The sequence below is a fragment of the Guptibacillus spartinae genome (assembly GCF_028610625.1).
Classification (GTDB): domain Bacteria; phylum Bacillota; class Bacilli; order Bacillales; family Guptibacillaceae; genus Guptibacillus; species Guptibacillus spartinae.
Map to the genome: position 1 here is coordinate 366,723 of NZ_JAQQWU010000003.1, position 57,340 is coordinate 424,062.

62 protein-coding genes, 1 other RNA gene and 1 pseudogene (2 of these 64 only partly in view) are annotated in these 57,340 nt (G+C 40.8%); 53 read left to right on the forward strand and 11 right to left on the reverse strand.

Annotated features, from left to right (window positions below):
• From PQ511_RS08405 to ssrA, 11 genes are all read left to right on the forward strand, one after another.
• On the forward strand, positions 1–216 hold the 3' end of the coding sequence (locus tag PQ511_RS08405) for a sugar-binding transcriptional regulator (protein ID WP_273851446.1). Its footprint begins 816 nt before the window's first position; 216 of the gene's 1,032 nt are visible here — the last part of the coding sequence; the start codon falls outside the window, past its left edge; its stop codon occupies positions 214–216.
• A gap of 47 nt (positions 217–263) precedes the next feature.
• On the forward strand, positions 264–1,271 hold the full coding sequence (gene gap / locus PQ511_RS08410) for a type I glyceraldehyde-3-phosphate dehydrogenase (RefSeq protein ID WP_224882168.1): 1,008 nt from the start codon (positions 264–266) through the stop codon (positions 1,269–1,271).
• A gap of 125 nt (positions 1,272–1,396) precedes the next feature.
• A complete protein-coding gene (locus tag PQ511_RS08415; protein WP_273851448.1) occupies positions 1,397–2,581 on the forward strand; it encodes a phosphoglycerate kinase in 1,185 nt (394 codons plus the stop codon).
• 41 nt (positions 2,582–2,622) lie between these two features.
• Positions 2,623–3,384, forward strand: a complete 762-nt coding sequence (gene tpiA, locus PQ511_RS08420) for a triose-phosphate isomerase (protein ID WP_273851449.1) — start codon at positions 2,623–2,625, stop codon at positions 3,382–3,384.
• The gene (gpmI, locus tag PQ511_RS08425; RefSeq protein WP_273851450.1) at positions 3,377–4,909 is read left to right on the forward strand and encodes a 2,3-bisphosphoglycerate-independent phosphoglycerate mutase; all 1,533 of its coding nucleotides are present in this window, start codon (positions 3,377–3,379) and stop codon (positions 4,907–4,909) included. The genes tpiA and gpmI overlap by 8 nt, the downstream gene beginning before the upstream one ends.
• 26 nt (positions 4,910–4,935) lie before the next feature.
• Positions 4,936–6,225 (forward strand): phosphopyruvate hydratase, encoded by a 1,290-nt coding sequence (gene eno / locus PQ511_RS08430; protein WP_224882172.1) that lies wholly within the window; start codon positions 4,936–4,938, stop codon positions 6,223–6,225.
• A gap of 257 nt (positions 6,226–6,482) precedes the next feature.
• Positions 6,483–6,713 (forward strand): preprotein translocase subunit SecG, encoded by a 231-nt coding sequence (gene secG / locus PQ511_RS08435; protein ID WP_224596343.1) that lies wholly within the window; start codon positions 6,483–6,485, stop codon positions 6,711–6,713.
• A gap of 315 nt (positions 6,714–7,028) precedes the next feature.
• Complete coding sequence (locus PQ511_RS08440) at positions 7,029–7,775, forward strand: alpha/beta hydrolase (protein WP_273851451.1); 747 nt, start codon at positions 7,029–7,031, stop codon at positions 7,773–7,775.
• 38 nt (positions 7,776–7,813) lie between these two features.
• Positions 7,814–10,141, forward strand: a complete 2,328-nt coding sequence (gene rnr / locus PQ511_RS08445) for a ribonuclease R (RefSeq protein ID WP_273851452.1) — start codon at positions 7,814–7,816, stop codon at positions 10,139–10,141.
• Positions 10,142–10,239: 98 nt separating this feature from the next.
• Complete coding sequence (gene smpB, locus PQ511_RS08450) at positions 10,240–10,707, forward strand: SsrA-binding protein SmpB (protein WP_048311765.1); 468 nt, start codon at positions 10,240–10,242, stop codon at positions 10,705–10,707.
• A 99-nt stretch (positions 10,708–10,806) separates the two neighbouring features.
• Positions 10,807–11,165: a transfer-messenger RNA gene (gene ssrA / locus PQ511_RS08455) on the forward strand.
• Positions 11,166–11,255: 90 nt separating this feature from the next.
• Here ssrA and PQ511_RS08460 read toward each other — a convergent pair.
• The 3 genes from PQ511_RS08460 to PQ511_RS08470 all read right to left on the reverse strand — a co-directional run bounded on the left by PQ511_RS08460 (position 11,256) and on the right by PQ511_RS08470 (position 13,354).
• Positions 11,256–11,747 (reverse strand): DUF4188 domain-containing protein, encoded by a 492-nt coding sequence (locus PQ511_RS08460; RefSeq protein WP_273851453.1) that lies wholly within the window; start codon positions 11,745–11,747, stop codon positions 11,256–11,258.
• Positions 11,728–12,300, reverse strand: a complete 573-nt coding sequence (locus PQ511_RS08465; protein ID WP_273851454.1) for a PadR family transcriptional regulator — start codon at positions 12,298–12,300, stop codon at positions 11,728–11,730. The genes PQ511_RS08460 and PQ511_RS08465 overlap by 20 nt, the downstream gene beginning before the upstream one ends.
• A gap of 163 nt (positions 12,301–12,463) precedes the next feature.
• On the reverse strand, positions 12,464–13,354 hold the full coding sequence (locus PQ511_RS08470; protein WP_273851455.1) for a LysR family transcriptional regulator: 891 nt from the start codon (positions 13,352–13,354) through the stop codon (positions 12,464–12,466).
• 182 nt (positions 13,355–13,536) lie between these two features.
• Between PQ511_RS08470 and PQ511_RS08475 the strand changes: the two genes are divergently transcribed.
• Entirely contained in the window at positions 13,537–14,097 is a 561-nt protein-coding gene (locus PQ511_RS08475; protein ID WP_273851456.1) for a DJ-1/PfpI family protein, read from the forward strand.
• A 59-nt stretch (positions 14,098–14,156) separates the two neighbouring features.
• On the opposite strand, the gene PQ511_RS08480 is transcribed toward PQ511_RS08475, so the two are convergent.
• A complete protein-coding gene (locus tag PQ511_RS08480) occupies positions 14,157–14,714 on the reverse strand; it encodes a DUF6944 family repetitive protein (protein WP_273851457.1) in 558 nt (185 codons plus the stop codon).
• A gap of 124 nt (positions 14,715–14,838) precedes the next feature.
• On the opposite strand from PQ511_RS08480, the gene PQ511_RS08485 reads away from it, so the two are divergent.
• From PQ511_RS08485 to PQ511_RS08495, 3 genes are all read left to right on the forward strand, one after another.
• Complete coding sequence (locus PQ511_RS08485) at positions 14,839–14,997, forward strand: DUF1540 domain-containing protein (protein WP_273851458.1); 159 nt, start codon at positions 14,839–14,841, stop codon at positions 14,995–14,997.
• A 238-nt stretch (positions 14,998–15,235) separates the two neighbouring features.
• Positions 15,236–16,930 carry a dihydroxy-acid dehydratase gene (gene ilvD / locus PQ511_RS08490; protein WP_273851459.1) on the forward strand — a complete coding sequence of 565 codons (1,695 nt, stop codon included), beginning with the start codon at positions 15,236–15,238 and terminating at the stop codon, positions 16,928–16,930.
• A gap of 133 nt (positions 16,931–17,063) precedes the next feature.
• Positions 17,064–18,041, forward strand: coding sequence for a nuclease-related domain-containing protein (locus PQ511_RS08495; protein WP_273851460.1), 978 nt, complete (start codon positions 17,064–17,066; stop codon positions 18,039–18,041).
• 154 nt (positions 18,042–18,195) lie between these two features.
• On the opposite strand, the gene PQ511_RS08500 is transcribed toward PQ511_RS08495, so the two are convergent.
• Positions 18,196–18,618: a VOC family protein gene (locus PQ511_RS08500; RefSeq protein WP_273851461.1), complete on the reverse strand. Its 423-nt coding sequence runs from the start codon at positions 18,616–18,618 to the stop codon at positions 18,196–18,198.
• Positions 18,619–18,796: 178 nt separating this feature from the next.
• On the opposite strand from PQ511_RS08500, the gene PQ511_RS08505 reads away from it, so the two are divergent.
• Positions 18,797–19,210, forward strand: a complete 414-nt coding sequence (locus PQ511_RS08505; protein ID WP_273851462.1) for an acyl-CoA thioesterase — start codon at positions 18,797–18,799, stop codon at positions 19,208–19,210.
• Between the two features lie 28 nt (positions 19,211–19,238).
• On the opposite strand, the gene PQ511_RS08510 is transcribed toward PQ511_RS08505, so the two are convergent.
• Positions 19,239–19,970 (reverse strand): SurA N-terminal domain-containing protein, encoded by a 732-nt coding sequence (locus PQ511_RS08510; protein ID WP_273851463.1) that lies wholly within the window; start codon positions 19,968–19,970, stop codon positions 19,239–19,241.
• Positions 19,971–20,158: 188 nt separating this feature from the next.
• Here PQ511_RS08510 and hpaB point away from each other — a divergent pair, with 188 nt between their 5' ends.
• The 5 genes from hpaB to PQ511_RS08535 all read left to right on the forward strand — a co-directional run bounded on the left by hpaB (position 20,159) and on the right by PQ511_RS08535 (position 25,777).
• The gene (gene hpaB / locus PQ511_RS08515) at positions 20,159–21,601 is read left to right on the forward strand and encodes a 4-hydroxyphenylacetate 3-monooxygenase, oxygenase component (protein WP_273851464.1); all 1,443 of its coding nucleotides are present in this window, start codon (positions 20,159–20,161) and stop codon (positions 21,599–21,601) included.
• A 125-nt stretch (positions 21,602–21,726) separates the two neighbouring features.
• Positions 21,727–23,052: a short-chain fatty acid transporter gene (locus tag PQ511_RS08520; protein WP_273851465.1), complete on the forward strand. Its 1,326-nt coding sequence runs from the start codon at positions 21,727–21,729 to the stop codon at positions 23,050–23,052.
• A 373-nt stretch (positions 23,053–23,425) separates the two neighbouring features.
• Positions 23,426–24,094, forward strand: coding sequence for a GTP pyrophosphokinase (locus tag PQ511_RS08525; protein ID WP_273851466.1), 669 nt, complete (start codon positions 23,426–23,428; stop codon positions 24,092–24,094).
• Positions 24,091–25,080, forward strand: coding sequence for a Gfo/Idh/MocA family protein (locus PQ511_RS08530; protein ID WP_273851467.1), 990 nt, complete (start codon positions 24,091–24,093; stop codon positions 25,078–25,080). Before PQ511_RS08525 ends, PQ511_RS08530 begins: the two co-directional genes overlap by 4 nt.
• A 103-nt stretch (positions 25,081–25,183) precedes the next feature.
• Positions 25,184–25,777 (forward strand): nitroreductase family protein, encoded by a 594-nt coding sequence (locus PQ511_RS08535; protein WP_273851468.1) that lies wholly within the window; start codon positions 25,184–25,186, stop codon positions 25,775–25,777.
• 24 nt (positions 25,778–25,801) lie between these two features.
• On the opposite strand, the gene PQ511_RS08540 is transcribed toward PQ511_RS08535, so the two are convergent.
• A complete protein-coding gene (locus PQ511_RS08540; protein WP_273851469.1) occupies positions 25,802–27,244 on the reverse strand; it encodes a carbon starvation CstA family protein in 1,443 nt (480 codons plus the stop codon).
• A gap of 332 nt (positions 27,245–27,576) precedes the next feature.
• Between PQ511_RS08540 and PQ511_RS08545 the strand changes: the two genes are divergently transcribed.
• The gene (locus tag PQ511_RS08545; RefSeq protein WP_273851470.1) at positions 27,577–28,554 is read left to right on the forward strand and encodes an acyltransferase family protein; all 978 of its coding nucleotides are present in this window, start codon (positions 27,577–27,579) and stop codon (positions 28,552–28,554) included.
• A 38-nt stretch (positions 28,555–28,592) separates the two neighbouring features.
• Here PQ511_RS08545 and PQ511_RS08550 read toward each other — a convergent pair whose 3' ends face one another.
• A complete protein-coding gene (locus PQ511_RS08550) occupies positions 28,593–28,961 on the reverse strand; it encodes a winged helix-turn-helix transcriptional regulator (RefSeq protein WP_098444991.1) in 369 nt (122 codons plus the stop codon).
• Between the two features lie 279 nt (positions 28,962–29,240).
• On the opposite strand from PQ511_RS08550, the gene PQ511_RS08555 reads away from it, so the two are divergent.
• The 12 genes from PQ511_RS08555 to PQ511_RS08610 all read left to right on the forward strand — a co-directional run bounded on the left by PQ511_RS08555 (position 29,241) and on the right by PQ511_RS08610 (position 37,051).
• Positions 29,241–29,930: a response regulator transcription factor gene (locus tag PQ511_RS08555; protein ID WP_273851471.1), complete on the forward strand. Its 690-nt coding sequence runs from the start codon at positions 29,241–29,243 to the stop codon at positions 29,928–29,930.
• The gene (locus PQ511_RS08560) at positions 29,927–30,970 is read left to right on the forward strand and encodes a sensor histidine kinase (RefSeq protein ID WP_273851472.1); all 1,044 of its coding nucleotides are present in this window, start codon (positions 29,927–29,929) and stop codon (positions 30,968–30,970) included. The genes PQ511_RS08555 and PQ511_RS08560 overlap by 4 nt, the downstream gene beginning before the upstream one ends.
• Positions 30,971–30,973: 3 nt before the next feature.
• Positions 30,974–32,098, forward strand: coding sequence for a peptide-methionine (R)-S-oxide reductase MsrB (msrB, locus tag PQ511_RS08565; RefSeq protein WP_273851473.1), 1,125 nt, complete (start codon positions 30,974–30,976; stop codon positions 32,096–32,098).
• Between the two features lie 103 nt (positions 32,099–32,201).
• Positions 32,202–32,570, forward strand: coding sequence for a YidH family protein (locus PQ511_RS08570; RefSeq protein WP_273851474.1), 369 nt, complete (start codon positions 32,202–32,204; stop codon positions 32,568–32,570).
• 135 nt (positions 32,571–32,705) lie between these two features.
• Positions 32,706–32,966: a metal-sensitive transcriptional regulator gene (locus tag PQ511_RS08575; RefSeq protein WP_273851475.1), complete on the forward strand. Its 261-nt coding sequence runs from the start codon at positions 32,706–32,708 to the stop codon at positions 32,964–32,966.
• Between the two features lie 53 nt (positions 32,967–33,019).
• Positions 33,020–33,499, forward strand: a complete 480-nt coding sequence (locus PQ511_RS08580; protein ID WP_098444987.1) for a DsrE/DsrF/DrsH-like family protein — start codon at positions 33,020–33,022, stop codon at positions 33,497–33,499.
• Positions 33,500–33,511: 12 nt separating this feature from the next.
• Positions 33,512–33,871, forward strand: a complete 360-nt coding sequence (locus PQ511_RS08585; RefSeq protein ID WP_273851476.1) for a rhodanese-like domain-containing protein — start codon at positions 33,512–33,514, stop codon at positions 33,869–33,871.
• Positions 33,872–33,882: 11 nt separating this feature from the next.
• Entirely contained in the window at positions 33,883–34,191 is a 309-nt protein-coding gene (locus tag PQ511_RS08590) for a rhodanese-like domain-containing protein (RefSeq protein WP_273851477.1), read from the forward strand.
• Positions 34,192–34,211: 20 nt separating this feature from the next.
• The gene (locus PQ511_RS08595; protein ID WP_273851478.1) at positions 34,212–34,775 is read left to right on the forward strand and encodes a sulfurtransferase TusA family protein; all 564 of its coding nucleotides are present in this window, start codon (positions 34,212–34,214) and stop codon (positions 34,773–34,775) included.
• Between the two features lie 73 nt (positions 34,776–34,848).
• Positions 34,849–35,970: an MBL fold metallo-hydrolase gene (locus PQ511_RS08600; protein ID WP_273851479.1), complete on the forward strand. Its 1,122-nt coding sequence runs from the start codon at positions 34,849–34,851 to the stop codon at positions 35,968–35,970.
• 16 nt (positions 35,971–35,986) lie between these two features.
• Positions 35,987–36,214 carry a sulfurtransferase TusA family protein gene (locus PQ511_RS08605; RefSeq protein ID WP_224596228.1) on the forward strand — a complete coding sequence of 76 codons (228 nt, stop codon included), beginning with the start codon at positions 35,987–35,989 and terminating at the stop codon, positions 36,212–36,214.
• Between the two features lie 57 nt (positions 36,215–36,271).
• Positions 36,272–37,051, forward strand: coding sequence for a sulfite exporter TauE/SafE family protein (locus PQ511_RS08610; RefSeq protein ID WP_273851480.1), 780 nt, complete (start codon positions 36,272–36,274; stop codon positions 37,049–37,051).
• 45 nt (positions 37,052–37,096) lie between these two features.
• Here PQ511_RS08610 and PQ511_RS08615 read toward each other — a convergent pair whose 3' ends face one another.
• Positions 37,097–38,383: a hemolysin family protein gene (locus tag PQ511_RS08615; protein WP_273851481.1), complete on the reverse strand. Its 1,287-nt coding sequence runs from the start codon at positions 38,381–38,383 to the stop codon at positions 37,097–37,099.
• 198 nt (positions 38,384–38,581) lie between these two features.
• Here PQ511_RS08615 and PQ511_RS08620 point away from each other — a divergent pair, with 198 nt between their 5' ends.
• From PQ511_RS08620 to PQ511_RS08640, 5 genes and pseudogenes are all read left to right on the forward strand, one after another.
• A complete protein-coding gene (locus PQ511_RS08620; protein WP_273851482.1) occupies positions 38,582–39,283 on the forward strand; it encodes a TVP38/TMEM64 family protein in 702 nt (233 codons plus the stop codon).
• Positions 39,284–39,356: 73 nt separating this feature from the next.
• Positions 39,357–39,659, forward strand: a complete 303-nt coding sequence (locus PQ511_RS08625) for an EthD family reductase (RefSeq protein WP_273851483.1) — start codon at positions 39,357–39,359, stop codon at positions 39,657–39,659.
• Positions 39,660–39,802: 143 nt separating this feature from the next.
• A complete protein-coding gene (locus PQ511_RS08630; RefSeq protein WP_273851484.1) occupies positions 39,803–40,420 on the forward strand; it encodes a flavodoxin family protein in 618 nt (205 codons plus the stop codon).
• 300 nt (positions 40,421–40,720) lie between these two features.
• A pseudogene (locus PQ511_RS08635) lies at positions 40,721–40,825 on the forward strand (YjcZ family sporulation protein); the annotation flags it as partial.
• Between the two features lie 116 nt (positions 40,826–40,941).
• Entirely contained in the window at positions 40,942–41,028 is an 87-nt protein-coding gene (locus PQ511_RS08640; RefSeq protein WP_136948892.1) for a YjcZ family sporulation protein, read from the forward strand.
• A 44-nt stretch (positions 41,029–41,072) separates the two neighbouring features.
• Here the strand turns inward: PQ511_RS08640 and purU are convergent, their stop codons facing one another.
• Positions 41,073–41,942 (reverse strand): formyltetrahydrofolate deformylase, encoded by an 870-nt coding sequence (gene purU / locus PQ511_RS08645; RefSeq protein ID WP_273851485.1) that lies wholly within the window; start codon positions 41,940–41,942, stop codon positions 41,073–41,075.
• Positions 41,943–42,154: 212 nt separating this feature from the next.
• Here purU and PQ511_RS08650 point away from each other — a divergent pair, with 212 nt between their 5' ends.
• The 7 genes from PQ511_RS08650 (at position 42,155) to PQ511_RS08680 (ending at position 48,267) form a co-directional block, all read left to right on the forward strand.
• A complete protein-coding gene (locus tag PQ511_RS08650) occupies positions 42,155–42,916 on the forward strand; it encodes a DeoR/GlpR family DNA-binding transcription regulator (protein ID WP_273851486.1) in 762 nt (253 codons plus the stop codon).
• A gap of 200 nt (positions 42,917–43,116) precedes the next feature.
• Positions 43,117–44,121 (forward strand): LLM class flavin-dependent oxidoreductase, encoded by a 1,005-nt coding sequence (locus PQ511_RS08655; protein ID WP_273851487.1) that lies wholly within the window; start codon positions 43,117–43,119, stop codon positions 44,119–44,121.
• An 85-nt stretch (positions 44,122–44,206) separates the two neighbouring features.
• The gene (locus PQ511_RS08660; protein ID WP_273851488.1) at positions 44,207–44,557 is read left to right on the forward strand and encodes an IDEAL domain-containing protein; all 351 of its coding nucleotides are present in this window, start codon (positions 44,207–44,209) and stop codon (positions 44,555–44,557) included.
• A gap of 70 nt (positions 44,558–44,627) precedes the next feature.
• Positions 44,628–45,044: an RrF2 family transcriptional regulator gene (locus PQ511_RS08665; protein WP_224596183.1), complete on the forward strand. Its 417-nt coding sequence runs from the start codon at positions 44,628–44,630 to the stop codon at positions 45,042–45,044.
• Between the two features lie 70 nt (positions 45,045–45,114).
• Positions 45,115–45,612 (forward strand): Crp/Fnr family transcriptional regulator, encoded by a 498-nt coding sequence (locus tag PQ511_RS08670; RefSeq protein WP_273851489.1) that lies wholly within the window; start codon positions 45,115–45,117, stop codon positions 45,610–45,612.
• Positions 45,613–45,718: 106 nt separating this feature from the next.
• Complete coding sequence (locus PQ511_RS08675; RefSeq protein WP_273851490.1) at positions 45,719–46,354, forward strand: nitroreductase family protein; 636 nt, start codon at positions 45,719–45,721, stop codon at positions 46,352–46,354.
• Positions 46,355–46,512: 158 nt separating this feature from the next.
• On the forward strand, positions 46,513–48,267 hold the full coding sequence (locus PQ511_RS08680) for an ABC transporter ATP-binding protein (RefSeq protein ID WP_273851491.1): 1,755 nt from the start codon (positions 46,513–46,515) through the stop codon (positions 48,265–48,267).
• Between the two features lie 43 nt (positions 48,268–48,310).
• Here PQ511_RS08680 and PQ511_RS08685 read toward each other — a convergent pair whose 3' ends face one another.
• The gene (locus tag PQ511_RS08685) at positions 48,311–49,663 is read right to left on the reverse strand and encodes an alanine/glycine:cation symporter family protein (RefSeq protein WP_273851492.1); all 1,353 of its coding nucleotides are present in this window, start codon (positions 49,661–49,663) and stop codon (positions 48,311–48,313) included.
• Between the two features lie 196 nt (positions 49,664–49,859).
• Between PQ511_RS08685 and PQ511_RS08690 the strand changes: the two genes are divergently transcribed.
• The 7 genes from PQ511_RS08690 to PQ511_RS08720 all read left to right on the forward strand — a co-directional run.
• Entirely contained in the window at positions 49,860–50,627 is a 768-nt protein-coding gene (locus PQ511_RS08690) for an SDR family NAD(P)-dependent oxidoreductase (RefSeq protein WP_273851493.1), read from the forward strand.
• Between the two features lie 412 nt (positions 50,628–51,039).
• A complete protein-coding gene (locus tag PQ511_RS08695; protein ID WP_273851494.1) occupies positions 51,040–52,959 on the forward strand; it encodes an endonuclease MutS2 in 1,920 nt (639 codons plus the stop codon).
• A 143-nt stretch (positions 52,960–53,102) separates the two neighbouring features.
• The gene (locus PQ511_RS08700) at positions 53,103–53,570 is read left to right on the forward strand and encodes a divergent PAP2 family protein (RefSeq protein WP_273851496.1); all 468 of its coding nucleotides are present in this window, start codon (positions 53,103–53,105) and stop codon (positions 53,568–53,570) included.
• Positions 53,571–53,751: 181 nt separating this feature from the next.
• Positions 53,752–54,855 (forward strand): NADH:flavin oxidoreductase, encoded by a 1,104-nt coding sequence (locus PQ511_RS08705; protein ID WP_273851497.1) that lies wholly within the window; start codon positions 53,752–53,754, stop codon positions 54,853–54,855.
• A 187-nt stretch (positions 54,856–55,042) separates the two neighbouring features.
• Positions 55,043–56,089 (forward strand): GGDEF domain-containing protein, encoded by a 1,047-nt coding sequence (locus tag PQ511_RS08710; RefSeq protein ID WP_273851498.1) that lies wholly within the window; start codon positions 55,043–55,045, stop codon positions 56,087–56,089.
• A gap of 82 nt (positions 56,090–56,171) precedes the next feature.
• Positions 56,172–56,810 carry an SDR family oxidoreductase gene (locus tag PQ511_RS08715; protein ID WP_273851499.1) on the forward strand — a complete coding sequence of 213 codons (639 nt, stop codon included), beginning with the start codon at positions 56,172–56,174 and terminating at the stop codon, positions 56,808–56,810.
• Between the two features lie 205 nt (positions 56,811–57,015).
• Positions 57,016–57,340 carry the 5' end (the start) of an alanine/glycine:cation symporter family protein gene (locus PQ511_RS08720; RefSeq protein WP_273851500.1) on the forward strand. 1,085 nt of this gene lie beyond the right edge of the window, so 325 of the gene's 1,410 nt are visible here — the first part of the coding sequence; its start codon is at positions 57,016–57,018; its stop codon lies beyond the right edge, outside the window.

Consider the following 57,340-nt stretch of genomic DNA (forward strand, 5'->3'; position numbering starts at 1 on the left):
TATTACTTCAATCAGTCAGGAGAAGTCGTTCACAAAGTGAAGACAATCGGACTGCAGCTTGAAGATTTAGAACGTAGTGAATTAGTTATTGCGGTAGCCGGCGGCCGTTCGAAAGCAAAAGCCATCGAAGCCTATCTTAGGACAGGGATTCAAAGTATCCTTGTTACTGATGAAGGCGCCGCTAAAGCGTTATTAGAGGGAGATTCCCTTTATTAAATAAAACACACCTCGGGAAACGAGGAAATTCAAGGAGGAACTACACAATGGCAACAAAAGTAGGTATTAACGGTTTTGGACGTATTGGACGTAACGTATTCCGTGCAGCATTAAACAACCCTGGTGTTGATGTTGTAGCTGTAAACGATCTTACAGATGCAAACATGCTTGCACATCTTCTTAAATACGATTCCGTACATGGAGAACTTAATGTTGAAGTTGAAGTTAACGGCGAGAACCTTGTAGTTAACGGAACTGAAATCAAAGTTCTTTCTGAGCGCGACCCAGCACAACTTGGATGGGGAGATCTTGGTGTTGAAGTGGTAATCGAATCCACTGGCCGTTTCACAAACCGTGACGATGCTGCGAAGCACCTTGAAGCAGGAGCTAAGAAAGTTGTCATCTCCGCACCAGCTAAAGATGAAGATATCACAGTTGTTCTAGGTGTTAACGAAGACAAGTACGATGCAGCTAGCCACCACGTTATCTCAAACGCATCTTGTACAACTAACTGTCTTGCACCAGTTGCAAAAGTATTGAACGATAAGTTCGGTATTAAGCGCGGTCTAATGACAACAACTCACTCTTATACAAACGATCAGCAAATTCTTGATCTTCCACATAAAGACTACCGTCGTGCTCGTGCGGCTGCTGAAAATATCATCCCAACATCTACAGGCGCTGCTAAAGCAGTATCTCTTGTACTTCCAGAGCTTGATGGTAAGTTGAATGGTATGGCTATGCGTGTACCTACACCGAACGTATCAATCGTTGACCTTGTAGCTGAACTTGATCAAGATGTTTCAGTTGACGAAGTAAACGCTGCTCTTAAAGAAGCTGCTGAAGGCGATCTTAAAGGATACCTTGGTTACAGCGACGAGCCACTAGTTTCAAAAGACTACAACGGTAACCCGAACTCTTCAATCGTAGATGGTCTTTCTACAATGGGTATCGATGGAAACATGGTTAAAGTTATCTCTTGGTATGACAACGAGTGGGGCTATTCTAACCGTGTTGTAGATCTAGTCGACTACATCGCTGCAAAAGGGCTATAATAAGAATTGTTAATAGAGGAGGAGGAAGTCTTGGGCCTTCCTCCTTTTCCATTGTTATGATAAACAATATAGCTTTAGTTAGAAGGGAAACCTTTTAATACTTTGTGCAGAGGAGGACATGCGTGATGAACAAAAAATCAATTCGTGACGTTGAGTTAAAAGGCAAAAAGGTATTCTGCCGCGTTGATTTCAATGTACCTATGGAAGATGGAAAGGTAACAGATGAAACACGCATTAAAGCAGCACTCCCAACGATCAAGCATTTGTCTGATCAGGGAGCAAAAGTTATTCTTGCAAGTCACCTTGGTCGTCCAAAAGGTGAAGCTGTTGATGAGCTCCGTCTTGATCCGGTTGCAGACCGCTTGAGCGACCTCATTGGCAAAACCGTAACAAAAACAGATGCAGTCTATGGTGAAGAAGTAGACCGTGCGATTGCAGATCTCGAAGATGGCGACCTTCTTCTTATTGAGAATGTTCGTTTTGAAGCTGGAGAAGAGAAGAATGATGAAGAACTTGCGAAGAAATTTGCTGCAATGGCAGATCTTTACGTAAATGATGCTTTTGGCGCAGCACACCGTGCTCACGCTTCAACAGAAGGCATTGCACATCATATTCCTGCTGTAGCTGGTTTTCTTATGGAGAAAGAACTTGAAGTTCTTGGAAGTGCTCTAACAGAACCTTCCCGTCCATTTACAGCCATCATCGGTGGAGCAAAAGTTAAGGACAAAATCGGTGTGATTGATCACCTACTTGATAAAGTAGATAACTTGATCATTGGTGGTGGACTTGCCTATACATTCGTAAAAGCGCTTGGTCATGAAGTTGGTTTGTCACTTCTTGAAGAGGACAAAATCGATCTAGCGAAATCATTCATGGATAAGGCAAAAGAAAAAGGCGTTAATTTCTATATGCCAGAAGATGTAGTGATTGGTGACGATTTCTCAAATGATGCAAACACGAAAATTGTAACCATTGAAGAAATTCCTTCTGACTGGGAAGCGCTCGATATCGGGCCAAAAACAAGAGAAACATACAGCAAAGTAATCGCTGACTCGAAACTCGTTATCTGGAACGGACCAATGGGTGTATTCGAACTTGATATTTATGCAAATGGAACAAAAGCAGTAGCTGAAGCACTTGCGAACGCAAAAGACACGTACTCCGTTATCGGTGGCGGTGACTCTGCAGCAGCCGTTGAGAAATTCAACTATGCTGATCAAATGAGCCACATTTCTACTGGTGGTGGCGCTTCTCTTGAGTTCATGGAAGGAAAAGAACTTCCTGGTGTTGTTGCACTTAACGACAAATAAAATACTTATGTTTTAATCTTATAAAGGGATGGTGAGTGAACATGCGCAAACCAATCATCGCAGGTAACTGGAAGATGAACAAAACACTTACGGAAACAAAGAGCTTTGTTGACGAAGTGAAAGGACTTATTCCTGATGGCAATCGCGTAGATTCCGTTGTCTGTGCTCCTGCTCTTTTCCTTGATTATTTAACGGATGAGCTAGAAGGAACAGCACTTCAAGTAGGTGCTCAAAACATGCACTTTGAAGAAAACGGCGCGTTTACAGGTGAAATTAGCCCTGTAGCACTTAACGATCTTGGAGTAGGCTATGTGATTCTTGGTCACTCTGAACGTCGTGAGCTATTTGGTGAAACGGACGAAATCGTGAATCAAAAAACTCATGCTGCGTTTAAACATAACCTAACGCCAATCATCTGTGTCGGTGAAACGCTAGAACAGCGTGAGAGCGACGTTACAGAAGATATTGTAAAAGCACAAGTTCAAAAAGCAATTGCTGGTTTAACAAATGAACAGGTAGCTCAATCTGTTATTGCATATGAGCCAATCTGGGCAATTGGAACTGGTAAAACAGCCACTAGCGATCAAGCTAATGATGTATGTGCATTTATCCGCGGCGTCCTTAAAGACGAAACGTCTGACGAAACAGCTAATGCGGTCCGTATCCAATATGGCGGCAGTGTGAAACCTGGTAACATTGACGAGCTAATGGGTAAATCCGACATAGATGGTGCTCTAGTCGGAGGCGCGAGCCTTGATGCAAAATCTTTCCTACAGCTTTTGGAGGCTGGTCAGAATGCCTAAAAAGCCAGAAGCTCTCATTATCTTAGATGGTTTCGGCCTTCGAGATGAAGAAAAAGGAAATGCTGTCGCACATGCAAACAAACCAAATTTTGACCGCTATTGGAACCAATATCCTCACGCAACCCTACAAGCGTGCGGGAAAGCTGTTGGTCTTCCAGAGGGACAAATGGGGAACTCTGAAGTGGGCCACTTGAATATCGGTGCAGGACGCATCGTGTATCAAAGCTTAACAAGAGTTAATCTCGCAATCGAAGAAGGTGACTTCTTTGAGAACGAAACATTTTTAGAAGCGATTGACCATGTGAAGAAAAAAGGAACAAGCCTACACTTGTTTGGACTTCTTTCTGATGGTGGGATTCATAGTCATATTAAACATCTTTTCGCTCTTCTTGAACTTGCTGCAAAGCAAGGATTGGAAGACGTATACGTTCACGGTTTCCTTGATGGTCGCGATGTTGGCCAACAATCTGCGAAAACCTACATTCAGCAGTTAGAGGATAAAATGGAAGAAGTCGGAGTTGGTCGTCTTGCGACGCTCTCAGGCCGCTATTACTCCATGGACCGCGATAAGCGTTGGGATCGTGTTGAGAAGTCTTACCGTGCCCTGGCATACGGTGAAGGCCCTTCTTACAAAGACCCATATGAGATGATTGATGATAATTACGAAAACGAAATCTATGATGAGTTCGTTCTTCCATCTGTTATGACAGAAGAAGACGGTTCACCGATTGCGACGGTAAACGATGAAGATGCAGTCATCTTCTTTAACTTCCGTCCTGACCGAGCAATCCAGATTTCACAAGTCTTCACAAATGAGGATTTCCGCGGTTTCGATCGTGGAGAAGAACGCCCGAAAAATCTTCACTTTGTCTCACTAACTCGCTTTAGTGAAACAGTTGGAGGCGACGTTGCCTTCAAACCAGCAAATCTTGATAATACGCTTGGTGAAGTACTCGCTCAGCAGGATTACAAGCAGCTACGTATTGCTGAGACTGAGAAGTACCCACACGTTACATTCTTCTTTAGCGGTGGACGCGAAGAAGAGTTTCCTGGAGAAGAACGCATTCTTATCGACTCTCCGAAGGTTGCAACCTATGACTTGAAGCCGGAGATGAGTGCTTATGAAGTGACGGACGCGTTGCTGAAAGAACTCGATGCCGATAAGCACGATGCGATTATCTTAAACTTTGCAAACCCTGACATGGTTGGGCATTCCGGAATGCTTGATCCAACAGTCAAAGCCATTGAGGCGGTTGACGAATGTCTTGGTAAAATCGTTGATAAAATTACCGAAAAAGGCGGACATGCCATCATTACCGCTGACCACGGGAATTCGGATGAAGTCACAACGCTTGATGGCGATGCGATGACGGCTCATACGACAAACCCAGTCCCTGTTATCGTTACAAAGGAAGGTGTAGAGCTTCGTACAGATGGAATTCTTGCGGACCTATCACCAACGCTTCTCGATTTGCTTGGCGGCAAGCAACCGAAAGAAATGACAGGAAAATCATTAATTAAATAACTTACATTTAAAGGAGATGACACGTTATGCCAATCATTACTGACGTTTATGCACGCGAGGTCCTTGACTCCCGCGGCAACCCAACAGTTGAAGTAGAAGTATTTACAGATGCAGGTGTAAAAGCACGTGCAATGGTACCATCTGGTGCATCCACTGGTGAATACGAAGCAGTTGAGCTTCGTGACGGTGACAAAGATCGCTACCTTGGTAAAGGCGTAGAAAAAGCAGTAGCTAACATCAACGAAACAATTGCTCCAGAACTAGTAGGTATGAGCGTTTATGACCAGCTTGGAATCGACCACATGATGATCGACCTTGATGGTACAGACAACAAAGGTAAGCTAGGCGCTAACGCAATTCTTGGTGTATCCATGGCTGTTGCACGCGCTGCTGCTGAAGAGCTTGAGCTTCCACTTTACGTATACCTTGGTGGTTTCAACGCAAAAACTCTTCCAACACCAATGATGAACATCCTTAACGGTGGAGAGCATGCAGATAACAACGTAGATATTCAAGAATTTATGGTTATGCCAGTAGGCGCACCTTCTTTCAAAGAAGCGCTTCGTACTGGTGCTGAAATTTTCCACAGCCTTAAAGGTGTTCTTAAAGAAAAAGGTCTTAACACTTCTGTAGGTGACGAAGGTGGATTTGCTCCTAACCTTGGTTCAAACGAAGAAGCAATCCAAACAATCATCGAAGCAATCGAAAAAGCTGGCTACAAGCCTGGCGAAGAAGTTATGCTTGCTCTTGACGTAGCATCTTCTGAAATCTACAGCGACGGTAAATACAACCTTGCTGGTGAAGGCGTAGTGAAGACTTCTGAAGAGATGATCGAATTCTACAGCCAGCTATGTGAAAAATACCCAATCATCTCAATTGAAGATGGTCTTGACGAAAACGACTGGGAAGGCTGGGAGAAACTTACCCAAGCTCTTGGTGAGAAAGTTCAGCTTGTTGGTGACGATCTATTCGTTACAAACACAAACAAACTTTCTGAAGGAATTGAGCGTAGCGTAGGTAACTCTATCCTAATCAAAGTGAACCAAATTGGTACACTTACCGAAACGTTCGACGCTGTTGAAATGGCGAAGCGCGCTGGTTACACAGCTGTTATCTCTCACCGTTCTGGTGAAACAGAAGATACAACAATCGCTGACATCGCTGTTGCGACTAACGCTGGACAAATCAAAACAGGCGCACCGTCTCGTACGGACCGCGTTGCTAAATACAACCAGCTTCTTCGTATCGAAGATGAACTTGAGCACCTTGCAATCTACGGTGGCCGTAAGAGCTTCTATAACTTAGATAAGAAGTAAGTAATGAGAACCCCCGCGTTTGGAACGCGGGGGTTTTTATTTAGGACAGAGAGCCGGCACAGGCTTAGTGCGCCGAAAAGGATCACATGCCCGCCTCGCTGAAAGCGATCATTCTGAAGCGAAAATCAGTCACATGGGTTAATACAATGTTAAGAAGGTATTGAGAATGTAGAGTATTAACGAAATAGATTGCTTTTACTGAAAAATTTATGGTAAATTTATAGTATTGGAAAGGCTATAGTCCGGGAGGTGGAATCATGCATCTTGCAGCTACAATTGCATTAGTTATCGTTTCAATCTTACTTATTACTGTCGTCTTGCTTCAGTCAGGTAAAAGCGCCGGATTATCAGGAGCGATTACGGGTGGAGCTGAGCAACTATTCGGAAAGCAGAAGGCCCGCGGTTTTGAAGCGGTTTTAAATAGAGTAACGGTAGTACTTGCCGTATTGTTCTTTGTTCTTTCAATTCTCGTTGCCTATCTTGTGTAACGATAGTGAGAAAGCAGCAGGTGTTGAGTCACTTGCTGCTTTTTTCTTTGTACTTTAAAAATGTTTCCCTTTTAAGCGACGAAAATATAAGGAAAACTAAGGCTTTCGCTAGTAGTTGGTGGCCAGCCAAGTTATTCTAAGAGAAAGCGAAAAGGAAGTTTTTTGTCGAATGGAAGAGGGAAATAGGTTATGAAACGAATTCCTTTTGCCTTCCGACTGAAACAGGTAAAATGCAACTAAAGACCTCAAGAGACTGGATATTTCGTTTTTTGTAGGTCAAACTAACAGGTAGACGATTTAGAGGAGGATCACATCATGAAAGTAGTAGCACCTAAGCCATTTACATTCGAGGGAGGCAATCGCGCTGTACTAATGTTACATGGCTTTACTGGTAATTCAGCCGATGTACGAATGATGGGGCGTTATTTGCAGGAAAGAGGCTATACGTGTCACGCACCTCAGTATGAAGGACATGGCGTTCCACCAGAAGAGCTCGTTCATACGGGTCCACAAGATTGGTGGAAAAACGTCACTGAGGGTTATGAAAAGTTAAAAAGCATGGGTCATGATGAAATTGCGGTTGTCGGCTTATCACTTGGAGGCGTATTTTCTTTAAAGCTCGGTTATACTGTTCCTGTAAAGGGAATCGTGCCCATGTGTGCCCCGATGGATATGAAAGACGAAGAAACCATGTATCAAGGCGTCCTTTCCTATGCGAGAGAATACAAGAAATTCGAACGGAAAACTTCTGAACAAATTGAAGAGGAAATGGAAGCATTCAAAGAAACGCCAATGAATACGCTTGGAGAACTTCGTGACTTAATCTATGATGTACGTGATAACATTGATATGATTTATGCGCCAACTTTTGTGGTACAGGCAAGACATGATGAGATGATTAATACAGAAAGTGCTAACGTGATTCATGATCATGTCGAATCAGATGAAAAGAGCTTGAAATGGTACGAGAATTCTACACATGCCATTACGCTTGGAAAAGAGAAAGAAGAGCTCCATAAAGACGTCCACGCATTTCTTGATGGGCTTGATTGGTCTGAATAATCGATGGATATATTTTACTAGAAAGAAGGTGGAAGACAATGGCAGAAGAACATGAACAGAAGATATTGAGCTTCATGAAGGACGAAGCATATAAGCCGCTCACCGTTCAGGAGCTCGAAGAAGTATTTGGTGTAAAAGATTCAAGCGAATTCAAAGAATTTGTCAAAACATTAAATAGTATGGAAGATGAAGGATTAATCGTTCGCACAAGAAGCAATCGCTATGGTATTCCTGAGAAAATGAACCTTGTTCGCGGAAAGTTACAGGTCCACGCAAAAGGGTTTGCTTTCCTTATTGCTGATAGCGATACTGGGGAGAAAGATGTCTATATCAACCAGGGTGATTTAGAAGGAGCAATGAACGGCGACCGCGTCATTGTAAGACTTCATCAGAAATCTTCTGGCACTCGTCCAGAGGGCACCGTGATACGTATCATCGAGCGTGGTGTGAAACGCACAGTTGGTACATATTCTGATAGCAAGCATTTTGGGTTTGTTATCGCAGATGATAAACGAATTCCACACGACATTTTTATTCCAAAAGGAGCTACTGGCGGTGCAGTAGACGGTCATAAAGTGGTCGTAGAGATCACAAAGTATCCTGAAGGACGTATGAGCGCGGAAGGTCGCATTACCGAAATTCTTGGGCATAAAAACGATCCAGGCGTAGATATTCTGTCCATTATCTATAAACATGAATTGCCGGGTGAGTTCCCTGAAGCTGCGATGGAGCAGGCTCATAAAACACCTGATCAAATTGATGAAAAAGAGATTGAAGGAAGACGCGACCTTCGGGAAGAAACAATTGTCACGATCGATGGGGCAGATGCGAAGGATCTGGATGACGCTGTTAACGTTGTAAAGCTTCCAAACGGTAACTATAAGCTTGGTGTTCACATCGCGGACGTAACGTATTATGTGACGGAAAACTCTCCAATTGATCAGGAAGCCCTTGATCGCGGTACGAGCGTTTATCTTGTCGATCGCGTAATTCCGATGATTCCACACCGCTTATCAAATGGAATTTGTAGTTTAAATCCTCAAGTGGATCGCTTAACGATTTCTTGTGAGATGGAAATTACAACACAGGGGGAAGTAGTGAACCATGAGATTTTCCCAAGTGTGATCCGTACAAATGAACGCATGACGTATACCGATGTGCGTAAAATTCTACAGCGTGAAGACGATGACGTGTTAGAGCGGTACAAATCTCTCGTTCCATTCTTCGATAGCATGGGAGAACTAGCTGAAATTTTAAGAAAAGGTCGTTTTGAACGAGGTGCGATTGATTTTGATTTTGCAGAAGCGAAAGTGCTCGTTGATGAAGAAGGTACCCCTCAGGAGATTGTTCAACGAGAACGCTCGGTAGCTGAACGCTTAATTGAAGAATTTATGCTCGTTGCTAACGAAACCGTAGCGCAACATTTTCACTTTATGGAAGTTCCGTTCATGTACCGAATTCACGAAGATCCAGATGCAGACAAGCTAAATACGTTTTTTGAATTCATTACGAACTTTGGATATGTTGTAAGGGGAAATGCGAATACCGTACATCCACGTGCGCTGCAAAAGCTTCTTGAAGAAGTAAAGGGAGAGCCAGAAGAAGCTGTCATAAGTAAAGTGATGCTTCGTTCGATGCAGCAGGCGAAATACTTCCCTGAAAGTCTTGGTCACTTTGGGTTATCGACAGATTTCTATACGCATTTCACATCACCAATCCGTCGTTATCCTGACTTAATCGTACACCGTTTAATCCGTACGTACCTATTTGAGAGAAAAGTGGATAACCAGACAACATCAAAGTGGGGCGAAGCGCTTGGCGAAATCGCTCAGCACGCTTCCGCAATGGAACGTCGAGCAGTTGACGCTGAACGTGAAACCGATGATCTGAAAAAAGCTGAGTTTATGAAAGATAAAATCGGGGAAGAGTTCGAAGGTGTCATTAGTGGTGTAACGAACTTCGGTTTGTTTGTTGAATTGCCGAACACGATTGAAGGTCTCGTTCACGTTAGCTACTTAACTGATGACTACTACCACTACGACGAAGGTGCTTATGCGATGATCGGTGAACGTACCGGTAATGTGTATCGCATTGGTGATGAAATTGCCATTCGCGTCTTAAATGTCAATATTGATGAGCGAGCAATTGACTTCGAAATAGTTGGTATGAAGCCACCCAAAGAGCGTCGTCGTAGAGAAAGTCCAAAAGTGATTGAAGGCGGAAAGCGCAAGAAGCGTGGAAAGTCCTCAAATAAAACAACGGATGCTGGGAAGAAAAAGCGTAAGTTCTCTCCGCCAAAGGATGGACAGGGAACGAAAAAGAAACAGAAAAACAAAAAGAAAAAGCGTCGCAATAACAATGCTTAATTAGCTTAATTTTAATCACGGCGGTCAGAGTAAGTCATCTTGACTTATTCTGACCAAATTGATATACTGGAGTTCGACGTTTGAGAGGGGGGACGGTCATGCCAAAAGGTGATGGTGGACTCATTGCACAAAATAAGAAAGCAAGACACGATTATTCCGTTATTGAGACATATGAAGCAGGACTGGTACTACAAGGAACTGAAATCAAATCCATCAGGGCAAGACGCGTAAACCTGAAAGACTCTCACGCCATTATCCGTAAGGGAGAAATCTTTCTTCTGAATATGCACATCAATGAATATGAGCAGGGAAATCGTTTTAACCACGATCCAACCCGGACTCGTAAGCTATTGATGAAACGGAAAGAGATTGATAAGCTCATTGGCCTAACGAAAGAACAAGGCTACACGGTTATTCCATTAAAAGTCTATATTAAGAATGGTTATGCGAAAGTACTTCTTGGTCTTGCGAAGGGTAAGAAAAAGTACGATAAGCGCCAGGATCTTAAAGATAAGACGATGAAGCGTGAAGTCGACAAAGCGTTGAAAGAACGTCAGCGGATATAGTTTCCATTTGAATGGAAGCTGATTTATGTTATAATTGAAGTAACCGAAACAACATATGAAGCTTAACTGCTTACCCGTTTTCGGTTCTCATTCTTATATGGGGACGTTACGGATTCGACAGGGGTAGGTCGAGCTTAAGTCGCGAGTCGAGTTGGCGAGCTACGTTAAAAACGCCATGCCTATAACTGGCAAAGAAAACAACAACTTCGCACTAGCAGCGTAAGCTGTTTTGCGGTTCCTCCCTCCATCGCCCATGTGGTAGGGTAAGGGACTCAACTTAAGTGGGATACGCCAACAATCCACCGTCTGAGGAAAGTTGGAAGAGATTAACCAGACTAGCTACAAGGAAGCCTGTCGTTGGGCTGAATTGTAGTGAAACGCTAATATAACGACTACACTCGTAGAAGCTTAAGTGCCGATACTTCTGGACGTGGGTTCGACTCCCACCGTCTCCACCAAATACATATTTGGTGGTTTTTTATTTGGAAAAAATCATAGCATGAAGGAAGTCTAGGACGCTTATATTGACGATCTGGGCTTTTTAAGCGTTATTTTGCTTTCTCAGTATCCTTTTTATTCAGACGTTTATTGAAAGAGTCAGCTTGTGGAGTGACTTTGATCGATCCAAGCGCTTTGCCTAAACCAAACCTAGGCATATTACCATAAAGACTTTCATAATGAGAGCTCGGAAGGATATATGTTTCATGGTAAATTCCGACAGCGTGGTTGTTGCCAACTTTTTGATTAAAATTCTTCCATGCTTTTAAATGAACTTGCCCATGGGCATATTGACGAAGATCTTCAGATGAGCGCCAGTATTGAAGAAGTAGCGTTGTTCGGAAACTGAAGAAATTTTCCATCGACAGGCAACCCAACTGCTTGTTGAGGCTAAGCTCACGAATCATGCCAGGCATTGCAAGAAAAACAGGAAGCCACTTATGCACAGCCCACCATTGGTTGATTCGCATACCAATGAGAAAGACCACAATGTCCTCCCCTTTATCTACCGTGTAGCGCCCGCTAAAGACTTGATTTGCCATTCCTCTTTCCTCCCTGAAGTAAGTTTTTGGCATCATGCGTCCATTCAGAAGCTGCTTGCGTCGTCCGTATCCCATAATCTAATGTTAGTAACCAGAATTTTGCATCTTCCAGCTCCCCATACGTCCTACGGATCATTTCTTCAATGGCGTGATACGTATCTAAACGTTCCTGCAGTTTTTTTTGATAATGATCCAATTGGTTTAAGGTCGTTTTGTTACTTTGATGATGACTGAAAAAAAGTTTAAGCAAAAGCTCATTTTTTTCTACACCAATTTCCTGAATGGGCGTTTCCATCCAATTTTGAAGTGCCTGCCACCCTAATGAAGTTAATTGATATTCCTTTTTATCAGGTTTTCCAGGCTCGCTCTGCTCTTGCACCATAATGAGTTCTTCATCGAGTAGATTTTTTAGTGTCGGGTAAATTTGCCCGTAGCTAATTTTCCAGAAATGATTTAAACTTTCATCCATCATTTTTTTCATAGAATAACCCGTTTGACAGCCGATCGTTAATAACCCGAGAATGGCATATTTTGTATGGATTTTCTTTTCCACTTCTTCACACCCTATATCTTTTTGATACATATCATTTAGATAGATCTTACATGATTTTTTCACATAAAGGAAGCTTTTTTTATTAATTTTCTGATTTTTAATGATAATAAACAAGCCGCCCAAATGGACGACTTGTTTTATGAATCAATTCGATACTCCTTATTTACTTATCATGTGAGATTGAAGAGGTAATGTAGTTAATAAACGCACGTGATGCATAAGAAATGTATTTTTCTTTTCTTAGGATAATGCCAAGGTCCCACGGGATTTCTGGGTTAACGAGTGGAATGGAAACGACATTCGTCTGGTTAATTTTCGAAAGAATGGATTTAGGGAAAAAGGTAATTCCTAGATTATGACTGACCATATCACTAATAAAATCCCATTGAGAACTAACGTAGGAGATATGAGGTTCAAAACCAGCCAGGCGACATTGTTCAATCATCTGATCGTGTAGCATGAAGTCTTCACTAAATAGAATGATCCGCTCATTTCGTAAATCGCTAATTGAGACTTCATTTTTTTCTGCGAATGGATGTGAACTGTTCACAAAAAGCATTAATTCTTCTTTTTTAAAGGGAAGCGTTTCAAACTTTGTTTCATCGACAGGTAAGAGTCCGACTGCAAAATCCAGTTCACCGTCAAGAATTTTTTGTTGCGCAATGTTAGCTCCGTGCTCCATTAGTTCAATCGTGATATTAGGATTGAGTTCTTGAAACCCCTTCAAAATTTTAGGGAAGTAGAGGGCTCCGATCAATGGGGGAAGGCCAATTTTAATGTGTCCTTTCTTTAAATTCATCATGTCATATAAGTGGGAAGAAAGGTCGTCAACCATGTTTAGGATTTTCTCACCTTGCAAATAGACGATTTTCCCTGCATCGGTAAGCTCACTTGATCGTGCTGAGCGATCGAGTAGTTCGACATCTAACTCAGCTTCTAAGCTTTTGACCATTTTACTTAAGGTTGGCTGTGAGATGTAGAGTGAGTGTGAGGCTTTTGTGAAGCTCTTTTGCTTCGCTACTTCAACGAAATAGGCTAGTTGCTTAATGTCCATTTAGAAGCTCCTGTCTCTATTCCCATCACAATGAGAAATGCATTATGGTTTATTGTAGTCGCAAATCATACGCGAATTCAACCATTGACGGGGATTCTTGCCCTATTTTGTTAGATCCGTTACATATGTAAAAAAGTGGGGTATTGGTATAGGTAAACAAATTTTTGTTGGAGGTGCTTGTTTTGAGTAAAAAAGTATTAATTCTTTCAGGTGATGCTGTTGAAGCTCTTGAAATTTTTTACCCATACTACCGTTGTCTTGAGGAAGGGTTTGACGTGACGATTGCATCACCAACCGTTAAAAAGCTCCAAACGGTATGTCATGATTTTACGGATGAAATGGAAACGTTTGTTGAAAAACAAGCCTATGGAATTGAATCACATGCTTCGTTTGCTGACATTCAGCCCTCAGAGTATGATGGATTAATCATTCCAGGCGGACGTGCCCCAGAATACATTCGAATGGACGACAATGTACCAGACATCGTGAGACATTTTTTTGAAGAAAATAAACCAGTAGGGGCCATTTGTCATGCGGCTCAGGTACTGAATGTCGTTCCAGATATCATGAAGGATCGCGAGTATACGGCGTATCCAGCTTGTAAACCAGATGTCACTGCTTGTGGCGCTACATATATTGATGAGAAAGTCCATACGCGTGATAATCTCGTCTCAGGACAGGCATGGCCGGATTTACCTGGATTTATGAAAGAATTCTTGAGATTATTGAAAAAGCGATCTTAATCAATTGTGATGGAATACAGAATTAAAAACACGAAACGCTTTTTGAGCATTTCGTGTTTTTAATTTGAAGGGTATTTTGTTTGACCAATGGCGGAAATGACCGCTCCTGTAGCTTGAATCCAGCTTCCGATGATATTGATATTTTCACCATCTTCGTTTCTTAATCCTTTAGCTCCAGCATAGGCTTGCAAGGAATTACCTGTAGCTTGCAGGGAATTTCCATATATACTATAAAGTACAGCTGCACTAGGGATGGATCCTAGTGCTTGAGCTAGAGAAGTAGCCCCTCCTAAAGCTTGAAGCAGGTTACCATCTATATCAAGTTTAATTTTTGTTTGTACATCAAAATCAATTAGTATGCCAGTAATAACGGTAGAGTTTCCAATCGCTTGTATTTCATTTCCTATTTTATCAAGAGAAAACTCCCTAATTGTATCAGCTAAAATGGCATTTCCCGTTGCCTGAAGCACATTTCCTATTAAATTTAAGCTGTTTAATATTTCCGTACTAATTGTAAGAAATGATGATATTCCAATAGCAGAAATAACTGTACCAGTAGCTTGAATCCATGATCCGAAGACAGCCTTTAGCTGATCTTGTTCATTTTCATTATCCATAGCTTTACCGCCTACTCTATTGTTCTCCTTAATGTATACTATACACGCTAGCCACTTCTTGTTAATGAATGTCAGTATGAACCTCCTTAGTTAAGATCATCATATAGCTAAGGAGGTGAAGGGAATGGCATTAGATGTATTGTGCGAAGTCGCAAACTGCGTTCACAATCGTAATGGGAAAAACTGTGGAGCAGACGAAATCTATGTTGTCAGTCATCAGGGGAATAAAGCAAGTAATAGTGAAGAAACCGATTGTAAAACATTTGAGCCTGGTACCCTTTAAACGCTTCCAAGCATGATGAATAAAACCGAAGCCGTCCTCATGAGAGGGCGGCTTCTCATGGTTTTAAAGCCATGGTGGATCACAATCATTCCATTAATCCGAACGTTCGCAAAAAGTTTACAATTTAATTTCAGATAATTGTTTGCGTTAAAGTGCGAAAACTAGTATCATCAAAGAATATAAATTTTGAATTCATTAAATTGTCTAACTTTATAAGTGATTTGGAAGGGTGATTGGAATGGAAGGTAAAAAAGATCTTCGAATCAGAAGTAAAGTAATCAGTGAAGGTGTCAACCGCGTACCTAACCGCTCCATGCTTCGAGCAGTCGGTTTTACAGATGAAGATTTTAAAAAACCAATGATTGGTGTAGCAAGTACGTGGAGTGAAGTTACACCGTGCAATGTACATATTGATCGCCTTGCGCGTGAAGCAAAAGCGGGGGCTAAGGATAATGGCGGCGCGCCAATGATTTTTAATACGATTACTGTTTCTGATGGGATTGCAATGGGCCATGAGGGAATGTTCTACTCTTTGCCAAGTCGTGAGATCATTGCGGATTCAATTGAAACGGTTACGAATGCGGAACGTCTTGATGGTGTTGTCGCCATTGGGGGCTGTGATAAAACAACGCCTGGATGCTTAATTGCAATTGGTCGAATGAATATTCCTTCGGTTTATGTGTACGGAGGAACGATCCAGCCAGGTAAACTGAATGGAAATGATATCGACATTGTTTCTTCATTTGAGGCAGTTGGCCAATACCAGGCGGGAACAATTAATGATGAAGAGCTACACAAAGTGGAATGTTCTGCATGTCCGGGCGCAGGAGCATGTGGTGGCATGTATACCGCAAACACAATGGCTTCTGCAGTGGAAGCACTCGGAATGAGTATTCCTGGATCCTCCTCGACGCCTGCTGTCAATGACTATAAAGAGTCAGAATGTCGTCAAGCGGGCGAGTTAGTGGTTTCTCTTCTTGAAAAAGAAATTTACCCTCGTGATATTATGACAAAAGAAGCATTTGAGAATGCAATCACGGTTGTCATGGCTCTCGGTGGTTCAACAAATGCGTTCTTGCATTTAACAGCAATGGCTCACTCAGCTGGAGTGGATTTATCATTAGATGATTTCGAGCGCGTTCGCGAACGTGTTCCATACATTGCGGATATGAAGCCAAGCGGAAAATATGTGATGCAGGATCTATACGAGATCGGTGGCGTACCGGCCGTTATGAAGCTTCTTCATGAGCATGGTTTGCTTCACGGCGACTGCCTGACAGTAACAGGTAAAACAGTGGCAGAAAACCTTGCTGAAGCACCTTCTCTGAAAGAAGGACAAGAAATCATTCGCTCTCTAAATAATCCTATTAAAGAAAGCGGCCCACTTGTTGTTCTTCGAGGGAATCTAGCTCCTGAAGGTTCAGTTGCAAAAATGTCTGGTCAGAAAATCAGTCATTTTGAAGGACCTGCTCGCGTTTATAATAACGAAGCAGAAGCAACGGCAGCGATTGAAGCGGACGATATTAAAGAAGGAGACGTTCTTGTCATCCGGAATGTAGGTCCAAAAGGCGGACCGGGTATGCCAGAGATGCTTTCCATTACTTCCATGATCGTTGGAAAAGGATTGAACGGGAAAGTAGCGCTTATGACAGATGGTCGTTTCTCTGGTGGTTCGCACGGATTTGTGATCGGACACGTTTCGCCAGAAGCCTTTGTTGGTGGACCAATTGGCCTCTTGAAAGAAGGCGACACGATTACGATTGATAGTGACAAGCAACAAATCAATTTTGACGTTACAGACGAAGAATTGGAGCGTCGCCGTGCTGAATGGGTACGTCCTGAGCTTCGCTATAAGACAGGCATTCTCGGTAAATACGCAAGACTCGTATCTTCGTCGGCTAAAGGCGCAGTAACGGATTTAGATCTTGAATAACTGTTAGTGCGAAAGCCAGCTTCCTTCTAAGTGAAGGAGCTGGCTTTTTGATTTTACTAAGAAAAGGATTTCATGAATTGGCAGAGAATGTCTTCGTATGTGTGAAAATAAAATCCAGAGAAGAGGTCTCTCTTTGATCAAAAAAGATCATGATCCCCCGCAACATCTCCACAAATTAAACCTTTTACTAAATCGGCTTCCTTCCAATCATCTACGCATTGAGGAAATAAATGAGCAAATTGCAATGCACCAAGCAGGAATAGCAGGTGAGAAATCGCTAAATTTCCCGTTAAGTTTTTTAGATGATAAGCGCTTTTCGATCTATCATGACCTGCGTCTATTTGACGGCGTCCATTATTTTCAAATCGATACGCTTGTAGTGACACAGCACTATCTTCTCATTCTTGAAGTGAAAAATATTTCAGGCACTCTCATGTTTGATCCAGCCTTCAATCAGCTCATTCGTATTTCTGACACGAAAGAAGAGGCTTTTCCAAATCCCCTCACTCAAGTGGAGCGGCAGCGCTCCCAACTCCGAGCTTTGCTTCAAAAAATAAACATTCCAGAAGTACCGATTGAAACGCTGATTGTGGTGGCTAACCGAAGAGCGGTTTTGAAAGCGACAGAGAAGGTTCAGTTCATTTCTTCAAAAGTCATCCGGAGCGAGTACTTGCCGACAAAAGTGAAGTTACTGGACAAGCAGTATAGTGATGAGCGTTTGACGGTGAAAGAAGTCCGGAAAATCGGGCGTACTTTTGTTAAGCTACATGAGCCACTTGACCGTGATGTTCTGAAGCGCTTTTCAATTTCTAGGGGCGATTTGCTTATTGGTGTCGCGTGTCCTTCATGTGATCGTCTAGCTATGCTGAGACTGCACGGGAGGTGGTATTGCGAAACATGTGGCACTTATTCACGTGATGCCCACTTAAGGGCGCTACAAGATTATGCGCTACTTGTGTCTAAAGAGATTACGAATCAGGAGGCGAGGCGGTTTTTGAGGATGGATTCCGGGGATGCTGCTACAAGATTATTAAGATCATTAAATTTAGAGTCAACTGGATCAACAAAAGGAAGGCGATATAAGCTGGATTTTGAGGTTTCGCGGAATTAATTGAATTTCCGCGGAAATAATACGTGTTTTCGCGGAAAAAAATTGATTTTCGCGGAATTATCCAGAAAATCGCGGAATTAACATGTTTTCCTCCACCAAACCCCCCCAAACACCCACAAAAAAAGCCCCCCACACGCGTGGCGGACCTCCATTACTAGTTAGACGACCCAGATTTCTCAAAATTAAGATCCCAAATCACTCCATAGGCATCCTTTACTTTCGCAAATGTGGCTCCCCAGAAGGTATCTTGAAGTTCCATATAAACGGTGCCTTTTTCTTTCAAGCGCACATAGAGCGACTCGATTTCTTCAGCGCTATCCAGTTCTAGGGCAAGAGAGAGATTATTACCTACAGTGATAGAAGTATTCATAAAACCATCGGAAACCATGAAAAAAAGCTCATCTTTTCTGAAGCGCGCATGCATGATGTAATTGTCCATTTCGGGTGGTGTTTCAAAATTTGCTTCTCCAAACGTTTGAACATCGGTTACTTCTCCATCAAAAACTTCTTTGTAATATTCCAATGCCTCCCGCGCTGTGCCTTCAAACGTGAAATAGGGAATTGGGTGGTGCTTCATCTTTTTTCACTCTCCTTTAAATTAGCCTGTCTACCTAAGTCCAGTATAACGTGATGACAAAGAATGCGAAAGAACATTCGTTCGTCATGAAGCGCCACATTTCTAAAAGCTTCTTTCGGATAAGTGCGAAGGAAGAGTGCCAACAAAAGCGAATTAGTATAATAACAGGAGGTGCACTATGTTTCAGAAAGTGATTGATCCAAGAGTATCAGAAACGGATGGAGCTGGTCACATTAATAATACGGTCATCCCCGTATGGTTTGAATCTGGCCGTGATCCGATTTTTCGCATGTTTAATCCAGATTTACGTTTTCATGATTGGCACTGCGTTCTTTTAAAAATGGATGCGGAATATGTTTCTCAAATCTATTATGGCACTCAGGTAACGGTCTACACCTGGATTAAGAGAATTGGGCGAACAAGCTTTGAAGTATATGAGGAAATTCATCAAAAAGAGAACCTATGCGTCCGAGGAAGCGCTACATATGTGAACTACCATTTTGATCAACAAAAAAGCATGCCAATTCCGGCTGAAATTCGAAATCAGCTGGAAGATCATCTTTATGACAAGCAAAAAGCCACCAGCGAGTAACTTTGCTAGTGGCTTTTCGTTAATGAACTTAAATGTTGATTTTCACATCAGCATCTTTTTTAAGCTTGTCGATTAATTCTTGTGTTTTCTTATTTTTCTGTTCACCTTCAAGACCTTCCTTGATCTGAGGTTTCACATCTTCATAAGCCGGCATTTCTTCAGAACTACCCTGTTCTTTTGCCTTTTCATAGTACTCTTTCATTTCTTTCTCACTAACTTCATCAACTTTAATTTCTTGGTCAATGTACTTCGTATACTGGATGTTTTTCGCAATTTCTTTTTTGAGGTCATCCATTGTCATGTCGCTTTTCTTAAGGGCTTCTTCAAATTTTTTCTCATCTTCAAAGCCTTTTTTTACATTTTCAAGTTCTTCATTGATCTTATCATCAGAAGCTTTAATACCTTCTTCCTGTGCAGCTTGAAGGATGAGCTCCTGACCAACCATGCTTTCAGCGACTTGTTTCTTCATTTGCTTTAGCTGATCTTTCGGTACTTCTTGGCCCATTTGCACATATTGCATCTGGCTTTGACTATAAAGGGCATTAAAATCTTCCCCTTTAATTTCTTTTCCATTAACAGTTGCAACTACTTTGTCTTTCTCAACTTTATCTACTTCCGGTTGCTTTTGCTCACCGGCTTTTTCTTCTGTCTTTGTATCATCTTGTTTCTTGTCATTATTACTGCTTTCTTCATTTCCTCCACAGGCTGCTAATACAACGATTAATAAACCTGTTATGAGTAAGTAAGTTAATTTACGCAATTCACATGCTCCTTTCAAAAGGCTGAGTCCATTGTTCCACAAAAATCATCGCTTGAAAACCCCTAACAGTAAGTATGGGATAAAAAACACATTCTTATTACATTCTTTCATTGAGAAGGCAGAAACCCTACCTTTTTATGCACGAGTTGCATAGTGTAATAAGTAGTTTTAGGAAAAGGGGAGACGGCATGATTAATGGAAAAGAGTACATCGAACGTATAGATGCTCTCCAAAATGAAGTGTGGATTGAGGGAGGGAAGTGTACAGGAAAACTATCCGAACTCACACCTTTTAAAGGCATAATTAAGAGCAAAGCGGCCCTATATGATTACCAGAGCCAACCTGAAAACAAAAAGCTGTTTCAATATTCAACGTCTGATCGTAAAATCGGATACGGATTTTCATACCATCAACCGAAAACAGTTGAAGATCTCACAAAAAGGCGCTTAGCCACCCAGGAGTGGGCGAGGTTAAGTGCGGGCCTAATGGGAAGGTCACCAGATTATATGAACACCTTATTGATGACGCTTGGTATGGCAGCGCCACATTTTGCCCAGGATCAGAAAGCTTTTGGAGATAATATAAAACGGTTATATGAAAAAGCAAGAGATGAAGATCTTTCGATTACACATACATTTATTAATCCGCAGGTCAATCGATCTCTTGGACAGTATTTTGATGATACGAATGTAACAGCTGCCAAAGTGATTGAAGAAAATAAGGAAGGAATTGTGATTCAAGGTGCCAGGTTGTTGGCTACTCAAGGTGGATTAACAGATGAACTGCTCGTTTTACCTGCAGGGGGATACACGTTAGATGATTCCTACTTATTTGGGTTTATGATTCCTTCTAATACAAAAGGACTGAAATTTTTATGTAGGGAATCCTTTTGTTATCGTGATTCGCGCTTTGACCATCCACTAGCTTCTCAATTTGAAGAAAGTGATGCGATTGTTGTTTTTGATCACGTACTTGTCCCATGGGAGTGCGTTTTTCTTTATAAAAATGTTCAAATTGTTGGCGATATGGAAGAAGCGACTGGTATGTACACGTTTTTGCAATTTCAAGCTATTTGCAGGCAGGTTGTGAAAGTAGAGTATATTCTTGGTTTGTGTGAATTAATGGGTGAGGCCATACAAATTCAAGAATATGAACATATTAAGTTGAAGATGAGTGAGATTATCACAACGCTTGAAATTATGAAAGCTTTGTTAGTAGCGTCAGAAGTCAATAGCCAAGTGAATCAATTTGGAACCCTTGTGCCTGATAGTAAACCACTTAAAGCGGCAATACAATATTTTTCTGTCGCTTATCCAAGGTTAATTGAAATCATTCAAATGCTTGGTGCTAGTGGGTTAATTTCAATCCCAACAGAAAAGGATTTTAACTCTGAAATACAAGAGGACCTGGCGAATTATCTTCAAGGGGCAAATGTAAATGCAAAGGAACGTGTGCAACTATTTCGAATGGCCTGGGATATTGGAATGAGTGCTTTTGGATCTCGTCAAACACAGTTTGAACGGTTTTTCTTTGGTGATCCTGTACGTCTTTCATCGATTCATTATAACCGTTATTTCACTCAGCCATATGTAAATATGGTCCTGGATTTTCTAAATGAGAGAGAAGAGTAAAAGTCGCTAGTTTGCGGCTTTTTTTTTTGAAGGAAGGATTGAAAACGTTTTCTTTACGAGGGAGGAAACAATGGAAGCATTCCCGAATGAAGTTTAAGTACCCAATACATAAAGGAGTTGAACGTATGCTTAAAGCTTCCATCTCATTATCAAATCGGATTATGCAACGGTATTTACCAGATCCATTTTTATTTGTGATTATCCTAACATTCGTTGTCTTTGCACTTGGGATGATTTTTACTGGTAGTTCACCGGTTCAAATGGTTCAATTCTTCGGCGAAGGATTTTGGAGTTTACTCGCTTTCTCCATGCAGATGGTGCTTGTTCTCGTGACAGGCTATGTCCTAGCCAGTAGCCCACTTTTTAAAAAAGGTCTTCGTTTTCTTGCAAAAAGAGCGAAAACACCTGGACAGGCGATCGTATACGTCACACTCATTTCATTGATCGCTAGCTGGATTAACTGGGGATTTGGCCTAGTGATTGGTGCTCTCTATGCAAAAGAACTAGCAAGACAGGTAGAGAAGGTCGACTATCGTTTGTTGATTGCGAGTGCTTATAGTGGTTTTCTGGTATGGCATGGAGGACTGGCAGGTTCCATTCCCCTTACCATTGCCACTCCAGAGCACTTCACAGCGGATTTAATTGGCATCGTTTCAACGAATGAGACGATATTTTCCCTCTTTAATTTGATGATTGTGGCGTCTCTCTTTCTTCTATTACCTCTGATAAATTACTTTATGTCACCTGCAGAAGAAGAGCGTATACATATTGATCGAACGCTGCTTGAGGAAAATCATGTAGAGGCAGCGAGTCTTGAAGGTGAAGTAACGCCAGCTGAAAGACTTGAGAATAGCCAAATTGTATCTATGATTATATCGCTCGTGGGACTAGCCTACCTCGTATATTATTTTGTGAACACAGGATTTGAATTGAATTTAAATATCGTAAACTTTGGTTTTCTTTTTCTAGGCATTCTTTTTCATGGAACACCACGTCATTTTCTTGAAGCGGTTAGTAATGCGGTGAAAGGGGCCAGCGGGATCATCATTCAGTTTCCTTTCTATGCAGGTATTATGGGAATGATGGTAGCTTCAGGTCTGGCAGCCCAACTTTCTCAGGGGTTTGTATCAATCTCAAACGAGTTTACATTTCCGTTCTTTGCTTTTATCAGTGCTGGGATTGTAAATTTCTTTGTACCATCTGGGGGAGGACAATGGGCGGTTCAGGCACCAATTATGCTTGATGCAGCGAAGGAGTTAGGGGTTTCGATTCCCAAAACCGCCATGGCAGTCGCATGGGGAGACGCGTGGACGAATATGATCCAACCGTTTTGGGCTTTACCTGCTCTTGCTATAGCTGGATTGAAGGCAAAGGACATTATGGGTTATTGCTTCATCGTATTAATTGTAAGTGGTGTGGCCATTTCGCTTGGTCTTGTCTTTATAGGATAAGAAAGATGCAGGTTTCTCATTCAAAAATAGAAAGGAAAATGGAACAGAAGCTTTTTTCAAAGCGGCTTCTGTTCTTGGTGCCCAATAGTCTAATGAGTTTCCTCCGTTTGCGATCGTTTGTGATTTCGGATCAAGCCATAAATCGCGAACACAATGAAAAAAAAGCCAAGTATGACAAAGGTGAAGGAAGAGGCTACCTTATTATCCTGATACGCAGTGAATGCGAAAGTGATATTTAGGTTTATCCATTTTTTACCTCCTTTCGTTTTATTCTAACATATCGTCATCAGCATTTGTTCCGAGTTCGTCAAAGATCCTTTCCACACCGTTTCGAAAAATATGGTACGGTAACTTGTGAAAGGATGATTTGAACATGAAGAAGGAATTCCAAGCACGAATTGAAGAATGGAAGAATTTTTTGTTCATTTATAAATTTGCACTCGATGAAATTAACACCAAATTAACGATTTTAAATGATGAATTTCAATTTGTTCATCAGCACAATCCAATTGAACATGTGAAATCACGTATTAAATCTCCTGAAAGCATTATGGCAAAGCTTGAGCGGAAGGGACTTGAAATCACAACTGAAAATGTGAAGAAACATATAAACGATATTGCGGGAGTTCGAGTAACATGCTCCTTTACCAATGATATTTATCGCATCTATGAAATGATTGAAAGTCAGGATGACATCCGCCTCATTAACGTAAAAGATTACGTGACACATCCAAAGCCCAATGGTTACAAAAGCCTCCACCTGATTGTAGAAATTCCTGTCTTCCTATCGAAAGGCCCGGAACTGGTAAGAGTAGAAATTCAACTGCGAACGATTGCGATGGATTTTTGGGCAAGTTTGGAGCACAAAATTTATTACAAGTTTGAAGGCGAAATCCCTGACAAATTAAGTAACGAATTAAAAGAAGCGGCAGAGATGATTCATTATCTTGATGCCAAAATGATGCGAATAAAAGACGAAGTAAATGAATTTAAGGAACATGATAGGGAAGAAAAACAACTTTCAGCTAGGGGGCATTTATGAAGACAATTCGCTGGGGAATCATCGGCTGTGGAAAAGTGACCGAGAAAAAAAGTGGACCAGGCTTTCAAAAAGCTGAGCATTCGGAACTTGTTGCGGTTATGCGTCGTGACCCGGAACTCGCACGGGATTATGCAGAAAGACACGGCGTTCCTAAGTGGTATATAAGTGCAGAGGAGTTAATTCAAGATGAAGAAGTAGATGCTGTCTATATTGCTACACCTCCATCAAGTCATAAAGAATACACGCTTCTTGCTGCAAGAGCTGGGAAGCCAGTTTATGTGGAAAAACCAATGGCATTAAACACAGAGGAATGTCAGGAAATGATCGAAGTATGCCAGGCGAATGATGTTCCTTTGTTCGTCGCTTTTTACCGTCGAGCGATGCCAGCTCTTTTGCAGGTAAAAGAGTTGTTAGACAATAACGCGATCGGAAATGTTCGATTTGTAAGAACCGTTCATCATAAAAAAGCTTCCATACAAGAGAAAACTGGGGATTTACCGTGGCGGGTAAAGCCAGAAATCTCGGGCGGTGGTCACTTTTTTGATCTAGCCAGCCATACACTCGATTTTCTAGATTACCTATTTGGCCCTATTGAACAAGCAAAAGGCTTTGCACATAATCAAGGTAATCTTTATGAAGCGGAAGACATGGTATCAGGTACGTATGTTTTCCAATCAGGTGTACATGGTACCGGGCAATGGTGTTTTCAATCGTATAAAAATGAAGATGTAAATGAAATTGTTGGGGAGGAAGGTTCAATCATCTATTCAACCTTACAAGAACGTCCCATTATTTTAAGTAATGAGCAGGGTGAACGAGAAATTGAAGTGGTCTATCCAAAGCATGTGCAACAGCCATTAATTCAAGCAATTGTTAATGATCTTAACGGCATAGGGCAGTCCCCAAGTACAGGTGATACTGCCCTAAGAACAAGTAAAATCATGGATGAACTTGTAGCAACTTACTATCAACGGAAGAAAGCCTAACAAAGGCTTTCTCTTTTTTTGTTTGACATTGATAATCATTATCAATAAAATAGAAATAGGATGAAATTAGTGAAGCTCTCTGAGGAAAGGTGCTTGATTAATCATGATAAAGACGATTCAACAGACCATTGTTTCGAGAAGAACAATTCGAAAATTTCAGCCCGACGATATCCCACTACATCGAATCGTAGACATTCTTGAAGATGCGAAATGGGCGCCCAATCACAAGTTACGAGAACCATGGGAAGTGAAGTTATATAAAGGGGAGGGGAGAGGCCAGCTGATTGAGTCAATTCAGAAAAGTGTGGCTCGCACCGAACCTGACGAAGAAAAATCAAAGAAAAAACAAACAAAGATCAATCAGTTCATTAGTGATATACCCATTCATCTTGTTGTGACAATAAAAGCTCCGGCATCTGAAAAGGAGCATCATGAGGATTTTGCTGCAACGTGTGCCTTCATTCAAAATATACAGCTTCTTTCTTGGTCGAAAGGACTAGGAGTCGTTTGGAAAACTAATGACTTTATTTTTGATCCGGAATTTCGAGATGAGCTTGGCTTTCAACGTGATGATATTATTGTAGGTATGCTTCATATTGGCAAACCTGCTCATGTACCTAAACCAAAAGAACGTCAATCTATTAAGGGCAAATTAACGATATGTGATCAGGCAGTAAAAAAGCAGCAATCCTTTTAAGTTGAAAAGGATTGCTGCTTTTTCTTATGCGACTTGTTCGATCGGAACCATCTTTCTTTTGCGAGCCTTCCATAGCTGATAACCAAACCATCCTGCAGTTACACAGGTAATGACCCCACCTAAGACCATTGAAATGTTGTATGGAAGTTGAAAACCTTCTGGTGCAAGGAAAAGATACGTTGAAACGGTCATAGTCATGAAAAGAGCTGGCAGACTACAGATCCAATGGAATTTTTGTTTTCTAACAAGATACATTGCTGCTGTCCATAGCATGACAGTGGCTACCAATTGATTTGTAAAACCAACGTACCGCCATAGGAACGTATAGTCAATTTGCGTCAATAGAAAAGTTGGTGTTGCAACTGCCGCAGTTAGAAGAAGCGTCTTTCCTTTGCCATCAGCAGCTGTTGAAGATCCTTTTTTAGTAAATAAATCCGCTAGCATCATACGAGAAGAGCGAAGGGATGTATCGCCTGTTGTAATTGGAAGAATGATGACACCCACAATGGCAAGGACTCCTCCAAATGTACCTAGTAGTGAAGAACTTATTTCGTTTACCACACCAGACGGACCTCCAGCAGCAAGGGCACCTTGAAGTCCACCTGTACTTCCGAAGAATGTCATACCAGCTGCTGCCCAAATTAATGCAATGACACCTTCAGCAATCATAGCTCCGTAAAAAACTTTTTTTCCGTCGCTCTCACGTTTCATTGTTCTTGCAATGATCGGACTTTGTGTTGAATGAAAACCTGAAATGGCTCCGCAAGATACGGTAATCATTAAGAGTGGCCATAACGGTAAATTATCCGGATGAAGGTTTGAGAACGTCAAATTCGGGATAGGATTATCCATAAAGAATAATCCAATTGCAATGGAAACAGCCATCATGATAAGAATAACCCCAAAAATAGGATAAATTCGACCGATGATTTTATTGACTGGTAGAATGGCTGCTAGTACAAAATAAGCAAAAATAAGTAGTAAGCTCATCGTAAAACTGAGTGGTGTTACTTGTGCCATCAACTGGGCAGGACCTGCTGTAAACGCGGCAGCTACTAGGATCATTAGCACGATCGAAATGATGTTGATTGTTCCCTTAGCTCCTTTTCCGAGATAACGTCCGACAAGTGAAGGATACTGTTCCCCATTATGTCTAAGTGACATCATACCTGAGAAGTAATCGTGAACAGCACCTGCAAAAATGGAGCCTACTACAATCCAAATGAACGCTACAGGGCCGTATAATGCACCAAGCACGGCACCAAAGATTGGGCCAAGACCTGCTATGTTTAGCAGTTGGATCAAGCTTCCTTTCCACCAGCTCATCGGCATATAATCCATGCCATCTTGCTTTGTATATGCAGGCGTTTCACGATCATCGTCAATGCCGAAAATTCGTTCAACCACCTTAGAATATACGTAATACCCAACAATTAATAAACAAATCGCTCCGACAAATGTGATCATGTCTCCCGCCTCCTTTTGTATGTGTGAAAATATAACATTCATTCTACTCATCACTGAAGAAAAAAACAATAGGATTATTCAGAAAAAATATATTTTTCTATCAATTCAAACGTTTTCAAACAAAAATAAGTCATTAGTCTCGGCTTTAGGTGGTAATAAAGTTGTGATTCTACCAAGAAATAACGTTAGAATATTCTTTCTTTTAGTGAGATTGACAGAATTAAGAGGACAAGTTGCGAATAACTTACCAATATAAAGGATGAAAATATGAATTTGAGGGTATATAGAGAAGGACGATATCGTCTTTCAATCTTTTGAGGAGGTTGTTTTTCGTGTCAGAACGTATTGCATACTTCGATAATAGTAAAGCTATCTTAATATTATTAGTTGTTGGCGGTCATCTGCTCACGCCATTTATTAATGATTCTCGCTTTCTGTATAGTCTGTATCACGTGATTTTTATTTTTCATATGCCTGCATTTATTTTTTTAGCTGGTTATTTCACTAGAAGAGCATCGGGAACAAAATATTTTTGGAAAATATTTACGACGTTTTTATTGCCCTATGTGATTTTCCAGGTCGTTTATTCGATTTATTATACAAACCTCTATCAAAAATCATTTGCAATTGAGTTTCTAACACCAAGATGGGCGATGTGGTTTTTATTGTGTATCGCTGCGTATAAATTGATCTCGCCGATCCTGCTAAAAATGAAGCCGAGTATATTGCTTCCTTTAAGTATTGGAGCTGGGCTTGCTGTTGGATACTTTGATGTAGAAAGGTTTTTATCACTTGATCGACTTTTTGTTTTCTTACCTTTCTTTGTCCTTGGGATGGTAATGGGGTGTAGAAAAAAGCCAATTCGATTCCCTTATATAAAATGGATTGCTCCTGTCGTTCTTGGCGGATTATTCCTACTGTTTTATTTATACAAAATTGAAGGACTAGCTGATCTACTTTACGGTACGTATGTGTATGAATCAAATACCGACTTGTTGATTCGCCTCACGTATTACATTGGCACAGCAATCGTCATGTTTTTATTCTTTGCGATGATTCCAGAAGGACCAATGGTATTTACTCCACTAGGTTCAAGAACCTTTGCGATTTATTTGTTCCACGGCTTCGTGATTAAATGGTTCCTTGAACAGCAGTCTTCAGATGTAATTACAACGATTTGGGGCGTACCATTTATCTTAATCTTTACCTTGTTCGTCTCTACGATCTTCGCCATGCCGTTTTTCTCGAAACTGCTGGCATTTGATCGATGGTTACCTTCACCAGATAAATTAACTTCAGCAAAAAGATAAAAAATTGGCCTGCGCATGTTAAGCGCAGGCCAATTTTTTTAGGCTTTCATCGTATCTCGTTCTTCAGGTTGCAAAAGCACATCTTCTTTACAAGGATACGTTTTTTCAATGTGTTGCTCGCCCCAGGAGCAGAGCGAATCGAGAATCTCTTTTAAGGACCATCCGTAGTCCGTAAGTGAATATTCCACTTTAGGTGGAATTTGGTTATATACTTTTCTTAATATTACCCCATCATCTTCTAATTCACGTAGCTGCTGTGTCAGCATTTTTTGGGTAATACCAGGCATTAATTTCTTTAGTCCACCGGTTCGTTTCGTACCTTCAATCAAGTGACAGAGTATGACGACCTTCCACTTTCCTCCAATCACTTCGAGGGCAGCTTCGACAGGGATATTATATTTTTTCATCGTATATACTCCTTACGCATAATTTTGTTTCCTTCTATTTATATATCCTATCACCTATGAGGAAATTTAACCAGAAAAGTGATGACACACCCGGGAGGTTTTCCAGTATCTAAAAAACCGATTAAAATTCTACGCTCTTGTTAAAATAAGTTACACTAGAGAAGAATTAATGAAATCGTAATACTTTCTTTAGAAAACACTAATCTTTATTCTTTAAGATAGAACCGACCCACAAAAATAAGCTGGTAACAATTTGTTTCACACTAGAGGTGACTTTCTATGGCAGAAAAAATTCTACTTGTGGATGATGAAGAAGCGATTCTTGATGTTAGTTCAAGATATCTAGAACGTGATGGATATGTCGTTATAACTGCTAGTAATGGAGAAGAAGCAATAACAAAATGGAAGACAGAACAACCTGATCTAATTGTTCTTGATCTGATGATGCCAGTTAAAGATGGAATGGAAACAGCCGAGGAGATAAGGGAAGTGGACGATGTTCCCATTATGATGTTAACTGCGTTAGGACAGGAGCGGGATCGTTTGTTAGGGTTAACGATCGGGGCGGATGATTATTTAACAAAGCCATTTAGTCCAAGGGAACTTGTTTTACGCGTTCGAAATATTTTACGACGCACGAAGCGTCAACCTGTACAATCAACTATTATGAGTTTTGGAGAGCTAATGATTGATGAATCGAAACGATTGGTGACCGTAGCTGATAAAGAAGTTGATCTAACCGTTAAAGAATTTGATCTTCTTTATTTACTAGCTAGCCATCCAACTCGTGTTTTCCCCCGTTCACAATTAATTGAAGCGATTTGGGGCTACGAATTCGATGGAGATGGCAATACGATCAATGTTCACATTAGAAGACTTCGAGAGAAAATAGAGAAGGATTCAGCTACCCCGAAATGGATAAAGACGGTATGGGGGATCGGGTATAAGTTTGAGGGAGAACCGTCATGAAGCTTCGAACGATGCTCATGCTTGCTAATGGGATATCGATTGCGATTATTTTAGTCTTTCTCATAATCAGTTATGTCAGAATGGTCTTGTCACCAGAGGTCATTCTCACTTTGACCGTTATTACAGTTGGAGCTGGTTCTCTTTCCATGTTGGCTCATTTTTTCTTCACTTCTCAAATTCTAAAATCAGTGAACCAGATGACGGAGGAGACCAGTCGCATTGCAGACGGAAATTTTGATGTAACAATTAGGGAGAAAGGTCCGCAAGAAATACAAGAGCTGGCTCAACATTTTAATAGTATGTCGGAAAAATTAAATCGAATGTTTTCTGAATTGAAGCGTTCTGAGGAATATAAAACGGAATTAATCGCCAATGTTTCGCATGACCTTAGAACACCGGTTTCATCAATTCGTTCTTTCGCAGAAGCTTTACAAGATGGGGTTGTCACTGATGAGAAAACGCAGAGGCTGTATCTTGAGACGATCGAAAGAGAGACAGAGCGATTAAGTCATTTAATTGAAGAACTCTTAACCTTATCCCAGCTTGAAAGTGGAACATCCGTTTACGATCCAGAGTGGGTTCATCCTGATGTCATTCTTGTTGAAACGTTACAGCAGTTTGATCGTAGGATTCAAGAAAGGGATATTGAGCTTTCCGTGCATATCGATGATAAGTTGGGGGTCATTCCGATGATGCCTGATCAGATTAAACGCGTATTAACGAATTTGATTCAAAATGCCATTGTTTTCTCTCCCGATCATTCCACCATTACGATTTCATTGAAAAAGAGAGAGACTGAGGCTGTCTTTTTCATTAAAGATCAAGGAAGTGGCATCCCAGAAGCAGAAGTAGACCGGATCTTTGATCGCTTTTATAGGGTGGAAAAATCTCGAAATACGAAATTTGGAGGATCTGGTTTAGGTCTTGCGATATCGCGACAGCTGATTGAGCTTCATGGTGGTAAGCTAGGTGTTGAAAGCTCTGTAGGAGAAGGCAGTGAATTCTGGTTTATGCTTCCATTAGAAATAAAGGAGGAATAACAGATGAAAATAACAAGGTGGATTCTATTGGCTGGTATAGCCGCTGTTTTGGTTTTTACTTTGCCGAAATTATATGATGTGATCTTTAAACGTTCATATGGAAGTGAACCGGCTCAAGCGGTTCAGGACAATGAAGCGGTAGCCACTTTTGCTGGAGGTTGTTTCTGGTGTATGGAACCACCATTTGAAAAGTTAGATGGCGTACGAGAAGCCGTCTCTGGCTATATTGGAGGCGAAACGGAGAACCCTTCTTATAAAGAAGTATCTTCAGGGGGGACCGGTCATGTTGAAGCCGTTCAAGTATACTATGATCCTTCTGTTGTTAGCTATGAGACACTTTTAGATGTTTTTTGGAGACAAATTGATCCGACAGATGATGAAGGGCAGTTTGTCGATCGGGGCGATCAATACTTATCGGGAATCTTTTATCACAATGAAGAGCAAAAATCGGCTGCAATGCAGTCGAAACAGGAGATTGAGGATTCAGGAAGGTTCGATAAAGAGATTGTCACTCCGATTGAAGAAGCAACGACCTTCTACGTAGCGGAGGATTATCACCAAGATTATTATAAAGAAAATGAATTTCGCTATAAATTTTACCGAGAAAACTCTGGTCGTGATCAGTTTCTTGAAAAAGCGTGGGGAGATGATCGCGAAGTAGACATCCCTAAATCGAAGTCCGTTTCGTATACTGATCAAGAATTAAAAGAGATGCTCACACCAATTCAATACAGCGTCACGCAGGAAGACGATACGGAAAAAGCGTTTGAAAATGAATACTGGGATAATAAAGAAGAAGGCATTTATGTTGATATTGTTTCAGGCGAGCCGCTTTTTAGCTCGATTGATAAATACGAATCAGGTACTGGTTGGCCAAGTTTCACTAAGCCACTAGTGCCAGAGAACATTGTAGAAAAAGAAGACAAAAGTTGGTTTTCCGTTCGAACGGAAGTAAGAAGTAAAGGAGCAGACTCCCATCTTGGTCATGTGTTTGAAGATGGGCCTGAGCCTACGGGTCTTCGCTATTGTCTAAACTCTGCTGCTCTTAAATTTATACCGAAAGATGAAATGGAAGAGAGAGGATATGGTGAATTCGTACGTATATTTGATGAGGAGGCAGAATCGTAAGCGATTCTGCTTTTTTTCATTCTACAGGGATACAATATAGTAAACGAGGGTTGCGAATATACGGCGAGGGGTATATAATTCAGAGCATGTGAGGTGAAGAAACATGGAAAACAAAAAAGCGGATGGACGAGTGCAGCAGCTTTTAGCAAATGAACGAACGTTTCTAGCCTGGGTTCGCACTTCCATTGCGATTATAGGAATAGGTTTTCTAACAGCGAGTTTACATTTTACAAGAGCCGCTGGAGAACGTGCAGATGACCAGGTGGCAGTTTTCATTAGTTTTTCATCGTTATTATTTGGCTTGTTGACAATCGCTGGAGGAGCTGTGCAGTTCTATCGGACGAAAAAACGCATTTTAAAATTCGAGGTGCCTTCCTCTTCATGGATCGTGGTGTTTTTACTTGTCGTTGTCATGTTAATGATTGGTCTAATCGCCACCTACTTTATTATTCAAGTCAATTGGCTTTCTTAAGAGGGTGTTGACATTCTATATAGATACGTTATAATACCCCTATAGGTATTTAAAACACAAACGAAATTGATTCACCGATAAATTTTTTTACTTGATTTTATACCCTTAGGGGTATATAGTGAGGAGGGTATCACAATGAAATACGATAAAGCCGTTATGAATCGATTGAAGCGTATTGAAGGTCAACTGCGCGGAGTGATCCAGATGATGGAGCAAGAGAAGAGCTGCGAAGAAATTGTCACGCAACTTTCCGCAACGCGTTCTGGCATTGATCGTTCCATTGGACTAATCGTAAGTTCGAATCTTGAACAGTGTCTTCACAAACAGATTGAGCAAGGAGAATCGACTGATGATGTTGTGAAAGAAGCTGTTAACCTTTTAGTAAGAAGTCGATAACAAAAAAATTTAACACAATATATACCCTGTGGTGTATATGAGGAGGATATAAAATGAGTGAACAGAAAAAAACAACGATTGTTTTATTTAGTGGAGATTACGATAAAGCAATGGCTGCTTACATTATCGCTAATGGTGCCGCCGCTTATGATCATGAGGTAACGATTTTCCATACATTCTGGGGCTTAAACGCTCTTCGTAAAGATCAGCAAGTAGACGTTAATAAAGGTTTTCTAGAGAAAATGTTTGGGAAAATGATGCCACGTGGCGCTGATAAAATGGGCCTTTCCAAAATGAACTATGGTGGAATGGGTAAGAAAATGATTAAGAACGTTATTAAAAAGCATAATGTAACAGAACTTCCACAGCTTATTGAACTTGCACAAGAACAGGAAGTGAAGCTTGTTGCTTGTACAATGACAATGGATTTGCTAGGCCTACAAAAAGATGAGCTGTTAGAAGAAATCGATTATGCAGGTGTTGCTGCTTATCTCGGTGATGCTGAAGATGGTAACGTCAATCTCTTTATTTAAGGAGTGATAGTAATGGAACTGATCATCATAGCTATCATTGTGGTAGCAGCATGGTTTATTTATAAAAAGGTAGGAGCAGGAAAAGGTGTAACAACGATCACTTCTGAGCAGGCAAAAGCAAAGTTTAACGACCGCAATGTCCAATTTATCGATGTGCGTACACCTGGGGAATACAAAGGACAAAAAGTAAAACAATTTAAAAATATGCCACTCAATCAACTGAGCAAACGATCAAAAGAGCTAGATCCGAATAAAGAAGTTGTTGTGATCTGTCAAAGTGGTATGAGAAGTTCAAAAGCCTGCGGAGAATTGAAGAGACAGGGATTCACATCTGTTTATAATGTTCGCGGCGGAATGAATATGTGGAAATAGGGGGAGATCTAATGTCTGGTTATGTAAAAGATGTCACACCAGCTGAAGTAAATGAAATGGTAAAAGCTAATAAATCGATTAGTATTGTCGATATTCGCGGACCAGAAGAAGTGGCCGAAGGAAAGATTCCTGGTGCCTATAATCTTCCGGTTAATGAACTACAGGCGAGAATGAATGAACTTGATAAAAATACAGAGCATATCATTGTCTGCCAATCTGGTGGCAGAAGTAGTATGGCTTCAATGGTTTTAAAATCAAACGGGTATTCCGTTCTAAATATGACAGGCGGCATGCTTGCATGGACTGGAGAAACAGAATAACTACTACAGGAGGTAGACTTATGATACAAACTGATCACGTACTCGATGCGAAAGGGCTAGCGTGCCCAATGCCCATTGTCAAAACAAAGAAAATGATGAAGGACCTTGATTCTGGAGTCGTTCTAGAAATTCTAGCGACAGACAAAGGATCTAAAGCTGACCTTAAAGCGTGGGCCGATAAAGTCGGGCATCACTATCTTGGTACAGTGGAAGAAGGAGACGTATTAAAGCATTATGTTCGTAAGGCGTCAGATGGAGAAACGACTCTTGAGAAGAGTCATCCTCATGTCATTTCAAATGAAGACCTTACAGCTAAACTATCCGACGATGAAGTCACGATCGTAGATGTAAGAGAACCAGCAGAATATGCATTTAGCCACCTTCTAAATGCGATTTCAGTGCCACTAGGCGATTTGGATACACGCATGGCAGAGCTAGATAAAGAAAAGAAAATTTATGTTGTTTGTCGTACAGGTACAAGAAGTGATCTTGCGGCTCAAAAGCTAGCTGAGAGTGGCTACGATGTTATTAATGTTGTGCCAGGAATGTCTGAATGGGACGGTCCAACAACGTCTGATCTTTAATCATTAATGGGCGGGGAGTTTTTCCCCGCAACATAATTTTTTTGGAAACTATAATACGTATGGGGGTATAAAAGTGGCTTTGAAACAAAAACAAGCAAGTGAAGTTGCAACAAAAATAATCAATCAGCAAGAGCTCTTTATTCTCGATGTAAGAAATGAAGATGCATACGGTGATTGGAAAATCGAAGGGGCATCCGTTACGTCAATGAACGTTCCATACTTTGATTTAATCGATGGAGTAGAAGACATTCTGCCAAAGCTTCCTAAAGATAAAGAAATTCTTGTTGTATGTGCGAAAGAGGGGTCTTCCATTTTTGTAGGGGAAGAACTCGTTGAAGCAGGAGTAGAAAATGTATCTTATCTTTCAGGTGGCATGAAAGCATGGAGTGAATACCTCGAGCCAGTTAAGGTTGGTGACCTTCCTGGGGGAGCTCTTTATCAATTTGTCCGCCTTGGCAAAGGGTGCCTTTCCTATTTGATTGAATCAAATGGTGAAGCAGCTGTTGTCGATGCGAACCGGATGATAGAAAATTACACAACGTTTGCGGAAAACAAAGGTCTGACAATGAAAGCAACGTTTGATACGCATCTTCATGCTGACCATATATCTGGCGGTAAGGCGTTAGCTGACAGTGTGAATGGAACGTATTACCTTCCTGAAGAAGATGCAGGTGAAGTCACGTTCGACTATACTGCATTGAAAGAAGGAAGCACAGTAACAATTGGAGAGGTTACGATTGAACCGATCTACTCTCCAGGGCACACCATTGGAAGTACATCACTCATGATCAATGATGCTTATCTTCTAACAGGTGACATACTGTTTGTAGAGTCCATTGGGCGCCCGGACTTAGCTGGTAAGGCTGAGGATTGGGTTCAAGACCTTCGTACAACACTCTATGACCGTTATAAAGAAATGGCCGGAGAACTAGTTGTTCTTCCAGCTCACTTTTCAAAGATGGCTGAGCTAGATGAAAAAGGGCGCGTCTCTGCAAAACTGCATGATCTTTACCAGAAGAATGATGGGCTAAATGTAGAAAAAGAAGAAGAATTTAGAAAGATGGTAACAGAAAATCTTCCGCCACAGCCAAATGCTTATCAAGAAATTCGTGAAACAAACATGGGGAAAATAGCTCCTGATGAAGAAACGAAAAGAGAAATGGAAATTGGACCAAACCGCTGTGCGGTTAACTAATAAGGAGGAATACCAAATGAATTCACAAAAAACATTAGACACAAAAGGGCTAGCATGCCCGATGCCAATCGTAAAAACGAAAAAAGCAATGAAGGATATGGAGTCAGGTGAGGTACTTGAGGTGCAAGCAACAGATAAAGGGGCACAAAGTGACCTTGCTGCCTGGGCGAAGTCTGGCGGTCATGAATTGATGAAGTCTGAAGAAACAGATGGCGTGTTTTATTTCTGGATCAAGAAGGCTTAGTAATGAGATAGGAGGTACTGATTCAGTACCTCTTTTTTAATGGAAGGAGTGAATAGGATGGATTTCAGCTTTATTATCACGATTTTTGCAATTGGATTTATTGGTTCTTTTATTTCTGGGATGGTTGGAATCGGTGGTTCCATTATTAAATACCCCATGTTGCTTTATATTCCACCTCTACTTGGCTTTGCTGCATTTAGTGCCCACGAAGTTTCTGGGATAAGCGCGGTGCAAGTTTTCTTTGCAACCATTGGTGGTGTTTGGGCCTACCGTAAAGGTGGTTATCTCAATAAACAATTGATCCTCTACATGGGAGTTAGCATTCTTATCGGTAGTTTCATCGGTGGATATGGGTCAACAATGATGTCGGAGCAGGGCATTAATGTTGTTTATGGACTTCTTGCAGCGATTGCAGCTGTTATGATGTTTATACCGAAGAAAGGCATTGATGATGTTCCGCTTGATCAAGTGAAATTCAATAAATTTCTTTCAGCAGCCCTTGCTTTTATTGTTGGGATTGGGGCTGGGATTGTTGGTGCAGCGGGGGCATTTCTTCTCGTACCGATCATGCTCGTCGTGTTGAAGATTCCAACGAGAATGACCATTGCATCTTCCCTTGCGATTACGTTTATTTCATCAATCGGTTCAACAGTTGGTAAGCTGGCAACCGGTCAAGTTCTTTTGCTTCCAGCTGCAATCATGATTGTGGCAAGCTTAATTGCTTCGCCTCTTGGTGCGAACGCTGGTAAGAAAATTAACACGAAAATTCTTCAATGGGTGCTGGCTGCCCTTATTCTTGGCACATCCATTAAAATTTGGGTTGATCTTTTATCTTAATTGAAAAAGCTGTGGCATCGTTTTATAGGATGCCACAGCTTTTTTCTATTGGTTTTGCTTAATGACAAGCTCTTTAATCTGATGTCCATCTACTTCACGAACGGTAAACTGATAGTGATCAACTGTAAATGATGTGCCCTGTTTAGGTTCAATGTCATGAGTGAGAATCCAGCCGCCAATTGTGTCTACTTCGGTATGGTCGATGGATGTTCCGAGAAGATCATTAATATCGCTAATGAGCGCTTTTCCATCAACTATGGTTTGGCCATTTTCTTCTTCACGAATTGGAAGCTTTTCATCGAAATCAAATTCATCTTGTATTTCTCCAACGATTTCTTCTAGAATATCTTCCACAGTCACGAGGCCAGCTGTTCCGCCATACTCATCTACCACGATTGCGATGTGATTATGGCTTTTTTGCATTTTCGCCAACAGTGTTTTAATATGAGCCGTCTCAATCACATGATTGATGGGATGGATATAATCTCTAAGAACGAGTTCTTCACCCCATTTATACTGGGTTAGAATTTCTTTGATGTTCACAACACCAATGATTTTATCCTTATCTCCATCTGCCACAGGATAACGTGTATACTTGCCGTTTTTCATGATTTCAAGATTTTCTTCCGTTGTATTATCTAAGAAGAGACAGGTCATTTCGGTTCTTGGAATCATAATCTCTCGAGCCATACGCTCATCAAATTCAAAGATGTTATTCACAAATTCCATTTCGGATTTATTGATTTCACCACTTTTGTAGCTCTCTGATAAAATTAGACGAAGCTCATCTTCAGAGTGGGCTTGTTCGTGCTCATTTGCCGACTTAAGTCCAAATAATTTGACAACGCCTCGCGCTGACCCATTTAATGCCCATATAAACGGGTACATAATTCGGTAAAACCAGATCAGTGGACCAGCAAGGAGTAGACTAATGCTTTCAGCTTTTTGAATCGCAAATGTTTTAGGAGCAAGCTCACCAAGAACAACGTGAAGAAACGTAATAATCGCAAAAGCAAGTGCGATCGTGAGAGGGGTTGCAATGGAGTCAGGTAAATTCATGAGCTCAAATAACGGATGTAAGAGCAGTTCCACTGTCTCTTCCCCTAGCCAACCTAGCGCTAGTGCAGTAATTGTAATACCTAATTGACAGGCTGACAGATACCCATCTAAGTTACCGAGTACTTTTTGAACGGATTTTGCTTTCTTATTTCCTTCACTAGCAAGTGCATCAATTCGCGTTCTCCTAATCTTAACAATGGCAAATTCAGAAGCTACGAAAAATGCAGTTAATACAATTAGCAAGATCACAGCAATCACTTTAATTAGTTCCAATAAGGCCCTTACAGAGTTGTAAGGGTTCACCTCCTATGTAATAGTTGTCTTATTATATCGAAGTTTTCCTCTTTTGGGGGAAGGTAAAACAAAAATATTTCCAAAGCACTGTGGACTTAAAATAAGAATGTGCTGTTAACGTCTGCACGCTATTCAGAGCATCGGTATACTTTAGTTTTTTCAGAAAAGGAGTGAATTATGAAAAAGTCAGTGAATCCATTCTTATGGGTCGGAATAACTGTAATCATTGCCATCATTCTTATCTTTTTCATTAATCCACCCTGGCTAGTGAAAATGCGCTCGATCCTTTCGCTAGAATCACTATCTGTCCTTGCTGATACCTTTCGATCTTTAGGCATCTCGGCCCCGATTATTAGCATCGCATTAATGATTGCTCAGGGAATACTAGCGCCACTTCCATCATTTGTGATTACAGCAGCAAATGGACTTGCATTTGGTATTCCATTTGGGTTTGTTATCAGCTGGACTGGAGGAATGGCAGCGGCAATCGTGATGTTCTGGCTCGCTAGATTTTTTGGTGCAGGGTTTGTTGAAAGAATGACGAAACAGAATCACTTACTCCATCAAGCAAATCGGTACAGCGGCAAAAACGGTTTCTTTTTAATTTTTGTCGCAAGGTTAATCCCCATTGTTTCATTTGATTTTATTAGCTTTCTTGCAGGACTTAGTCAGATTTCGTTTCATTCTTTTTTTATAGCAACGGCTTTCGGTCAAATTCCAGGGACGTTCCTCTACACGATCGTTGGACATGACATTGCCAATTTGGATAAATATCAAACGCGGTTTATTTGGACAAGTGTTCTTATTGCTGTAGGCGTTATTATAGGAAAAGTAAGGGCAGATCATAAAAAGAAAAGAGAAGGAAAGGGTCATAGCTAAAATGCATATTACTTTCTAAGTAGTCCCACTTCGCTTATTGTAGAAGAAATAAAACAAATTGGAGCGATGAATGATGGCTAAAATTGTTGTTCTTTATGAGGAACCGAAACAGGTAGAAGAATTTAAGAGTTATTATGAGAAGAATCATATGGCTCTTGTTAAAGATGTTCCAAATGTTACTCAAGCTGAAGTCAATTATGTTACTGCAGCAATGAATACCGATAAGAAATATTTCTTAACAGCAACGATTGCATTTGAATCAAAAGAGCAATTGGAAGATGCGATGCAGTCTCCAGCGTGGGCAAAAGTATCAGAAGATGGACAAAACATGATGAAATTCCTTAACGAACCGCCACTTCTGCTTATAACGGAATAAGGAAGGAAGAAGGAAAACACTTGAATCGCGATTCAAGTGTTTTTTTATTTAAAAGGCTAAGCTGCATAACGAGGTGTTTAAATGATGGAGAAAGAGGTAAAAAGATGGTAGGAAGTACCAAAGTTTAGAGAGGAGCTTCATAAATGAAAGCATTGTTTTTAAATTGCTCGCTCAAAACGAGTGAAACGACGTCAAATACAGATGCGCTTTACAAAGAAGCAGAAGCCATTTTTCAAGAAGAAGGGATAGAAACTGAACGTATTCGGTTAGCGGATTATAAAATTGCTTATGGTATTTCTGAAGACGAAGGACAAGGGGACGAATGGCCAGTTATTTTCGAAAAGGTGAAAGCGGCTGATATCGTGGTGTTAGGTACACCCCTATGGCTTGGTGAGAAAAGTAGCATTGCAACTCTTGCGATGGAACGTTTATATGGAGGAAGTAGCTTAACAAACGAGCAAGGACAGTCCCTTTACTATAATAAGGTTGGCGGCGTGGTGATTACAGGTAATGAAGATGGCGCTAAGCATGCTGCAGCTTCGATCCTGTACGGATTTTCTCATATTGGCATTACCGTTCCACCAAATGTGGATACTTATTGGGTAGGAGAAGCTGGGCCAGGTGATTCCTATATTGAAGCAAATGGACAGAAGAATGACTTTTCAACAGGGCATGCGAAAACGATGGCCTATAATTTAATTCATTTTGCGCGTATTTTTAACGAACAGCCTATACCAGCTAAAGGAAATACAGTGGAATAATCAAAAGCCTCTTCAATACGAAGGGGCTTTTTTTGTTAGTGACGTTTCATTCACCTGGGTGCTCGATGTTACATAAACTAATAAACGACCGATTTCGGGGGGATCTCAATGGATGAATTGATTTTATTTCTTATCCTTTTTATTCTTCTTGTGATTGTTTTACTAGCTGTAGCAGGCATCATTTAACCGTGACAATGAAGTTGGAATGATATTTCTACGAACTATGGACACTAGCCTAATCCTTCTTTTCCTTTAAAACATATAGTGTTAGTAACCTTCCAGGAAAGGGGGTTTTCTAATATGAGCGGTGGAAAAGAGCATGTACGTGGCGGAGGCTACGGTAAAGGCTTTGCGTTAATCGTTGTATTGTTCATTCTATTGATTATCGTTGGAGCTGCTGCAGTTGGCGGAGCTAATTACGGCGGTCAGTGTGGTGGATACGGAAAAGGTGGCTACGGCGGTTACGGCGGATATGGCTACTAAACCTTTCTTTTTATAGTAGCATGAAGGGAGGGATAAGCATGAGTTACGGTTATGGTCAAGGCTTCGCGCTAATCGTTGTATTGTTCATTCTATTGATTATCGTTGGCGCAGTATGGGCTTACTAAAATAAGCAAAGCACCCGAATGGGGTGCTTTTTTTCTTATTACGATTATTGAAAGACGATTGTTTTGTTTCCGTGAACAATCACACGTTTTTCAAGGTGCCATTTCACGGCCCGGTAGAGCACAATGCGTTCAATATCTTTCCCATGTCTTTTTAAGTCCGTCACATTATAGCGATGAGTGATCCGAGTAATGTCTTGTTCAATAATTGGTCCTTCATCGAGCTTGGCATTCACATAATGCGCCGTCGCTCCAATCAGCTTGACACCTCGATCAAACGCCTGTTGATAAGGGTTGCCTCCAATAAAGGCTGGTAGGAAAGAGTGATGAATATTAATGATTTCGTTGTGATAAAGATGAATAAGCTCTTCAGGAATGATTTGCATATACCTAGCGAGAATAATCGTAGCCACCCTGTGCGCCTTAAGGAGGCGAAGATGCTCGGTGGTTGCCTCTGGTTTAGACTCTTTTGTAACTGGTACGTGGTAGAAAGGGATGCCAGCATTCTCAGTTAGCTCTTTAAAATCGAGATGATTACTAATGACCATCGCAATGTCTGCATGTAGCTCTCCTAATTGCCATCTCCATAGTAATTCCTGCAAACAATGGTCTTCTTTTGTCGCAAAGATAGCGAGGCGAGGTTTTTTGGAAGAAACAGTGATGGACCATTCCATCTTAAATGGTTTTGCAGTTTCATCAAAAGCTTCTTTTAACACTGCTAGTTGATCATTCAAGTGAGGATGACTAAATTCAATTCTCATAAAAAAATGGCCCTGAACTGGATCCGTCGAGTGCTGATCAGAATGAATAATGTTAGACCCATTTGAAAATAAAAAAGTTGAAACTGCTGCCACGATCCCTTCTTTATCAGGACAGGAAATTAATAATATTCCTTTTTCTAAGTTTTCCTTCATCATTTGCCTCCTGTTATCTTGTAAATATTTAAAATAATACATCATTTCAATGTGAAGCGCAAAAGGATTTTTGGAGGCATAAGTAAGGAAGGAAATAAGAACTATTCACTTACAATTACTTAACTTTGATTAAATATAATTATTAATACTTATTTACTATTGATTACATACTTACAAAAACTTATAATGTAAGTGGTTGGAAATGAGGTGCTAGGATGTATCAAGAAGAAAGAATGCTTGCTATTCTAGATTATTTGAAACAAAATGAACGAATTTCAGTAGAGCGCATTTGCGAATTATTTCACGTATCGAGGGATACAGCTCGACGTGATTTAGTAAAGCTTGAAGAAGAAGGAGCGGTCACGAGGACAAGGGGTGGCGCTGTACTTCCTGAATTACGTCATGAGATCCAGTCTTATCACGATCGGCTGAAAGTCGTTTCCGAAGAAAAACAGCGAATCGGAAAAATGGCATCAAATTATATCAATCCAGGAGATGTCGTCATTCTTGATGCATCAACGACGGTTCAAGCATGTGCCGAATTTCTTATGGAAAAGCAAGCGACTGTAATTACAAATTCCATTCACCAAGCGGACATTCTATCGAATGGAAACCAGCTTGATATTCATCTTCTCGGCGGGAAACTAGAGAAAGACCACCGCTTTCTTTATGGATCTGCAGTCGTCGAAAAAGTAGGCTCTTATAATGCAGATATTGCTTTTATTGGTGTCATTGGCATATCAGATAAGGGATTAACGATTGCTCATGAAGAAGACGGCATGGTGAAAAGAAAGATGATTGAACAATCTCAATATGTGATCGCACTTGCTGATAATTCAAAGTTTTATCGTTCTGAATTTTTTACATTTGCTCAACTTGAAGACATTGATTTGATTATCACGGACAAGCTTCCAGAGGAGAATATACAAGCAATGCTTCACAAACATCAGGTTAAGCTTGTTGTTGCAGAAGAGTAGTTTTTCTGTAACAACCTTAAAATACAGCTTATAGGGATCAAAGAAACGGACTGGCGTAACCAATTGGGCGTGACAGTCCGTTTTTTTGTTTGCAAAAAGGGTAACAACTAATAGCAGACAAGCAAAATAATTGGTCTACCCCTTTTCTTTTGATAAGATCAACTGTAATGATTATTTTTACATTAAAGGAGCGGCTAAATATGAAATTAAGTGTACTTGATCAATCACCTGTTTCAAGAGGCAATACGCCAACTGAAGCACTTAGAGAAACAACGACACTTGCGAAAGAAACAGAAAAGTTAGGGTATCACCGTTTTTGGGTATCGGAACATCATAGTACGAAGAGTCTTGCAGGATCTAGTCCGGAAGTCTTGATCTCTCACCTTGCAGCAAATACGGAGCGCATGCGGATCGGTTCTGGTGGGGTACTGTTACCTCATTATAGTCCTTATAAGGTTGCGGAAAACTTCCGCATGCTTGAGACATTAAATCCAAATCGAATTGATATTGGTCTTGGACGTGCTCCTGGGGGAATGCCGAATGTTACAAAGGCACTTGCTGGGGGTAACAGTATGGGGATGGACAGTTATTTAGAGCAGGTTAATGAATTGGCTGCTTATTTAAAAGGGGAAGACCCTGATCGAATGAACGTACGCGCAACGCCACTTGGCAGTACGACACCTGAAATGTGGCTGTTAGGTTCAAGTGGGGCAAGTGGGATGATGGCGGCCCAACGTGGACTTGGATTTACATTTGCCCATTTCATTAACGGTTATGGTGGAACAAATGTGGTTGACAAATACCGCTCTCGTTTTGTACCATCTGAATTTAACGAAACGCCTAAAACAAACGTGGCAATCTTTGTAATTTGCGGGGAAACAGAAGAAGAAGCAGAATATCTAGCCTCAAGTTTGGATTTATCAATCTTATTAATTGAACAAGGAAAATCGGGAGACGGGTTTCCTTCCCCCGATGAAGCGCGTCGCTTTCCTTATACCGTGTTTGATAAAGAACGGATTCGGGAAAACAGAAAAAGAATGATCGTAGGTAATCCGACTCAGGTTAAACAACAAATAGAAGAATTAGCCGATCAATACCAAACGGATGAAGTGATCATTAACACCATTACACATGATTTTCAAGCACGACTGAAGTCATATCAATTACTTGCAGAAGCATTCCATTTAAATGATAGTGTCTCTTGACAAAATGAACTGTAATAATTAAAATTACACTATACCTTGACTCAGTTGGAACACAAACTAGTCTTCCAAATAAGGAGGTAAAATGATGATGAATCAACTACATCAACAAACACAATACCAAAAAGGTGAATGGGTAAAAGGAAAGTCAGTGCATGATGAACTCATTCATGGTTACGTAGAATCTGTTAATAATTATCTTGGGACCATTAAAGTATTCGTTCTAGAATGTGATAACCCTGAAACTGTTGGAAAAGTAATTGAAACTTTCCAGAATCGTATTTCACAGCTGGAAGAACCTGATTTTGAACAGGATGAATCCTTCTTGCTAAATCTTATTGAAGTTGCCTTGATTACAAAAGACAAAGAGTGGTTCATGGAACTGACAGCACAGCTAAATGAACTTCGTAACGAGTCGGAGGAAGTCATTTCCTGTTAAAATTTTCTTGCCAGCAATAAAAGAAATGCGATAGGATGGAAGTGGAAGAAAGTGTTGGGAGGCGCTGCAATTGAATAGTGATTTTACTCTCGCCGTACACAGTCTGGCTTTACTCGCGATTAAGCCAGGACAGATGGCAACAAGTGATTATCTTGCCGGAAGTGCTTCGGTCCATCCCGTTCGTATGAGGAAAATTCTTAGTTTACTCAAGAAAAACGGTTATATCGTTTCAAAAGAAGGGGCCGGTGGTGGTTTTACGTTATCTTGCCAGGTGGAAGAAGTAACGCTTGATAAGATCTATAACCTAACATCTATTGGCGCACTTCAACCAAGGTGTCCTGATTCAAATCAGTATTGCCTTGTTGGAGCGAACTTAGCAAATGTACTTGGCGATATTTTTACAGATGCTGAGAATCATTTAACAGCATTCTTGAAACAATATACGATCCGTGATATTATCCAAAGCCTGAAGCAAAAACAATTATAAATGATTGTTTTTGTTTTATATTGTAACTGTAACAAAAAATATTTCAATAACCTATTGGGGGTGAGCAGACATGAGTACTAGTCTGGTGGCAAGAAACGAAAGTAAGTTTAATATCAAAGATTGGAATCGATTAGAAAGATCTGGTCAGCTAATTAAGCGAAACAAAGGTAGATTTTTGATTAAACCAGAGCATACGAATCGTGACGTTTACATTATTAAAAGTGGAAGCATCGCCGTTTATCATGCTGATAATATGGAAGAACCGCTTGCCGTTCTTACGGGCCAAGATGTGTTAGGAAACCGTTCGATTTTTGTCCATCAAAATTTGTATGCTAAAACGGTAACTGATGTTGAGCTCATTCAATTAGACCAAACGGCTTACCGAGCACTTTATCTAGCTTATCCAGAATTAGCAATCAAGTTAACTGCTGAATTGTCTAAGCTTAAACTAACTCTTGATTTCCCAGAACGAAAAGCACCTTCACTCTTACAACAGGTGAAGAGTGGGGTTCAAAGCTGGGTAAATAAAAACAATGGCAAGAAGGGCAGATACTGCCACAACTGCTAATAAATTTCTGTTTTCTAACTGTAATTATTTGTGTTACTGTATAATAGATGAAAAAAGATAGGATTAACATAGAGAGAATTTCAATGGATTAAAGGAGAGAAATGAAATGTCAGTAAGTGTAAAAGAAAATCAGAGTGTATTAGACGTGATGAAAGACCGACATTCTGTTAGAAAGTTTGAAAAAGGCGTCAAAATTCCTGAAGATGAGATGAATGAAATTCTAAATGCTACAATTGAAGCTCCTTCTTCATGGAATCTTCAGCATTGGAAGTTTCTTGTCATTGAAAGTGACGAGCAGAAAGAAAAGCTTCTTCCAATCGCCTTTAACCAACAACAAATCGTGGATAGCTCAGCTACCATTGTCATCCTTGGTGACATGGAAGCTAATCTACACGCAGAAGAAATTTACGGACAAGCTGTCGAATTAGGTTTTATGGATAATGCTGTAAAGGAAACGCTTGTTGGTCAAATTAACGGTGCATATGAACGTGAAGGTTTTGCGTTAAGTGAAGCGATCAAAAATAGTTCATTGGCAGCGATGCAGCTGATGCTTGCTGCAAAAGCAAAAGATTATGACACCGTTGCAATGGGTGGGTTTAATCCGGTAGCACTTGTTGAAGAGTTCAACATTCCTACGCGCTATGTTCCTACAATGCTTATTTCTGTGGGGAAAGCGGCTGTTGAAGCACATGGAACAGCTCGTTTCCCACTTGAGCGCGTCGTTATAAAAGAAAGTTTCTAATGGTAGATCTCGAAAAAGGAAGGGCAACTTGCCCTTCCTTTTTCTATTGGGGCCCCTTCTATCATCAAATAAAAAGGATTCATCTAAAATACGAATCCAAATTCATGATTTTGTAGAGGAAGACGGTATACTAGAAAGAGAGAATAAGGGGGGATCACATGGCACAGGTAGTTGAACAAGAGAAAAAGATGAACTGGCGTGGACTTTCAAAGCTAATCCGAGATACTAACCCGTCGAAACCTCTTGTAGCAGTAGCAATTGCAATGAGTATGATCGGAACGATCGCTGGATTAATTGTTCCATTTTTTACGAAAAACTTAGTGGATCAGCTTTCGGGTAGCACACTTTCATCAGGGGTTATTACGTTATTAATTGCTGCGTTTATCGTTCAAGCGATTTTTTCAGGATTATCCATGTATCTGCTTTTATATATAGGCGAAACGGTGGTCGCCCGCTTAAGAGAGCGATTAATGAAGAAAGTACTTTCTCTTCAAATTCCGTACTTTGACCATAATCGTGTGGGAGATACGACAAGTCGGATTGTCAATGATACAGGAGTTATAAAGGACCTCGTATCAAATCATTTGATTAGTTTATTAACGAGCACCCTCTCCATTGTCGGTTCAATCGGAATATTGCTTTATTTAGATTGGAAATTAACGGCGATCTTACTTGCAGTGGTGCCAATTATGATGATTGGGATCCGCTTTATCGGAAAACGAATGTATAAAGTATCAAAAGGTTTGCAGGAAGAAACGGCTAAATTTACTGCTACGATTACTCAAGTGTTATCAGAAGTTCGTCTTGTTAAATTCTCTATGGCTGAGAATGTGGAAGAGGAGAATGGAAAGAACGGGATAAAAAATGTTTTTAGCTATAGTATGAAGGAAGCGAAAATCTATGCGCTTCTCATGCCTCTCATGACCTTGTTATTGATGGGGGTACTGGTCGTTATTGTGGGGTATGGCGGCGTACGCGTGTCGACTGGTGAATTAACGGCAGGAGAACTCGTTGCCTTCCTTTTATACTTGTTTCAGATTATTATCCCGTTTAGTTCCATGGCGCGTTTTTTAACAGCTATACAAAAAGCAATGGGAGCAACTGAACGACTTCAATTCTTACTTGATCATGATAGTGAAGAGCGTTCAAATGGTGACGAAGTGGAAAACCCAGCACAAGTTCTTTCATTTAAGAATGTTGAATTTTCATATGGGAAAGAATTGGTTTTGAAAAAAGCTTCATTTGACGTTCCACCTGGTAAGGTAACAGCGATTGTTGGCCCTAGCGGTAGCGGGAAAACAACGACTTTTTCCTTGATTGAACGCTTTTATCAGGCGCAAGCAGGAGAAATCACCCTTGGGGGGAAAGACATCTCTGATTTTTCCCTTGTTTCATGGCGAAAGCAAATAGGGTATGTTTCTCAAGAAAGTCCGTTGATTGCAGGGACAATTAAAGAGAATATTGTATATGGCTTAGAAGAAGAAGTTTCGGTTCAAGCTATTGAAGCTGCAGCTAGTCAAGCATATGCCCTTCCTTTTATCAAGGATCTTCCTAACGGGCTTGATACTGAAATCGGAGAAAGAGGGATCAAGCTTTCAGGTGGTCAACGACAGCGTATTGCGATTGCTCGCGCGATTGTACGAAATCCCACGATTCTTTTGTTAGATGAAGCGACGTCAAGTCTTGATAGTACCTCAGAAGTTCAAGTGCAACGTGCTTTGAACAATTTAATGAAAGATCGAACGACAATTGTGATTGCTCATCGTCTTTCAACGGTAGTTCATGCAGATCAAATTTTGGTTATGGAAAATGGGAGAGTATCCGCACAAGGTACACATGAAGAATTGTTTATGAAAAGCGATCTCTATAAGGAGCTCGCGCAACAACAATTTCAAATGGAAGAAAGCTCATAAGAAAAGGTGTCGGGTAATGTCCCGACACCTTTTTACACACATTTTAATTTGATACTCCTGTAGAATGTGCTTCACGTTTTTCTTCTTTGACTTTGTCTAGGAAGCGCTTTGTTTCAGCAACGACAACGCCTGACAGTCCGAGTAGGCCAATTAAGTTTGGTAGTGCCATTAAACCATTGAAGATGTCTGCAAGTAGCCAAACAACATTCAGTTTTAAAGTTGTTCCTACAAAAACGGCTAATACGAAAACAAATCGATAATATTTAATCGATGCGTCTCCAAATAGATACGAGAAGCATTTTTCTCCGTAATAAGACCAACCAAGAACAGTGGAATAAGCAAAAAGAATAAGTCCAATTGTCACAATGAGTGCGCCAGGAACGCCAAGAAACTTTTCAAATGTTGCCGTTGTTAAGGCAGCTCCATTCAGGTCGCCTCCGTAAAGATCTCCCATAACGAGCGCGATTCCAGTGATGGAACAAACAACAATCGTATCAATAAAAACCTGAGTCATTGATACTAGAGCTTGCCGTCCTGGATAATCGGTTTTCGCAGCTGCAGCAGCAATTGGAGCAGAACCAAGACCAGCTTCATTCGAGAACACCCCACGCGCCACACCGTAACGAATAACGGCACCAATCGCACCACCGGCAGCAGCTTCACCTGTAAAAGCATCTGAGAAAATAAGCGATACAGCAGCAGGTACAAGATTAAGATTCATAAAGATAACGACTAATCCGCCAATAACATAAAATAAGGCCATAACTGGAACGAAGTAAGCTGTTACTTTACCAATACTTTTAATCCCACCTAGAATAACCATTCCAGTGAAGAGCATAAGAACAAGACCCGTAATCCACGGCGCAATCCCAAAAGTTGCGACCGCATCAGCAACCGAGTTCGATTGCACCATATTTCCAATTCCAAACGCAGCAAATGCACCAAAGAAAGCAAAAATCATACCAAGCCATTTCATATTAAGACCCTTATCCAGGTAATACATTGGCCCCCCTGACATTTCACCGTTTGCGTTCACCGAGCGATATTTTACCGCAAGAATGGCTTCTGCATATTTTGTCGCCATTCCAAACAGCGCGCTGATCCACATCCAGAGGACGGCACCAGGCCCACCCACAAAAACCGCTGTTGCAACACCAGCGATATTACCTGTTCCAATTGTGGCAGCGAGTGCTGTCATTAACGCCTGAAAGTGTGAGATATCTCCTTCAGATGTTTTGTCTTGCTTCTTCGTAAAGGCTTGCTTCAACGCGTATGGAAGCATGGTGAATTGGAGAAAACCAAGACGAATTGTGAGGTAAATCCCCGTTCCAACGAGCAAAACGAGGAGAGGCCACCCCCAAACAAATCCACTAATACTACTTAATGCTGCTTCCAATAAGAACTCCTCCTTTATGTATGTTAATACTAAATATTCTAACAAATTACCACAATAACCTTTATAATACAAAATAATTTTTTTCAGAAAGTTGTCGAATGATTGATAATAGCGCTTACTAATGTTCGTTCATGCACTTTGTTCGATTAAAATAAATTTCTTTTGTATGGTAGAGATAGTAGAGGAGGAATAGGATATGAAGTACTTTGATCTATCAAACAAGGTAGCTGTCGTTACGGGCGGCGGAAGAGGGATTGGAAAAGCAGCGGCTCAGGCACTCTCTGAAGCTGGTGCAAAAGTTGCTCTAATTGGACGAACGTTTTCGGTACTGAATGAAACGGCAACAGAAATAAATAATGAGACGCATGGAGAAGTTCTTCCATTTTCTTGTGACGTTACAAAGGAAGAGCAGATAAAAGAATTAGTAACTGATATCCATCAAAAGCTAGGTTCTATTAGCATTCTCATTAACAATGCAGGGAAAACGGTACGCAAGTCCATCGAGGAATTGGAACCAGGGGAATGGGACGATGTCATGGAAACCAATGTAAAATCTGTTTATATGATGACAAGAGCTGTGCTTCCTGATTTAAAAGAACAACAGGAATCACGGATTATTAACATCGCATCCATGGCTAGTGAAGTTGGTCTGCCATTCTCCACCCCATATGGTCCAAGTAAAGCAGCAGTCGTCCAATTGTCGAAGCAGTTAGCACAAGAGCTCTCACCATTTGGTATTACCGTGAATGCAATTAGTCCCGGCTTCATCAAAACACCATTTAACGAAAAAGCGCTTGATAACCCAATTTTTTTGAATAAAATTAACAACAGTAATCCAATGCACCGTATTGGTCAGTTGGAAGAATTAATCCCTGCAGTTCTCTATCTCGCTTCACCTTATTCTAGCTATACGACAGGGCAGAACCTTGTCATTGATGGTGGGACAACTTCTCACGCCTTTTAAATGTGGGCTTGAAAGAAGGGAGGCCCTCCTTTATAATAAATGTAACCTGAAAAGAAAAAGGGGAAAAGTTTATGTTATCGGTGATTCTTAACTAACGTAATTTTATAGACAGTATGGTTTTTAAAGACGCATAAATACGATGCTTATTTAACTATGCCTTCTGTCAATTTAGTTAAGAACACAGATTAAGCTCATGAATGATGACGACCATTCCAGCTGCGCACCTGTGCGCGGCTTTTTATATGCTTTTTTAAGCATGGGATTGGGGAAGTCTACCCTTTTATGAAAGAGCTACGAATGAACCTGTGTTCATTTGTAGCTCTTTTTTTCGTTGGAAGAAAGGGTGTGTATGTATGTTAATTGAACGAATGCCTCATCTCAGAAACAAAAAACAATTTAGGAGGAAGAAAAATTGAACGAACAAACGATGAAAACACTTGAATTTGATAAAATTCGGAGCGAGATCGCCCACTATGCGCTTTCCGAAGAAGCGAAAGAGGAGATTCAGAAAATGAAACCCTCACATGATAGGCAGGTGGTGCAAAACAGATTAAATGAAATAACTGAGGCAAAAGCCATTATCCAAAAGAGTTCAAGCGTTCCTCTCCATGGTCTTCATGGCATTATTCAAGTAATGAAGCAACTAAACAAGGGAGTTGCATTACGACCTGATCAGCTCACAACCGTACTTGATTTGATTGAAAGCGGACGAAAAATGAAGCAGTTTATGGTAGGGAAAGAGTGGTTAGCTCCTACGATTTCAAGTTATGTGCATTCTCTTTATGAACTAACGGATCTTAAAGAAGAATTGAAACGAGCGATACGAAATGGCGAGATTGACGATGTAGCGAGTAAAGAGTTAGGGAGAATTCGGAAGAAAATGACTGTATATGAAGAAAGGGTGAAGGAGAAACTCAACCAGCTTCTGCGCTCATCATCGAAACGAAAAGCTCTCCAGGATACGATTATTAGTGATCGTAACGGACATTATGTTGTCGCGGTGAAAAAGGAATATCGTAAACAAATTAAAGGAACGGTACATGATCAATCGTCAAGTGGATCGACCGTATATATTGAACCTGAGGAAGTTCGAAAAGTTCAAATGGAGTTAAACGAGTTAAAAGCTGACGAATACTTGGAGGAACAAAAAATCTTAAGTAGACTAACAGGGCAAGTGGAGCAATTTGTTCAGGAAATCTCCATTAATATTGAGACGATGACGCATTATGATACTATCTTTGCTAAAGCAAAATATAGTGTAGCGATTGATGGCAGTCACGTTCAGCTCTCAACTGAGCCAATGATCGAACTACGCTACGGTCGTCATCCTTTGTTAGCAAAAGAAGCCGTTCCGCTAACTCTTGAACTTGGAAAAGGATATAAAGGTTTAGTCATTACAGGCCCGAATACTGGCGGGAAAACGGTCGCCATTAAAACAGTAGGTCTTCTTGCGATGATGGTGCAATGTGGCTTACACATTCCTGCTGAAGAATCTTCTGTGTTTGGAATGTTTGGTGCTATTCTCGTGGATATTGGTGATGGACAGAGTATAGAACAATCGTTAAGTACCTTCTCTTCACGAATTTCGAATATAATTACCATTTTACAAGATGCAGGCCCTAATGCTCTTGTGATTTTAGATGAGCTTGGTTCAGGCACTGACCCTGGTGAAGGGATGGGAATTGCCGTATCGATTTTAGAACAATTAAATCGCCTCGGCGCAACCATTCTTTCTACGACGCACTATAGCGAGATGAAGAATTTTGCATCGGCTCATCCGGATTTTGAAAATGGATCGATGGAGTTTGATCCAGAATCCTTAAGGCCAACGTTTAAGTTGCGCATGGGGATACCAGGTGAAAGTCAGGCATTTGCGATTGCACTTCGGCTCGGCATGCACCCTGCCATCATTGAACGGGCACATGAAATAACGTATCAGGAGAAGCAAACTTACGCTAGGGGAGATCAGCGCGAATGGCACTATGAACAACAGTTGAGTAGTAAAAAAGTCGATCAACCGCGACGGCAAAAAGTACAAATTGAAAAGCACTTTGAACCGTATGCCGTTGGAGACAGCGTAGCGATACCTTCTATAGAGGAAAAAGGAATCGTTTATAAACCGATCGATGAGTTTGGGAACGTGATTGTCATGATTAATGGCAAAAATGAGACGATTCACGCGAAGCGCTTACAGCTCCTTCTTCCTGCAAGTGAACTGTATCCGGAGAATTATGATTTTGATATTCTTTTTGAATCGGTTGAGAACAGAAAGAAAAAGAAATTAATGAATCGAAAGCATGTGGAAGGGTTGAAAATTGATTATGAAGAGTAACGAAAAGTAGATATAAGCCGCAATGAAAGGGGTTCTCTCCTAAAGTATTAATCTCTCTGCGTAAAATATCGGTAAAAAGGGTAATGCATCTACTAGAACATTCTGCTCGGGCAGAAAAGATCGTAAAGTGGAGGATGAGAGAGATGCAAAAAATGAACAGAGGAATTTTAACAGCCGTATCGTCAATCGCAATTGCTCAAGGATTGAAGATTTTAACGCATAAGAAATTGACAGGAGAGTGGGATTTGAAGCAAGTCGCGACAACCGGTGGCATGCCTAGTTCACATTCCGCTGGTGTGGCGGCCCTTACTTCTTACATTGCTTCAAACAAAGGGTCTCGTCATACGGAAACAGCCCTAGCGACAATTTTTGGAGTGATCGTGATGTATGATGCCCAGGGAGTACGGCGTCATACTGGAGAAATTGCTGCACTCGTAAACGATTTAGAAGATAATCTGGCGACGATCTCAGGCGATTACCCAAGCATGCAGTTTGTAGAAAGAGATAAAGAGTTGAAAGAGCTCCTTGGACATCAGCCTGTTGAAGTTCTAGGTGGCGCAATATTAGGAGCAACTTTAGGCTTCATTTCGGCTAAAGTTGAGAATAAATAGTAGAAAAATGAAACCATAGGCGCTTCGCCTATGGTTTTTTTCGTTATGACGAGATCCCCGAATTAATAGTATTTTTCATGACTAATCATACTACCAGCACATCACTCAAACAGATTGCTTTCATTTAAAAAGCGATTTTGAAATAATATGAAGGGCACGAAGGATAGAGGAGGAAATTAAATTGACCCATACAGAAAAATCGACTGAAGCGTTATTTAAAACGTTCAATAGCGAAAAATTATCTTTAGAAAATCGTACGGTTATGGCACCGATGACGAGAGGCTTTTCACCAGGAAATGTACCTGGAGAAGATGTAGCCGCATACTATCGTCGTCGAGCTGAGAATGGTGTTGGATTAATCGTTACAGAAGGAACTGGCATTAACCATCCTTCATCCGTTTCCGGTGCGAGTATTCCGGTCTTCCATGGTGAAAAAGCACTTAAAGGTTGGGAAAATGTTGTGAAAGAAGTACATGAAGCAGGTGGTAAGATTGCACCTCAGCTTTGGCACGTTGGAATGACTCGGAAATTGGGTGAACTCCCTAATGAAGAAGCACAGCCGGTTGGCCCTTCTGGTCTAGCCCTATCCGGTGAGAAAGTAAATGAGCCTTTAACAACAGAAGAGGTTGAACAGCTTGTTGAAGCATATGCTCAGGCAGCCGCAGACGCGAAACAACTTGGCTTTGATGCAATTGAACTCCATGGGGCTCACGGCTATTTAATTGACCAATTCTTTTATGAACAGACAAATCAACGCACGGACCGCTATGGTGGTGACCTTGTAGGCAGAACGCAATTCGCAGTTGAAATTATTGAAGCATGCCGTCGTGAAGTTGGGCCGGATTTCCCAATTATTTTTCGTTTTTCTCAATGGAAAATGCACGACTATAAAGCGAAACTCGCGACGACACCTGAAGAGTTAGATCAGTTTCTAACGCCGCTCGTTGAAGCTGGAGTTGATATTTTCCATTGCTCAACACGTCGTTTCTGGGAGCCAGAATTTGAAGGTTCTGAATTAAATCTAGCTGGTTGGACTAAGAAACTAACTGGTAAGCCAGTTATTTCTGTAGGTTCAGTTGGACTTGATGGCGAATTCACAAGTTTTGCTGGAGCTAATACCACTAGTCTTGATGGTTTGATTGAAAAACTAGAGAATGAAGAATTTGATCTTGTAGCAATTGGTCGCTCGCTATTAATGGATCCTGAGTGGGTAACTAAAGTACGTGATGGCCGCGCGGATGATCTTCTTCCATTTAATAAAGAAGCTTTGCAAAAGTTATACTAAGCGAAACGGTTCTAGGTATGAACAGCTTTTACATCAAGTATCCCTCTACATTATGTAGAGGGATACTTGATTTTTTATGACTTATCTAAAATAGTTACATACTATTATTTACCAAAATACTAAGATAGGTGTAGAATCGATTAAGAACAGTCATGGAAAAATAACTTTTATGGAAGTGACACGGTCGATGGAATCATTATTAGCTAACTTCTCAATCTTATTATTTATGCACCTTTGCATCCAAAGCGTATACTACCTCGCTTTTCAAAAGCGCTGGTCTAATCAAGTAGTGGCAATCGCTCATGTGCTCATTGTCGTCATTGGTGTTATTTGCCTCTATCAACTTCCCGTCATTCTTAATGACTATTGGTTTGATTTGCGTACGATTCCAATGGTTATTCTTGTTCTTTACCACGGATATAAACTTGGTGTGCCGGTACTCATTATTGCATCACTGGCTCGCTTTGCTTTTCCAGGGGAGTTTGTTATGTTGGAGCTTCTTTTTACTTTGTTGATTCCGACAATTGTGACGCTCCTGATTCGAGAGCGGCTGTTTCGAAATCTGAGTTATTTAAATCTTTTCCTCTATTTTGTTGGGATATGGTTGATATCTGATGCAATTTTAGGTTATATCATCTCAGATGGCGTTACGATCTATTCCTATTTTATTCGTTTTCTTTCTTTTCAACTGTCTGCTTTGATTATGTATTTCTTTATTCAAACGAGTACAAAAAACCTTGAGATGAGCGAGCAACTTCGTTTTTATGCTGAACACGACTCGCTAACCGGGCTTCTAAACTTAAAAAGTTTTCTTCGAAAAGCGAGAGAACATGATAGTCATCTAAAGAAAATGGTAGCAATGCTTGATCTTGATTTTTTTAAACAAATTAATGATACGTACGGTCATTTGAATGGTGATCGTGTTCTTGCTGACTTTGCTGCATTTCTTTCAGAACAGGAAGATTGGCTCGTTGGACGGTACGGAGGAGAAGAATTCATTGTTATGCTTGAAGCTTCAACGAAGGAAGAGGCATACTATCGCATGAAAACATTGCAAGAAAGTTTAAGTGAGCGAAAATTCATTACCGAAATGGGCGAAGAAATAAAAAATGTTTCTGTATCAATTGGACTAGCTGAAATTGACCAACAAATGCCGTTAATGGCATCGGTTGAACGAGCAGACAAATCTCTATATCAAGCTAAGAAAAATGGTCGAAACCAGGTTTGTTTTTAACGCTCTGCACATTCGTTGGTTTAAAAAGTTAGATTTGCGGAATATAACAAGTGTTAAGGTTTTTAAAGGAGGAAAAATTGTCATGAAAGTACTTGTTATTGGAGCAAACGGACAAGTTGGTACACATTTAATTACGAAATTGGCAGAGCGCGGTCACGAACCAGTCGGGATGATTCGCGATACAGATCAAGTAAAAGCCATTGAAGATGCTGGAGGCAAAACTGTGCTCGGTGATCTTGAGAAAGATTTCTCTCAAGCGCTGTACGGTTGTGAAGCGGTCATTTTTGCTGCAGGTTCTGGCCCACATACTGGTGCCGATAAAACGATTATGATTGACCAGGAAGGTGCGATTAAAGCTGTTGATGAAGCAAAACAACAGGGCATTAAGCGCTTCGTGATGCTAAGTACAGTTGGGTCCGATTACCCAGAAAAAGGACCAGATGAAATGAAGCCTTACTTATACGCCAAAAAACGTGCCGATGAGCACTTAAAAGCAACGAACTTAACGTACACCATTCTTCGTCCAGGTCGCCTTTCTAATGACCCTGGTACAGGAAAGATTCGCGCTTCTGAAACATTAGAAGACAAATCCGGTCAAATTCCACGCGAAGATGTAGCTGCTGTTCTCGCTGAAGTGCTAGAGAATGAGCATACGTTTAATCGTTCATTTGAGGTTCTAGACGGTGATCTGAACATAAGTGATGCAATTGGTCAGCTATAGAGTTGATTTTTGTGAGAGACTTAACTTCCGTTAAGTCTCTTTTTTCTGTTGGATAATGTTACTCCTTGTATTTCTGACGTCGTTATAGAAAAATAATCAGTGACTTTTTCATCATTTTTCGACGGAAAAATTGCGGTGAAAGCGAACTAATGATAATGTGGTATAGGTCAGTGCATGAAAGCGTTAACATAAAGGAGTAGAGAGAATGAACATCTTAGAATGGCTAGAGAAAATTAACGGCGTTCTGTGGGGAGCACCAAGTCTAATTTTGTTATTTGGAACAGGTGTTTTTCTCACATTGGTTTTAAAAGGACTGCAGTTTCGAAAACTTGGGTATGCCTTTAAATTAGCATTTTCAAAAGAAAAAGAAGAGGATAGCAGTGCTGAAGGTGATGTTAGTAACTATAAAGCGTTAATGACAGCTCTTGCAGCAACGATTGGAAATGGGAATATTGCAGGGGTTGCAACGGCTATTACGATCGGTGGACCAGGTGCTATCTTCTGGATGTGGGTAGTCGGCCTTGTCGGGA

Bases quoted from the DNA above. Each gene is read 5' to 3' on its own strand.
- rnr (WP_273851452.1), top strand. From the start codon at position 7,814: ATGGCAGAAGAACATGAACAGAAGATATTGAGCTTCATGAAGGACGAA.
- PQ511_RS08660 (WP_273851488.1), top strand. From the start codon at position 44,207: ATGATGAATCAACTACATCAACAAACACAATACCAAAAAGGTGAATGG.
- PQ511_RS08575 (WP_273851475.1), top strand. From the start codon at position 32,706: ATGAAATACGATAAAGCCGTTATGAATCGATTGAAGCGTATTGAAGGT.
- PQ511_RS08560 (WP_273851472.1), top strand. From the start codon at position 29,927: ATGAAGCTTCGAACGATGCTCATGCTTGCTAATGGGATATCGATTGCG.
- PQ511_RS08670 (WP_273851489.1), top strand. From the start codon at position 45,115: ATGAGTACTAGTCTGGTGGCAAGAAACGAAAGTAAGTTTAATATCAAA.
- PQ511_RS08555 (WP_273851471.1), top strand. From the start codon at position 29,241: ATGGCAGAAAAAATTCTACTTGTGGATGATGAAGAAGCGATTCTTGAT.
- PQ511_RS08580 (WP_098444987.1), top strand. From the start codon at position 33,020: ATGAGTGAACAGAAAAAAACAACGATTGTTTTATTTAGTGGAGATTAC.
- PQ511_RS08470 (WP_273851455.1), bottom strand. From the start codon at position 13,354: ATGGACATTAAGCAACTAGCCTATTTCGTTGAAGTAGCGAAGCAAAAG.
- ilvD (WP_273851459.1), top strand. From the start codon at position 15,236: ATGGAAGGTAAAAAAGATCTTCGAATCAGAAGTAAAGTAATCAGTGAA.
- PQ511_RS08605 (WP_224596228.1), top strand. From the start codon at position 35,987: ATGAATTCACAAAAAACATTAGACACAAAAGGGCTAGCATGCCCGATG.
- secG (WP_224596343.1), top strand. From the start codon at position 6,483: ATGCATCTTGCAGCTACAATTGCATTAGTTATCGTTTCAATCTTACTT.
- PQ511_RS08460 (WP_273851453.1), bottom strand. From the start codon at position 11,747: ATGGCAAATCAAGTCTTTAGCGGGCGCTACACGGTAGATAAAGGGGAG.
- PQ511_RS08625 (WP_273851483.1), top strand. From the start codon at position 39,357: ATGGCTAAAATTGTTGTTCTTTATGAGGAACCGAAACAGGTAGAAGAA.
- smpB (WP_048311765.1), top strand. From the start codon at position 10,240: ATGCCAAAAGGTGATGGTGGACTCATTGCACAAAATAAGAAAGCAAGA.
- gap (WP_224882168.1), top strand. From the start codon at position 264: ATGGCAACAAAAGTAGGTATTAACGGTTTTGGACGTATTGGACGTAAC.
- PQ511_RS08500 (WP_273851461.1), bottom strand. From the start codon at position 18,618: ATGAAGCACCACCCAATTCCCTATTTCACGTTTGAAGGCACAGCGCGG.
- tpiA (WP_273851449.1), top strand. From the start codon at position 2,623: ATGCGCAAACCAATCATCGCAGGTAACTGGAAGATGAACAAAACACTT.
- PQ511_RS08535 (WP_273851468.1), top strand. From the start codon at position 25,184: ATGATAAAGACGATTCAACAGACCATTGTTTCGAGAAGAACAATTCGA.
- gpmI (WP_273851450.1), top strand. From the start codon at position 3,377: ATGCCTAAAAAGCCAGAAGCTCTCATTATCTTAGATGGTTTCGGCCTT.
- PQ511_RS08525 (WP_273851466.1), top strand. From the start codon at position 23,426: ATGAAGAAGGAATTCCAAGCACGAATTGAAGAATGGAAGAATTTTTTG.
- PQ511_RS08650 (WP_273851486.1), top strand. From the start codon at position 42,155: ATGTATCAAGAAGAAAGAATGCTTGCTATTCTAGATTATTTGAAACAA.
- PQ511_RS08640 (WP_136948892.1), top strand. From the start codon at position 40,942: ATGAGTTACGGTTATGGTCAAGGCTTCGCGCTAATCGTTGTATTGTTC.
- PQ511_RS08675 (WP_273851490.1), top strand. From the start codon at position 45,719: ATGTCAGTAAGTGTAAAAGAAAATCAGAGTGTATTAGACGTGATGAAA.
- purU (WP_273851485.1), bottom strand. From the start codon at position 41,942: ATGATGAAGGAAAACTTAGAAAAAGGAATATTATTAATTTCCTGTCCT.
- PQ511_RS08590 (WP_273851477.1), top strand. From the start codon at position 33,883: ATGTCTGGTTATGTAAAAGATGTCACACCAGCTGAAGTAAATGAAATG.
- msrB (WP_273851473.1), top strand. From the start codon at position 30,974: ATGAAAATAACAAGGTGGATTCTATTGGCTGGTATAGCCGCTGTTTTG.
- PQ511_RS08620 (WP_273851482.1), top strand. From the start codon at position 38,582: ATGAAAAAGTCAGTGAATCCATTCTTATGGGTCGGAATAACTGTAATC.
- PQ511_RS08480 (WP_273851457.1), bottom strand. From the start codon at position 14,714: ATGGATAATGAAAATGAACAAGATCAGCTAAAGGCTGTCTTCGGATCA.
- PQ511_RS08715 (WP_273851499.1), top strand. From the start codon at position 56,172: ATGAAAGTACTTGTTATTGGAGCAAACGGACAAGTTGGTACACATTTA.
- PQ511_RS08700 (WP_273851496.1), top strand. From the start codon at position 53,103: ATGCAAAAAATGAACAGAGGAATTTTAACAGCCGTATCGTCAATCGCA.
- PQ511_RS08520 (WP_273851465.1), top strand. From the start codon at position 21,727: ATGCTTAAAGCTTCCATCTCATTATCAAATCGGATTATGCAACGGTAT.
- hpaB (WP_273851464.1), top strand. From the start codon at position 20,159: ATGATTAATGGAAAAGAGTACATCGAACGTATAGATGCTCTCCAAAAT.
- PQ511_RS08505 (WP_273851462.1), top strand. From the start codon at position 18,797: ATGTTTCAGAAAGTGATTGATCCAAGAGTATCAGAAACGGATGGAGCT.
- PQ511_RS08570 (WP_273851474.1), top strand. From the start codon at position 32,202: ATGGAAAACAAAAAAGCGGATGGACGAGTGCAGCAGCTTTTAGCAAAT.
- PQ511_RS08585 (WP_273851476.1), top strand. From the start codon at position 33,512: ATGGAACTGATCATCATAGCTATCATTGTGGTAGCAGCATGGTTTATT.
- PQ511_RS08595 (WP_273851478.1), top strand. From the start codon at position 34,212: ATGATACAAACTGATCACGTACTCGATGCGAAAGGGCTAGCGTGCCCA.
- PQ511_RS08440 (WP_273851451.1), top strand. From the start codon at position 7,029: ATGAAAGTAGTAGCACCTAAGCCATTTACATTCGAGGGAGGCAATCGC.
- PQ511_RS08710 (WP_273851498.1), top strand. From the start codon at position 55,043: ATGGAATCATTATTAGCTAACTTCTCAATCTTATTATTTATGCACCTT.
- PQ511_RS08530 (WP_273851467.1), top strand. From the start codon at position 24,091: ATGAAGACAATTCGCTGGGGAATCATCGGCTGTGGAAAAGTGACCGAG.
- PQ511_RS08415 (WP_273851448.1), top strand. From the start codon at position 1,397: ATGAACAAAAAATCAATTCGTGACGTTGAGTTAAAAGGCAAAAAGGTA.
- PQ511_RS08655 (WP_273851487.1), top strand. From the start codon at position 43,117: ATGAAATTAAGTGTACTTGATCAATCACCTGTTTCAAGAGGCAATACG.
- PQ511_RS08550 (WP_098444991.1), bottom strand. From the start codon at position 28,961: ATGAAAAAATATAATATCCCTGTCGAAGCTGCCCTCGAAGTGATTGGA.
- PQ511_RS08680 (WP_273851491.1), top strand. From the start codon at position 46,513: ATGGCACAGGTAGTTGAACAAGAGAAAAAGATGAACTGGCGTGGACTT.
- PQ511_RS08630 (WP_273851484.1), top strand. From the start codon at position 39,803: ATGAAAGCATTGTTTTTAAATTGCTCGCTCAAAACGAGTGAAACGACG.
- eno (WP_224882172.1), top strand. From the start codon at position 4,936: ATGCCAATCATTACTGACGTTTATGCACGCGAGGTCCTTGACTCCCGC.
- PQ511_RS08485 (WP_273851458.1), top strand. From the start codon at position 14,839: ATGGCATTAGATGTATTGTGCGAAGTCGCAAACTGCGTTCACAATCGT.
- PQ511_RS08610 (WP_273851480.1), top strand. From the start codon at position 36,272: ATGGATTTCAGCTTTATTATCACGATTTTTGCAATTGGATTTATTGGT.
- PQ511_RS08540 (WP_273851469.1), bottom strand. From the start codon at position 27,244: ATGATCACATTTGTCGGAGCGATTTGTTTATTAATTGTTGGGTATTAC.
- PQ511_RS08690 (WP_273851493.1), top strand. From the start codon at position 49,860: ATGAAGTACTTTGATCTATCAAACAAGGTAGCTGTCGTTACGGGCGGC.